Consider the following 57671-nt stretch of genomic DNA (forward strand, 5'->3'; position numbering starts at 1 on the left):
CCACACCCCTGAAATCTCCCGAGCGCCCCTAGCTCTTGGTCCGGAGCTGATCCCGGTCGCGCCATGCGCCGGTGGCCCACAGAGCCAGGGCGATGAGCACCGGCTGGAAGAAAAGCCGGGCTAGCCGCTTGCCGTCGGTGTCGAGCCCAAAGGCATCCCGGTGCTCAAGCAGCTGGGCAATATTGCCAGGGAACACGGCTACGAAGAACAAGGCAACAATCCAGCCGACGTGCACGCGCTTCTTGAGCAATGCCAGCAAGGAGACGCCAAGCCCCACCTCGGCCACACCCGAGACGATGACCACCAGATCCGGATCCAGCGGAAGGCTCGGCGGAACCTGAGCCTGGAACTCTTCGCGGGCAAAGCTCAGATGGCTGATGCCGGCGTAGGCCAGGAACGCGCCCAATGCCAGCCGGGCTGCGTGCCTCGGGTTGCTGAGCTGTCTAGTCATCGGAGACAGTGACGGTGACGTCGATGTTTCCGCGGGTGGCGTTGGAGTAGGGGCAGACGGCGTGGGCTGCGTCGGCAAGCTCCTGCGCTGCTTCGTGGTCCATGCCCGGGATGACCACTTCAAGCTCAACCGAGAGCTTGTAGCCTTCGCCTTCGCGGTGCAGGCTCACCCGTCCGCCGACACTGGAATCCTCAACCTTGATTTTGCGGGCGCGGGCCACGGTGTTCAGCGCCGAATGGAAGCAAGCCGAATAGCCTGCGGCAAAGAGCTGCTCCGGGTTGGTGCCGATGCCGCTGCCGCCCAATTCCTTCGGGGCAGTGAGGACCAGGTCAAGACGTCCGTCTGGGGTCTGGGCGCGGCCCTCGCGTCCCTGGCCGGTGGATAGTGCTTCTGCGGTGTACAAGGTTTCCATTGTTCTGCCTTTCTTAGGGGTGGACGTTCTTCGGGGACCGCCGGGATTCAGCGGTCCGCCAGGGGGAGGGTTTGCATCGTTTGGGTGATTCGATGCAGCGAATTCACGAGCGCTGTGGCGCTTTGGACGTCGGGAAGCCCCGTGCCGCAGGCGATTTGTTCTGGGATATGTGCCAACTCCTGGCGCAGCTCAGTCCCCGATTGGGTCAGCGCCACGTTGACGACCCGGCTGTCGGCTTCGCTGCGCTGCCGCTGGATGTAGTCTTTGCTTTCCAGGCGCCGCAGCAGCGGAGAGAGCGTCCCGGAATCAAGCTGGAGCATATCGCCGATTTCCCGCACCGGCTTTGGTCCTTCATTCCACAACACGACCAGCACCAGGTACTGGGTGTAGGTCAGCTGCCAGGGGGCCAAGAGCTCCGCGTACGCCCTGTTGGTTGCCCGGCTTGCCGAGTACAGGGAGAAGCACACCATCTCATCAACTATCGCCATGAGACAATGATTGCACACAATTAAATTGTGCACAACTTAAAATTGCAAGAAAGTGCACTGCCGCCGTTTTTGCCTCGAATTCCGGCGGGGGAATGAGGGAAATTGCCTGTCGAAAATAGCCCAGGGCGAAGAACAAGCGAGGCGGAAACCTCCAAAAAGGTTTCCGCCTCGCCTGTTCCGGTCAGGAATCTTCTGCAGAATCCTTGGCCGACTTATTGATCATCTCTTCGATCGCCCGCCGTTCCTTGCGCGTCGTGGGAATCTGGCCGGTGAAAGGGTGGACCACCGAAGCGCCGGGCCCCGCATTTGGCTTTGGGTTGCGGACCGTGGTTTCCGGTTCCTTGGAAGCCGCGCGTGCCGCCGGGGCAGCCGCGGCGGGCGTAGCGATCTTGGCGCTGGCAGTATCCATGGCCACAGCTAGATCTGCAGCGTCGGTGCCCTGTTGTGCCGAGTGCTTGTGGTTGGCACGGCGCGTAGCGCGCTTTTCCTTGCCCGACTCGACCAGGCGGTAGAGCACCGGAACCAGAACCAGGGTCAGCAGGGTAGAGGAAACCAAGCCGCCGATCACCACGACAGCCAGCGGCTGCGAGATGAATCCGGATTGGCCGGTCAGTCCCAGGCCCATCGGAATCAGAGCGAAAATGGTGGCCAGCGCAGTCATCAAAATCGGGCGCAAACGCTGGCGGGCACCGTGCATGATCGCGTCGTTCAAGCTCATCGCCGGACGCTCGGGTGTTGCCACGCGGTACTGGTTGATCAAGTCGATGAGCACGATGGCGTTGGTGACGACAATGCCCACCAGCATCAGCATGCCAATCAGCGACGGCAGGCCCAGCGGGATGCCCGAGATCAGCAGCAGCCCGATGGCGCCGGTGGCAGCAAACGGAATGGATACCAGCAGAACCAGCGGCTGGATCAGCGACTTGAACGTCGCCACCATGATCACGTAGACGATGGCAATCGCTGCAAGAAGTGCCAGATACAGCTGGTTGAAGGATTCCGCCTGCTCTGTGGCCGCGCCGCCAACCTCTGCGCTGGCACCCTGGGGTAGCTCAACGGTGTCCAGGGTCTTGGCAACCGCCGTCGAAACCCTGCCCAGCATGTTCTCTTCGGGAGTCAGCGTCACCGTGGCAATGCGTTCGCCATTGGAGGTCGTGACCTGCTGGACCACGTTGGCGCGATCCACCTTGGCAAGATCCTGCAGCTCTTGCACGCCGGTGGCCGTCGGGATCTTCAGCTCGCGCAGCTTCTGCAAGCTGTCCAGCTTCATTCCCTCGCCGATCTGCACCGTCAGATCCGTGTAATCCAGGCGCAGCGTGCCAGCCGGGACAGGGGAGACCTGGCCTGCCACCATGGAAGCCAACTGCGACTCGGTCAGCCCGGCGGCAGCGGCCTGATCGGCATTGATGTCGATAGATACCTGTTCGCGTTCTGCCGAGAGGTTATCGGTGATGCCCGTGACGTGGGCGGTATCTTTCAACGCTTCGCGCATCTGCTGCGTAGCCTCGCGCAGCAGAGCCTCGTCCGGAGCCTTGATTTGCACGGTGACATCGCTGGATGCCATGGCCGAGGAATTGGAGCCAAAGGTGACGGCCATGTCCTTTGAGAGATCGAGCCCGTCCACCTGCTGGCGCACCGTAGTGGCCAGCGCTTCCTGGTCAACGTCGGGGTCGGTGATGGCCGTGAAGCTGGCAGTATCCGAGCCCGAAGCGAACATGGCAGCCATGCCGCTGGCGGTGCCCACCGTCATCTGCACATCTTCAACGCCATCGATCTCGCGCAGCATCGATTCGATCTTTCCCGCTTCTGCCACCGTGGTGTCCAGGGCCGTGCCGGAAGGCATCTTCGCGGTCACAGTGATCGAGTTTTCACCGGTGGAACCCAGCAGGTTGGTATTGAGCAAGGGCGTCATGGCGACGGTACCGGCAAGAATGAGCACCGAGGCCAGCAGGGTGATCACCGGATGCTTCTGCGTGGACTTCAGCACCGGCAGGTACGCGCGCTGCATCCAGGACTTGTCCTCGGCGAGGTGAACCGTGCGCGCCTTGTCGGTTCCCGGGCGATGCGGAAGGAACCAGTAGGCAAGGACCGGGACGATCGTGAGCGACACCAGCAGTGAAGCGAGCAGCGCAATGGTCATGGTCAAGGCAAACGGGCTGAACAGCTCGCCGGCCATGCCGCCGACCAGGGCAATGGGGAGGAAGACCGCAACAGTGGTCAACGTGGCTGCGGTAATAGCCCCGGCAACTTCCCTGACGGCCAGCAAGATGGACTGCGCCTTGGATTCGCCGAAGGACAAATGCCGCTTGATGTTCTCGATGACCACAATCGAGTCGTCAACCACTCGGCCGATGGAGATGGTCAGCGCACCGAGGGTCAGCATGTTCAGCGTGTAGCCGAAGACGTTCATGCCGATGAAGGTGACCATCAGCGAGAGCGGAATCGAGATGGCGGTGACCAGCGTGGAACGTACCGAGAAGAGGAAGACCAGGATGATGATGACCGCAAAGCCCAAGCCGAGGGCGCCTTCGATCGCCAGGTGGCTGATCGAGTCCTCGATGAAGGGCGCCTGGTCGAAAATCGTGGTCATGGTGGCCTTGTGGCCCAATTCCGACTCAAGGTCGGCGACCATGGCCGCTACCGCGTGGGAGATCGCGACAGTATCGCCATCCGGGGTTTTGGTGACCGAGATGGACAGCGTTTCCTCGCCATTGGTGCGAGTGACGCTGGTGGCGTCATCGGCCTTCACCGAGACGTCGGCAACGTCCTTGAGCAGCACCGGTCCGTTGTCGGTGACCAGGGGAATGTCCTTGATGGCATCCAAGTTATCCGGGGTGGATCCGGCAATGACCGGAAGTTCCAATCCGTCCACGTCCATATTGCCCACCGGGATGGGCGAGCCGGCATTTTCAATGCCGTCCTTGAGATCTCCGACATTGAGCCCTGCGCGAGTCATCTCGCTGTCCTTGGGGATCACGGCGATGTGCTGGGAGGCGCCGCCGGACACGGAGGCTTCGCGCACCCCGTCGATTTTCTGGAGCTTGGGAAGCGCAATGCGCTCGACATCGTCATTGAGCGCGTCGAGGGACTCATCGGATGATACCGCGAGCATCAGAACCGGCAGATCGGCAATGGAGCCAGCCAAGGCGGTGGGCTCGACGCCGTCTGGCAATTGCTGCTTGGCGTTGGAGATGGCGCGCTCCACCTGTGAGCGGGCGCGGTCCATGTCGGTCCCGTATTCGAAGGTCAACGCGATGCGGGTGAAGCCGGCCTGCGAGGTAGCGCTGGATGATTCAAGCCCTTCAACCGCCTGCAGTGCTGTTTCCAGCGGGGCAGCGACCTGTTCATCGATGACCTCGGGGCTGGCACCCATCTGGGTGGCCATGACCGAGATCTGGGGGAACTCCAAGGACGGGATCAGTTCCTGTTTCAGTGATCCCATGGAGATCACCCCGAACACAGCGGCGAAGATCGTGACCAGCGCAATGAGCGCCCGGTTCTTCAATGACAAGATGGCCAAGCGTTGCATGCGGGTGTAGTCCTAGCTAGGTCGCAGTACGGAAGAGGGCTTGGCATTAAGTCTATGTGGTTGTTGAAGCGCAACTGTCAGTTCTGAGGCCAAATGGGCAAAGATCATCCGAGAGGAGTAGTACCACAGCAAAACCCCTTGAACGCACTCGCGCTCAAGGGGTCCAGCTGTGTCAGAAGTGCGCAACCAAGCAAATTATGCCCGGACGTTTCCTCCTGGTTCTGCGGCGAACTGGTCGATGGCGGCCAATTCTTCAGCCGAGAACTCGAGATTGTCGACTGCGGCCAGCGAGTCTTCCAGCTGCTTCACGCTGGAAGCGCCCACCAGTGCGGAGGTGACCGGTGTGCCGACCGGCTGGTCGCGCAGAAGCCATGAGATCGCCATTTGAGCCAAGGTCTGCCCGCGCTGTTCCGCGATGCCGTTGAGCCCGCGGATGCGGTTCAGGATGGGCTCGGTAATGGCGGATTCGGAAAGGAAGCGCCCCTTGGTGGCGCGGGAGTTTTCTGGAATGCCGTTCAAGTACCGGTTGGTGAGCAAGCCCTGGGACAGCGGGGAGAACGCGATTGATCCGGCGCCAGCCTGTTCCAGGGCTTGGAACAGATTTGGTTCCCCGGCTTCGGTCCACCGGTTGAACATGGAGTAGCTCGGCTGGTGGATCAGCAGCGGGGTTCCCAGCTCCTTGAGGATTCGCGCAGCTTCAAGGGTCTGCTCGGGGGAGTAGGACGAAATGCCGGCGTAGAGGGCCTTGCCGGAACGCACCGCCTGATCAAGCGCCCCCATGGTTTCTTCCATTGGGGTTTCCGGGTCGGGCCGGTGGCTGTAGAAGATATCCACATATTCCAGTCCCATGCGCTCCAACGACTGGTCAAGGCTGGAGAGCAAGTATTTGCGCGAGCCGCCATCCCCGTAGGGGCCCGGCCACATGCGGTGCCCGGCCTTGCTGGAGATGACCAGCTCATCGCGGTAGGGCTTGAAGTCCTGGGCAAGGTGACGCCCGAAATTGGTTTCGGCCGTGCCATCCGGGGGACCGTAGTTATTTGCCAGATCGAAGTGCGTGACGCCAAGGTCAAAGGCGCGGCGCAGGATTGCATTCTGCTCGTCGAAGCGCTTGTCATCACCGAAGTTGTGCCACAGGCCCAGTGAAATTGCGGGAAGTTTCAGGCCGCTTCGTCCAACGCGGCGGTACGGCATGGATTCATAGCGGTTTTCCGCTGCGGAGTAAGACATTGATACCTTTCAGCAATGCTGCGCCGAGCTGAGCTCAGGCGGTCGGATGCGAGAAATAGCGGGGAGGTGGAACCAATCGCCAATTAGAGCCTATCGGCTGCCCAGTGATTCGAGTCACGGCGACGCGCAGTCAAGGCTCCTGGGCAACGCAGGAGCCACTAAGGGACGCGATCGTGGCGGCCCTGTCCCCTGATGGCATCCGGTGGGGCTACTTGAGGAGCACGTTGACCTGTTCATTGGCCTTTGCACGTGAGCTGGCAGGATTTCCGCAGGTCTGCGGTTTGCGCACGATGCTTAGCGGGTCATCCACTTCTTCCAGTGCGCTAATCATTATCCGTAGTCTCATCCTTGAGACGTCGCCAAAGCTGCATCGATTACAGCCTTGAACTGATCTTGATTAGTGGATTCGAGGGGAGGAATTGCGTCGCGCCAGCGGTTGGCAGCAAGGAGCCATTGGCAAGCGCCCTGTTCTCCGTCAATGTCGGACACCATCATCCACACGCCGTGAGCCAGCAGAATGCGAGCTTGGAATGTATTCGTGGGGATGGATCCGTTCTCTTTCTGCCAGCGATAGCTTGCCTCAGGGTCTTTGGCGCCGGCTACAGCGGAGACCGTTGCAGCACCAAGGACCGCGTTTGGCCTCGGCACGATTTCGGGGGAGCTCCTGCGTAAAGTTTCCGCCTGGGCTGTTCCAGTAGTTGTCGGGATTCCCGCCTGCAGTTCCATTCACTGAGGCGCATCAGCACTTATCTGATTCAGCTTTCTCAAGAAGGCGGGATTCGATTCGATAAAACGGCCATGACACTGATTTACCACTGAAATAAGCGGGAATATCGAGCTGTGAAGCAACCAGTAGCCAGCACAAAGCTGAATCTGGTTGATGGATGTCAGCTTGCCAGCGCAAGGCTGGTTTCTTGTGATTCCGCGAGTCCCGGCGTTTTCCCCACGGCAACTTGGGTCTGTTGGCAGTTAACGATCATCTGTCCAGAGGTGGAACAGGCCATTGGAAGCCATCCCACCTGCGCGCGAGTTAAGGGGGAAAGCGCAGGCTTGCCGTCGCCCTAAAAAACACGAAATGCAGCGGGTTCAGGCGGGGATTCTGGGCGCATACTCGGTGTAGCGGGAACTGCCCGCGGATCATCGCAGGAGGCTGGGGAGCATGGATCGGGAGACATTGCGCAGCGTGCAGAGACCATTGAAGGAGCTCTACCGCGAAGAGCCGCAAGCTGGCTGCATTGTGCTGGAGGCCAGCGGCAAGCTCGGGGAGGAATCCCTGTCCTGTTCGGTGGGCACCGGCCAGGCCATGGTGCGGGCGGGGTTGCATCCGTCCACCGGTGGCGATGGGTCGCTGGCCTGTTCGGGGGATATGCTGCTGCAGGCGCTCGTGGCCTGCGCCGGGGTCACGCTGGCGGCGGTGGCGATCAATCGTTCACTGAATGTGAGCGGAAGCATCCACGCCAGTGGCGAGCTGGATGTGCGCGGCACCCTGGGCCTGGATCCGCTGGCCCCCGTGGGCTTCAAATCCATTGCCCTGTCCTTCGAGCTGGACACCGAGGCCAGTGATGAGGAAGTGGCGCAGCTGATCGAGACTACGGAAAAGTATTGCGTGGTGCTGCAGACCCTGCGTTCCGGGCTCTCCATAGAGGTCACCTCTTCAGCGGCATGACAAAGGCCCGGACCGTGATCCCTTCCCTGGAAGGGAAGGAAACGGCCCGGGCCTCGTTTTTTGAAACTTTTTAGAGTCCCAATACCTTATCGGTGGCTGCCTTGACCTCGGCGTAAAGTGCCGGGTTTTCGTTCAGCTTCTGGCCGTAGGAAGGAATGACGTCCTTCAGCTTCGACTCCCAGCCCGCGAACTGCTTCGGGAAGCAGCGCGAGAGCAGGCCGATCATGATCGGGGTAGCAGTGGAGGCACCAGGTGAAGCGCCGAGCAGGCCGGAGATGGTGCCGTCCGAAGAGGTGATGACCTCGGTGCCGAACTGCAGCACGCCGCCCTTCTTGGCATCCTTCTTGATGACCTGTACGCGCTGGCCCGCGGTGATCAGTTCCCACTGGGAACCATCGGCGGCCGGGAAGTACTCGGCCAGTGCCTCGTCCTTCTTGGCGCGGGACTTGAGAACTTCCTTGATCAGGTAAGTGGTCAGGTCCAAGTTGTCCTTGCCGACAGCCAGCATCGGGATGATGTTGTGCGCACGCAGCGACAGCGGCAGATCCAGCTGGCCGGTGGACTTCAGGAAGTTCATGGAGAAGCCGGCGTAAGGGCCGAACATCAAAGAGCGCTTGCCATCAACAAAGCGGGTGTCCAAGTGAGGCACCGACATTGGAGGGGCGCCCACCGATGCCTGGCCGTAGACCTTGGCGTTGTGCTGGCCGATGACCGACTCGTCGGTGCAACGCAGGAACTGGCCGGAGACTGGGAAGCCGCCGAAGCCCTTGATCTCGTCAATGCCGGACTTCTGCAGCAGCGGCAAGGCACCGCCACCGGCGCCAACGAAGACGAACTTGGCCTTGACGTTCTTGACTGCGCCTGAGGCCTTGTCCTTCACTGTCAGTTCCCAGCCGGCACCGGAGCGCTTGACGTTCTGAACCTTGTGCCCGTAGTTCACCGAGGCGCCAGCGGCGCTCAGCGAGTTGGTCAGGTCGCTGGTCAGCCGGCCGAAGTCAACGTCGGTTCCTGCCACAACGCGCGAGGCCGCTACGGTCTGCGAAGCATCGCGTCCCTGGGCAACCAATGGAGCCCACTGGTTGATGGTGTCCAGCTCGGTGGTGAATTCCATGTCCTCGAAGAGCGCGTTAGGCTTCAAGGCCTCATAGCGGGTCTTCAGGTACTTGGAGTGGTCTTCGCCGATAACGAAGGACATGTGGGGCAGTGCGTTGATGAAGCTGTTGTCAGCTGCGCGCTTGTTCTCCACGGCCCAGGAGAAGAACTGGCGGGAGATCTGGAACTGCTCGTTGATGCCAATGGCCTTGGCTGGATCAACTGAACCGTCCGCCGCGGCCGGTGCGTAGTTCAACTCGCACAGGGCCGAGTGGCCGGTTCCAGCGTTGTTCCAAGGGGAGGAGGATTCCTGCCCTGCCTGGTCCAGGTTCTCAAAGAGACCAATAGACCAAGTTGGTTCCAGCTGGTTGATCAGAGTGCCAAGGGTGGCACTCATGATGCCGGCACCGATTAGTACTACGTCAAAAGATTCGGTTGACGTTTCAGAAGGCACGAGGATCTCCATCGACAGTGATACTTTGCTCTATCCCAGAGTAGACCTAACCCCCCTAGGGTCAGAAATCCATAACTGGGTTAACGGTCATTAACTTGAGATGGCTGGAGAATTCGTCATCTGGACGTCGGCGAAGCATTCGTTGAGCATCGGAGATGGCGGATAGAAGGTGACATTTCCGTTAAATGCCAGCGCAGAGATTGGAAATACCAGCGGCAGCAGGGGAAGGTCCTCGTCCAGCGTTTTCAAGATGCTCGCGTAGGCTGCGGTGCGTTCTTCGCCCGACGGGATCGATCGAGCGAGCATGATTTGTGAGTCAAGTAACGTGGACTTGTATCCGAACTCATTGCCCTTGTTGGCCAAGATGCCCGAAAGGAAGTCGTCGGCTGACCGGTAGCCGCCAGAAAAACCGAGCAGGTGCAGCCCGTTGAACTCGCTTGACAGGACAGTTTTGGCATAGCCGTCGGTCCAGGCGATGGGACGGGGCTTGATCCGGATGCCCGCCTGGGCGAGATCTTCAGCGATTTGCGCGAAGGTGCGTTCAGGCAGCGGCAAGTAGTTGCGCGAGACCCGCAGCGGGTAGGCGAACTCGATTTCCTCGCCCTTGTAGCCAATCCCGGCCAGCAGCTCCTTGGCCAAGGCCACATCATGAGTTGCGGTGTCCTCCGGGTTCGGAATGCTCAGTGATGGAGGCAGGATGGTTGCCGCATATTTGGAGCCCTGGATGAACAACTTGTCGGCCAGTGAGCTTCGGTTCACTGCGTGGGCTATTGCATGGCGGAATTCTGGCTTGGCCAGCCAATGGTTGCGCTGGTCCATCCCGAGATACAGCACGGAAAAAGGGTCACGTTGCACGACGACCTTGGCGCTTCGCACCAGGGTGCGCATGGTGTCCACCGAAACCATGTCAAAACCGTCAATCTCATCGGCCAGCAGGGCGCCTTCTCGATTATAGGGAGAGGGAATGGAAGAGACGAGAACGACTTCAGGATGCTGCTTGTTGTCGGTCAAGCGTGCCTGATTCCAGTAATCGGCAAAAATCTCCAGCCGGACAACGTCATTTTCGAGGGAAACGAATTTATAAGGACCGGTGCCCATGGGCTTGGCAGTCAACGATTGCGCAGGGTTGTCCTTGGGGCCTCCGGTGAGCGCGCTCGGAGCGGCAATCGCCAAGCCCGGAAGCGTCAGGGCTTCAATCAGGCCCGGCAGCCGGCGCCGCAAGTTCAGGGTGACGACATACGTATCAGTGGCCTTGATGGATCTGAAGTGGCTTGCAGAACCACCCTCGGATTTGCCTTTGAAAAGATCCGTGGTGAATTGCTTCTGCAGGTCGGCAAGTTCCTGGAGGCGCTGCTGCTCTGCTGCGAGTTCTTCAGGTGTGGCGTTCTCTTTTTCCTTGGCCGGGATTTCAAGATCCTTGGCCTTGGGCAGTGTGGGAATGTTGTTGTCGTAGTGGAATACGCCGAAGAAACCCTGCGTTGACTGTCTGCTCAGCGATGCCGGGAGCGATTCCCACCGCTTGAAGTTCGCAACTACCGCCTGGGCATTGAGTTCGGTGCCGTCATGAAAATGCACGCCTTGCCGCAAGGTGAAGGTGTAGGTCAGGCCGTCATTGCTTTCAGTCCAGGATTCGGCCAATCCAGCGACAGCTCCGCCGGTATCCGGATCAATATCGATCAGCGTTTCATAGACCTGGCGCGTGATGCGGAAGGACTCGTTGTCGGCCACAATGGCCGGATCGAGCTTGATGGGGGGAGCGGCGGCTGCCAATCTCAGGGTGCGAGGAGCCGGCTTGGCGGACGCGCTAGCTGCAGCGGTGCTTGAAGCCGTGCCCGCGGTGTTTCCAGTGCAAGCAGTTAATGCCAGCGCAGTTGTCGCTAATGTACCGGTCAGCACCGCGCGTCGAGATACGAAACCTAGTGGCAAATCGGGCACTGGGATGGCTCATCTTCCTTTTAGCAAGCAGTTGGCAATTCCACGCACCACCAGAACCGGTGGTGATGTATTGGTATTTATCAAAGATAGCGCACCAAAGCTTAGGCCCCGGGGGCTGAAACTCCCGGGGCCTGGAACTGTCGCCGAATCGTTAGCTACCGTGCACTTGATTCTCGCCGGGCTGCCCGGCCGACCATGCGGCCAGCTGGCGGTGCAGCAGCTTGACCATGCGAGGGAAGAAAGCCGCCGTATTACCGCCATTGTGCGGAATAATCAGTGCGTTGGGGCATTTCCACAGCGGATGATCCTCGGGCAAGGGCTCCGGGTCGAAGACATCGGAGGCGACATGGAGGCGTCCGGACGCGACTTCGGCCACAAGCGCCTGGGTGTCGACCACCGGACCACGCGCGACGTTGACAATAGTGGCGCCATCGGGGAGTTGCGCAAGCAGCTGTGCATCCACCAAGTGATGGGTGGAATTGTTCAACGGAACGATCAGGATCAGCACCTCGATCTTTGGCGCATGGGCAGCAAGGTCGCTGGCGGCGAGGATCTCGCCATGGTCATCTGTGCGAGCCATGGAGCCAAAGCGCAGCAGATTGACCTCAAAAGGTTCCAGCCGCTTGCGGATCTCCTCGCCGATACCCCCGACGCCAACAAGGCCCACGGTCCGATCGGCCAGTCCTGGCCACTGCTGCGGATTCCAGCGCGCGTCGCGCTGATCGCGGACGGCCTGCGGGAATCCGCGCAGCGAGGCGATCGCCAATCCGATGGCCATCTCTGCTGTTGATGCCGCGTGGACACCTGCCGCGGTGTTGATATCTGCTCGATCGCCGATGAGTTCCACCATGCCGTCGTATCCGGTGGTCTGCGTCTGCACGATTTTCAGGTTCGGCGCTTTGCGGACATTGCGCAAGGCCGCGGGGGCTGCCATATATGGCATCACCGCGATCTCGATGTCTTCGAGGGGTACCTGCGGGTCGGTTTGGAGGTCCCAAAGCACGGGTTTGAGGTTTTCGGGCAACGAACCGACGGCATCGATGAGTTCTTGGCTTGGGAAAGAAATGGTTCTTTGGGCGCTCATGGATTCACTCTACAAATGACGCCAAGACTTGAGAAGTAACCCCTAGTCATATCCTGTAATGAAGGTCACCGCTCATCAGGGCCCATTGAATTTGCGCTGGGGAATAAAGCTGGTAAAGTTTTATCTCGTTGCGAAAGCGCGGAGCTCAAAAAGCTTCTAGAACATCGCAGCGGGCGCCTCTAGCTCAATTGGCAGAGCAAATGACTCTTAATCATTAGGTTCCGGGTTCAAGTCCCGGGGGGCGCACCAACATATTTCTTGGTTAAGCCGATAAGTGTGTTCAAAAAAATAAATAAGCGCCTCTAGCTCAATTGGCAGAGCAAATGACTCTTAATCATTAGGTTCCGGGTTCAAGTCCCGGGGGGCGCACCAAAATCAAGGTTCGAATAGTTGCCACGCATGGCAGCGCTTCGGACCTTGTTTGCTTTTTGAAGTGAACTTCTCCCGCGCCCGCCGCCCTTGGCCTGGTGCTATGGCGCACAAGGGAATCCGCGGCATCCAATTCACTGCAGTGGCTGCGTCGAGGTGGCGGGCCCCATCTGCTAATCGTTCACCGGGATGCCGCTTGCGAATAATCCTGGTTGGCGCTCCCGATTCCGGGCATGCCCCGCAAGTTGTTGGCCCGCGGAAAAATTATTTGTGTCTTGGATTACTAATATCCGCACTGGTAGTCCAAAAAAGGCTTTGACCTGTAGTTATGCGATAACTGACCGGCTGTGCGCCGATTTTTGATTTTGAGCAGTTTCTGTCTATGATTATCTACGTTGCAAAGACGGGTTGTGAAAACGAACTAGTCAGAGCGATATGCGCCTCTAGCTCAATTGGCAGAGCAAATGACTCTTAATCATTAGGTTCCGGGTTCAAGTCCCGGGGGGCGCACAGTTGATCCGATCTGATTCTTCAGATCGGATTTTTTGCATACCGCGATGAGAAGAGGTTCAGCTATGAGTACTTCCGAAGCAACCGCACGCCTGGCTGTTGGCGACCAGGCTCCTGACTTCACCTTGAGTGATGCTGCCGGCAACGCGGTGGCGCTGGCCGATTACCGTGGCCAGAAGACCATCATCTACTTCTACCCGGCCGCATCAACGCCTGGCTGCACCAAGCAGGCCTGCGATTTCCGCGACTCGCTGGAGTCGCTGAAGGCGTTGGGGTATCAGGTTCTGGGAATCTCTCCAGACAAGGTCTCCAAGCTCGAAAAGTTCGTCGCAAAGGAAGAGCTGAATTTCCCGCTGCTTTCCGACGAGGACCACGCAGTGGCTGAAGCCTATGGCGCTTGGGGTGAAAAGAAGAACTACGGCCGCGTTTACGAAGGGCTGATTCGTTCGACGATCGTCCTGGATGAACAGGGTGCGGTAACCCTGGCCCAGTACAACGTTCGTGCCACCGGACACGTTGCAAAGCTGCGCCGTGACTTGGGGATTGATCCAAAGTAGGTAGTGGTGGTGCCCGATTTCATATCGGGCAGAACTTCCGTTACACTAAATGAGGTCGCCTTCAAGGATCGTGGTTCTTGGCGTCGCGCCAGCGAGTATGGCGGAATTGGTAGACGCGCTGGATTTAGGTTCCAGTGTCTTCGGACGTGAGAGTTCAAGTCTCTCTACTCGCACCTGATAACCCTGCGGTCCAAGCAATTGGACAGCAGGGTTTTTGCATGCCTCATGGCGTGCCAGTCAGGCGTAGTATCAAAGGACACGGACAGCGAATGATGGTGTCTCTGGACCGGGCAATGGCATGGGGAGGACGATATGGCAGTAGAGCGGTTGCCTACAACCTATGGGCTTGCTGAATCGGATCCAGAACAGGTACTGATTGACCGGCGGGGCGTTGCCCCTGAGGATCTGGCGCAGATCGAGCGGATCATGGCCGAGATGGGCCGCATGCGGCAGGTTGAGCGCAAGATCATGCGCAGCTCGCAGCGCTACATGCAGTTGAACGAGACCGATATGCGCGCGCTTCGCCAATTGATTGCCGCAAAGAATGCCGGCAGGGTGACCACCCCCAGCGATTTGCGCGCTTATCTCGGGATCTCCAGCGCCTCCGTGACAAAAATGATCGACCGGCTTGAAGCCAATGGGCATGTTCGGCGCAGCCAGCATCCGACGGACCGGCGTTCCCAGTGCATCGAGGTCACAGAGCAGACGCATCTGGCCGCGCGCGAGCAAATGGGGCGGCACCATGCCAAGCGCTTCGATGTGGCCAATTCCCTGACCCCTGAAGAGCGCGAGGTGGTGATCCGCTTCCTGGCGCAGACTACCGACGCCCTGGAGTGGAGCCTGGAGAAGTCAAGCCCCCAGGAGTCCTAGCCCCCGCTAGGGCCGGGAATCGCTCCGTGCTTGTTCTGCGTCTTTCGCGATGTTGGCGATGGTCGCCGGGAAGATGACCCCGTGGAACGGGTAGACGGCCCACCAGTAGCAGCGTCCCCACAGGCCGCGCGGGAAGAATACCGCCCGCTGGATGAGCTCCGTCTTCCCGTTGGCTTGCCGGCCAATGGAGTATTCAAGCCAAGCTTGCCCTGGCACGCGCATTTCCGCCCGCAAGCGCAGCAACTGGTCCTTCTCCAGCGCCTCGACTCGCCACCAGTCCACCACATCGCCCAAGGCCAGGGTGCTGTTCGAGCGGCGGCCGCGGCGCGAGCCCACGCCGCCGGCCAGCTTGTCCATCAGTCCGCGCAGCCTCCAAAGCGTCGGGAAGGCGAAGTATGGCGAATCGCCGCCGAGCCGTTGCACTACCTTGAATAGCGCCTGCTCGGTGGCCGTGGTGGTGATCCTGCGCGTATCGGTGTAGCTTTTGCGCCCGGCCCATTGCGGATCCGAAGGCAAGGGCTCGGCCGGGGCCGAGATCGGATGGGCTGTTGCCCAGGTGGTTTCCACCGCGTCCGCATTGATCTTCTCCAGGGCCAAGTGCACCGCTCTGGGATAGTCGCAGAGGCCTTGCTCAGGCGGCGGGATCAGACCATCAATTTTTCGCGATTGCATCACGCAGTCGTGCTGCAAGGACGCGACCAGCGCCGAGGCCAGGGTGCGGGGCAGCGGCGTGACCAGATTAACCCAATGCGAGGCCAGCCGCGGGGTCAGCAGCGGGAGCGCCCAGACCGCAGGTTCGCGCAGCCCTGCCACTCGGGCATAGATCTGCATCAGCTGGGCATAGCTGTAGGCTTGCGGGCCGCCGATGTCATAGGCGCCATGGACTGGCTGCTGAAGCTGCGCCGCGGCCACGAGGTAGTGCAGGGCATCGCGAATGGCTATGGGCTGGACCTGGTTGCGCACCCAGCGCGGTGCCGGCATCACCGGCAGTACATCGCTCAGGTGCCGGATCATCTCGAAGCTGGCAGATCCCGACCCGATCACCAGTCCCGCCTGCAGGATCAGCGTGTTCACCGAAGCGGACAGGATCTCGCCCACCGCAACTCGCGATTCCAGATGCTCGCTGAGCTTGCCCGAGGGGTGCAGCCCGGAGAGATAGACCACCTGGCCCACACCCTGCTGCAGTGCGGCTCGTGCCATGACGGAGGCGCAGTTCTTCTCCTGCTCGGCGAAATTGCGGCTTCCGGACATGGAATGCACCAGGTAGTAGACGACCTCGGCTCCGTAGCAGAGCCGGGATACCGCCTCGAGGTCCGCCAGGTCTCCCTCGATGATTTCCACCTCGGCATGCCAGGGAACGTCGCGCAAGCGCTGGGCATCGCGGGTGAAGACCTTGACCTGGTGCCCCTGGCTCAGCAGCCGCGGGACCAGCCGGCCCCCGATGTAGCCGGTGGCACCGGTGACGGCGATCCTGCTCATCGCGTGCCCCCGTTGCCACCCGATTTGCCGTGCCAGGCGATCGCGCCGGCTCCCGCCAAAACGGCTGCCGCGCAGCCAAGCGCCGCGAAGCCAACCAAGGCCGACTCGTTGGCGCCGCTCAGGCGGCCAACCCCGATCCACGCTAGGCCCCAGCAGATGGCCACAGGGGCAAAGAGATTGCGTGCGTAGAAGCTGATGGCCAGGGCGATGAGGACGGCAACTGCCAGGAGCGCGACGGCCAGCCCGGGGGCCCATGCGGCATCGCTGCCGAAGCCCAGCGACAAGAGCCACGCCGCGGTATTGGCGATGCTGGCCACGGCCACCCATCCCAGATAGAGGCCGAAGGTCAGCCACATGATCCAGTACTCAAGACGCGAGGACGGCGTTCCGGCAAGCATGATTGCCATCATCCACGCCAGCACGGCGACGAGGGTGAAAATAATGGCAACGCTGAATCCCAGCCAGCCAAGCTGCACCACGCTGATCCAGGCCGCATTGAGCAATGCCGAGAGCATCGCCGGCCCGCGCAGGGACGCTGCCCAGGCCGAGCGCCGGCCCGAGGGCGTGAGCTGGAAAATGCCATAGACCGCCAGGCCGGCGTAGATCACGCTCCAAATCGAAAAGGCGGGCCCTGCCGGCGCCAGCAATGTCGCGTCAGCGCTGAGATAGCCCCCGGCCACCTCCTGCACCGGGGTGCCGCCCAGCGCGCCGCTGCCGATAAAGGATACGGCGATGGCCGTGATCAGCGAGATGGCCGTGACCACCGGCCAGGTCCAGCTCGGATTGGCAGCAGGGCCCGCGCCCTGCCGCAGTGCGGGTTCATGTGATCGGCTCATGGGGCTGCTCCTGGGGTCGTGGAAACTTTTTTGGGGATCCGGCTCGACAAAACTATATAGTTAAACCATGATGTATCTAGATAAGCTAAATATCAACCCAGCGAGATAAATGATCATGGCAAGTGCACCTCCCTTCCGGAGCTCGGATCTTTTCCGCGCTCTCTTGCGGCTTCAGCGGGCCCATGCGCTCTATGAAGTCCGATGGCGCGCCCGCCTCAATCTGAACGACACGGATCTGAGGACCCTGAACCTCATCCGGTGCTTGAGCGCACCCAGCCCTGGCGAGCTGGCCAAGGAGCTGGGCGTTTCCTCGGCCGGCATCACTGCGGTGCTGGATCGGCTCGAAGCGCGCCACGTGATCCAGCGCCAGCAGCATGCGACGGATCGGCGGCGCACCGTGGTCCATCCCGGCAGCGGCTTCCCCGAGACCACCGGCGAGGGGATCGCGGTGCTGCGCAGCCTGCACAGGTTCTGCGACCAGCTCGATGAACCCTCCCGCCTTGCGCTGCGCGCACTGCTGGGCGAAATCCTGCTCACGCTGCAGGCCGCCGGCACTGGGCCAGCCGATCATTCCACCCCACCAGATTCCCGGAGCAGTGAACTATGACAACGCACGCCAGCACCGATCAATCCCCGCCGGCCGGCCCGCGCATGATGGGCGGCGAAAACGGATTCATCGACGAGGCCACCCAGGCCGCCATCAGCCAGCGGCTTTCGCAGATCGGCTCGCAAGCGCAGCAGCGCACTGCTGCCTATTCCAGCCAGGGCGCTGTGCTGTGGTCGCAGATCACCGGCGGCCTGGCTACCGGCAAGCTGATGCGCCCGGCCTTGGCCATGCTCGGCTACCGCGCCTTCTCGGGCCGCAATGAGCCCCGCGCCATCGACCTGGCCTGCGCCTTCGAGCTGCTGCACAGCGCGCTGCTGATCCACGATGACGTGGTGGACAAGGACTTCGTGCGCCGCGGAGAAGCCACCATCTCGGCGCTCTACCGCGATCAGGCCCTGGCCAGCGGGCGCAGCCTCCCCGATGCCGAGCATGCCGGGAATTCGGTGGGGATTATCGCCGGAGACCTGCTGATCAGCGAGGCGATCAAGCTCGCCGCCCGCGCCGCAGCCGGCACCGACAGCGAGTCCGTCGTGGAGCAGGCGTTCTTCCAGGCAATCGAGCAGGCCGGGGCAGGAGAACTGGAAGACCTGCTCTACTCCCTGGGGTCGGCGCCGGCGACCACCAGCCAGGTGCTGCGCATGGAGCAGCTGAAAACCGCCTCCTACTCCTTCCAGCTGCCGCTGCAAGCCGGGGCGCTGTTGGCAGGGGCTTCCATGGGCCAGGCCGAAAACATCGGCACCGTGGGCTGCCAGCTCGGGGTGGCGTACCAGGTCATCGACGATGTGCTCGGGACCTTCGGGGACCCGTCGCGCACCGGCAAATCCGTCGAGTCCGACCTGCGCGAATTCAAGAGCACAATCCTGCTGGCCCTGGCCGCTGAACAGCCCGAATTCGCTCAGATGCTCAAAGAATTCCGCTCCGGCAAGGTGCCAGCCGGGCAAATCCGCGACGAGCTGGCCAGCCAGGGCACGGAGCAATTCGCCCGGCAGCTGGCCGAAGCGCTGTGCAGCCGCGCCACCGGATCGGCGGCCTTCCGCGACTTGCCCGAGGGCGCCCAGCAGCTGCTGCGCACCTGCAGCCACCTCATCCTGGAGCGAAGCCGATGAACGCCATGGACCCGCGCGAGCTCGACCCCCGCACCCCGGCACTGCACCTGTATTCGCGCACCGCGCAACGCAGCTCGAAGGTGCTGCTCCGCCAGTACTCCACCTCCTTCTCGCTGGCCTGCCGGTTGCTCGACGCTGCCAGCGCGACCCGCATCGCCAATATCTACGCCCTGGTGCGCCTCGCCGATGAAATCGTGGACGGGGTGGCCCTCCAGGCCGGACTCGAGCCGCGTGCCATCGCCGCGTGCCTGGATGACCTGGAAGCGGAAACCGAACGCGCCATGGAACGCGGCTACAGCACCAATCTGGTGGTGCACGCCTTTGCGCTCACCGCGCGTTCCACCGGCATCGGGCCGGAGCTGACCGCCCCGTTCTTCGCCTCGATGCGGGCGGATCTGACCACCGGGGAACACGATGCGCGCAGCCTCGAAGACTATATCTATGGCTCCGCCGAGGTCATCGGGCTGATGTGCCTCCAGGTGTTCATGGCCATGCCCGGCGCCATGCCACTGGGCGCGGAGCAAGAAGCCCAGGCGAAACTGGCAGCCCGCAGCCTGGGCGCGGCCTTCCAGAAGGTCAATTTCCTGCGCGATCTGATGCAGGACAGCCAGGAACTGGGACGGGCCTATTTCCCCGGCATCGACCCCGAAGCCTTTGGCGAGCAGGACAAGCAGCGCCTGGTGGAGCAGATCGAGCAGGACCTGGAGAAGGCGCGTGGCGGGCTTGCGCTGCTGGCGCCAGCCGCAGCGCGCGCGGTGCGCCTGGCCCACGACCTGTTCCAGGAATTGAACCGGCAGCTGGCCAAGGCCCCGGCCGAGGCGCTGCTGCGCACCAGGATCTCGGTTTCCCCCGGGCGCAAGGCCATGATCGCGGTGCGGGTGCTGCTGGCCAGGCAGGGAAAGACGCAAACCAGCCACATCATGGAAGGACGGCACTAGATGGCCAGCGAAGCACGGGACGTTGTAGTCATCGGAGGGGGATTCTCGGGCTTGGCCAGCGCCGGCCTGCTGGCCGCGCGCGGGTGCAATGTCACCTTGCTGGAACAGCACCCAAGCGTGGGCGGCCGGTCCGGGCGCATTGAGCGCGCCGGCTTCCGCTTCGATACCGGTCCTTCCTGGTATCTGATGCCGGAGGTCTTCGAACACTGGTTCGAGCTCATGGGAACCAGCGTCGGCGCGCAGCTGGAGCTGCGCGAACTGGACACCGGATACCGCACGTTCTTCCAGGGCCGGCAGGCTCCGGTGGACGTGGGCACCGGGCCGGGCGTCCGCGAGCTCTTCGAATCCCTGGAACCGGGTAGCGCCCCGGCGCTTGAGGAGTACTTGCGCACCGCTGGCAATGGCTATGAACTGGCCTTGAAGCACTTCCTCTATGATGACTTCAGCTCGCCCCGGTCGCTGATGGATCCCCAGCTGCTGCGCCTGCTCCCGCAGCTGGCCGCCTTGCTCGGATCCAGCCTGGAGAGCTATCTCGCCCGGCGTTTCCAGAGCAACGAAATCCGCCAGCTGCTGGGCTATCCTGCCGTATTCCTGGGCTCCAGCCCGGAACGCACCCCTGCGCTTTATCAGCTGATGAGCCACCTGGACCTGGCAGATGGCGTCAAGTACCCGATGGGCGGCTTCGCGGCGGTTGCCGATGCCATGGCTAAAGTGGCAACCGAGCAGGGAGCCAGCATCAGGGTCGGAGCGACCGCCACTGCGATCGAGACCACCACTGGAACGAAGCCGCGGGTGGCGGCGGTTCACTGGACCGATGCCTCGGGGCAGCGGCAACGCACCGCGGCGCAGGCGGTGATCGGTGCAGCCGATGCGCGCCATATCGACGGCAGCCTGCTGCCAGGGCACCTGCAGACGAATACGGCCAAGAGCTTTGCGCGCAGGGATCCGGGCCCGAGCGCCATCCTGGTCTGCCTGGGCATCACGGGGAAATTGCCGGAACTGGAACATCACAATCTGCTTTTCAGCAAGGACTGGAAGGATAATTTCGCGCGAATCCGCCAGGGCCGCGAACTGCAGCCGGAAACCAGCATCTACGTCTGCAAGCCCAGCGCCACCGACCCCTTTGTCGCTCCCGCCGATTGCGAGAATCTGTTCATTCTCGTGCCCGCGCCGGCCGTGCCCGAATGGGGGCAAGGCGGCCCGGACGGGCTCGGGGATGCCATGGTCGAGCAGGTCGCGGACGCAGCCATCGACCAGCTGGCGAGCTGGGCCGGAATCCCGGATCTGCGCCAAAGGATCGTGGTGCGCCAGAGCATCGGTCCGGCGGATTTCGAACAGCAATATGGCGCCTACCGGGGCGGGGCGCTGGGCCTGGCACATACCCTGGGCCAAAGCGCCATGCTCCGGCCCGGCAATCACAGCAAGAAGGTGCAGGGACTGCATTATGCCGGAAGCACGGTGCGCCCCGGGATTGGCGTTCCGATGTGCTTGATCAGCGGCGAGCTGGCGGCCAAGGCAGTACTGGGCATCACTGGCCCCGGGCCCTTGACCCACGAGCGCCGAAGCGCCAGCAGCAGGGAAGCGGGAGCATGATCTATCTGGGTATTCTTCTCGGACTGCTCGGCTGCATGGCGCTCTTGGATGCCAAGTGGAAGCTTTTTGTCTTCCGCCACCCGCTGCGCGGGCTGATGGTCCTGGTGTTGGGGACGGGATTTTTTGTGCTCTGGGATGTCCTGGCCATTGGGCAGGGGATCTTCCTGCATAAGCCATCGGAGTTGATGACCGGGATCATGGTCGGCGAGCAATTCCCCTTGGAGGAAGTCTTTTTCCTGGTTTTCCTGTGCCATTGCGCGATGATCGCGGTGACCGGGGCGCAGGCGCTGATCCAGTTCCGGGCGCGGCGAACCCGTGGAAGCTCAAAGACAGGGGAGGGCGATGGCCATGTTTCTTGAGATGAGCTTCTGGTTTCTCGCCGCAGCGGGCAGCGTGTTCCTCCTCGGCGCCCTGGCCGGCAGGAAAAAGCCTGCCGCCATCGCGCTGCCGGTCCTGGCAGCGATGGTGCTGATGCTGCTGCTCACGGCGATCTTCGACAACCTGATGATCTTTGCGGGGCTCTTCGACTATGGGACGCACACCCTTTCCGGCCTGCGCATCGGGCTGGCTCCTATTGAGGACTTCGCCTACGCTGCCTGTGCCGTGCTCCTGGGGCCCGGCCTCTGGTGGCTCTTCGAGGCCCTGGCCCCACGGCGCAAGGGCAGCGGCCATTCCACTCCTCCCAACGACAAGGCCTGACTATGCTCCATGGAATCATCACAACCTCGCGGCCGGTGTCGTGGGTGAATACCGCCTACCCCTTTGCCGCCGCCTACCTCCTGGCTGGAGGATCGGTGGATTGGAAATTCGTCGTTGGCACCATCTTTTTCCTGTTTCCCTACAACCTGGTGATGTACGGGGTCAACGACGTCTTCGACTATGAATCGGATCTGCGCAACCCGAGAAAGGGCGGCATTGAAGGCGCGCTGCTGGCCCGCCGCAGCCATCGGATGATCTTGCTGGCGAGCGCGGTCACGGCCGTGCCGTTCCTGGTTGTCTTGGCTTTTGCCGGAAGCGGCATCTCCACTGCGGTGCTGGCAGGGTCGGTTGCGGCGTTGCTTGCCTACAGCGTTCCGGTCCTGCGTTTCAAGGAACGCGCTGGACTGGACTCCGTCACCAGCGCCGTCCATTTTGTGTCGCCCGCGATCTTCGGCTGGGTGCTGGCGGGCGCGCCGGTGCACCGCACCCAATGGCTGGTGTTCATCGCCTTCCTTCTCTGGGGCATGGCCAGCCATGCACTGGGCGCCATCCAGGACATCCTTCCCGACCGCGAAGCGTCGCTTGGCTCGATCGCGGTAGCGTTCGGCGCGCGGAGAACGATCTACTTGGTGGCAGGCGCGTATCTGCTCGCTGGGCTGCTGGTCCTGTTCGGAGTTCGCGGAATCGGCTCGTTGGCCGGCTTGCTCGCCATTGCCTACATTCTTAATGTGTTTCCGCATCTTGGGGTGCAGGATTCGACGTCCGGTACGGTTAACCGGGCGTGGAAGAGATTTCTGTGGATCAACTACCTGTGCGGATTCCTGCTGACGATGTTGTTGATCTACGCAGCTGTATTCACCCGCTAACCACCAAAGAGAAGTCGAGGACTTGATGGATGTCATCCTGCTTTCCGAGGACGGCCAGCCAGTTGGCGCCATGCCCAAGGAAACAGTGCATAACAGGGATACGCCTTTGCACCAGGCGTTCTCCTGCCACGTCAGGAATTCCTTGGGGCAGTTGTTGATGACGCGCAGGGCGCTGTCAAAGGCGACGTGGCCCGGGGTATGGACGAATTCCTTCTGCGGCCACCCCCAGCCGGGGGAGCAGATGGAAACCGCGATCCGGCGCCATGCTGCCGGGGAACTGGGCATGGAAATCCGGGATATCCAGGTAGCGCTGCCGGACTTCCGCTATCGCGCGGTCGATGCCTCCGGCGTCGTTGAAAATGAGATCTGTCCGGTCTTCACCGCCGTGATCGATGGGGACATCGCGGCTAATCCGGCCGAAGTCATGGATTACCGCTGGGTTGATCCCGCGGAATTTGCTGTAGCAGTCCAGTCAGCTCCTTGGGCCTTCAGCCCATGGCTGGTCATGCAAGCCGGCGAAATGACCCAGTATCGGACCCGGTAGCGGGCCCCTGCCGGACCGGCTGCGCGCATAGCGCGGAGGAATAGGAAAACGGTGGATGCCATGCGGCATCCACCGTTTTGCATGAAGGGCCGGTGGGATCACCGGCTTTGCGGCTATACGAAGTTCTCGGTGCCTTCGATGGTGTTCATGAAGTGGTCCATGAAGTCGGCAAAATCGTGGGCATCGGATTCCTGGTCAACTTGTGCGCCAACGGTGACGGCATCATCGATGTGGTAATCGATGCTCAGCTTTTCTGGAATGCTGAAACGGAAAACCCTGCCCGTTGAGGTGGCAACTTCGTAGCCGCCATCGCTGAGCTCGGCGAGCTGGTTCACGTTGGTGTTGTTGATGTTGATGGCGTTTTCCGACGCGCGCAAATCGTTCGCGTTGACCGGGGCAATGATGAGTTCTGCTGGTTGGCGCCGATATCCAATGACCTTGAGCCCTCCAGAACCGGCAGTTCCGGTTCCAGCCACGAGGTTGTAGCTGGCGAAATTAGGGATCTGCGAGTCGAAGGCCTCGTGGAGACGGGCCTTGACCTGCTCGGCTGGATTTTCGTCTGGGCGGTTGTCCATGACTCCTACTCTACCGATAAGTTTGGACAATTTGATCAGTCACATCATTTATCGAAATGTGTCACGGTTGCGTCATAGGTTATCCGATTGGTCATATTGACAACTAGAATGAAATTTATGAGCCAGGATGCTACGCCAGATATCAAACCACGTTCCCGTGTGGTCACCGATGGTATCCACGCCGCTCCAGCGCGAGGCATGTTGCGCGCTGTCGGCATGGGCGATGATGACTTCGCAAAACCGCAAATTGGCATTGCCAGCTCGTGGAACGAAATCACCCCTTGTAATCTTTCGTTGAACCGCCTTGCGCAGGGAGCCAAAGAAGGCGTCCACGCTGGCGGAGGTTTCCCGATGCAATTCGGAACCATTTCGGTATCCGATGGCATTTCCATGGGGCATGAGGGCATGCACTTCTCGCTTGTTTCCAGGGAAGTCATCGCCGATTCGGTTGAAACGGTCATGATGGCTGAACGCCTGGACGGCTCGGTGCTCTTGGCGGGCTGCGACAAGTCGCTGCCGGGCATGCTCATGGCCGCCGCGCGGCTCAACCTTTCGTCGGTCTTCCTCTATGCCGGTTCCATCATGCCAGGATGGGTGAAGCTGGAGGACGGCACAGAAAAAGACGTCACGCTGATTGACGCCTTCGAAGCGGTCGGCGCCTGCGCCGCAGGACGCATGAGCGAAAAAGACCTCGATGCCATTGAGCGAGCCATCTGCCCGGGCGAAGGCGCCTGCGGCGGCATGTACACCGCAAACACCATGGCATCCATCGGCGAGGCGCTGGGCATGAGCCTTCCAGGTTCCGCCGCGCCACCATCAGCTGACCGGCGCCGCGACATGTTCGCGCACCGCTCGGGCGAAGCCGTGGTGGAGATGCTGCGCAAGGGAATTCGCGCCCGAGACATCATGACCAAAGAGGCCTTTGAAAACGCCATCGCCGTGACCATGGCTTTTGGCGGCTCAACCAACGCCGTGCTGCACCTCTTGGCCATTGCCCGGGAAGCCGAGGTCGACCTATCGCTGAGCGACTTCAATCGGATCGGCGACAAGGTGCCGCACCTGGCAGACCTTAAGCCATTCGGCCGCTACGTCATGAACGACCTGGATCGCGTCGGCGGCGTGCCGGTAGTGATGAAGGCGTTGCTCGATGCAGGGCTGCTTCACGGCGACTGCTTGACGGTCACCGGAAAAACAGTCGCTGAAAATCTGGCCAGCATTGCGCCACCGGATCCTGATGGCAAGATTCTTCGAGCCATGGATAACCCCATCCACAAAACCGGTGGTGTCACGGTGCTGCATGGTTCCTTGGCTCCGGAAGGGGCCGTGGTGAAATCCGCGGGCTTCGATGCGGATGTCTTCGAAGGAACCGCGCGGGTCTTCGAGCGGGAGCAAGGTGCCCTCGAAGCGCTGGATGCAGGGCAGATCCAGGCCGGCGATGTGGTGGTCATTCGCTATGAGGGTCCCGAGGGCGGACCTGGCATGCGTGAAATGCTGGCCATTACCGGCGCCATCAAGGGTGCCGGCCTTGGCAAGGACGTCCTGCTGCTCACCGATGGCCGCTTCTCTGGCGGTACTACCGGGCTGTGCATTGGGCACGTGGCCCCTGAAGCCGTTGACGGCGGGCCCATTGCCTTTGTGCACGACGGGGACCGGATTCGCGTGGACATTTCCGCCCGCAGCTTCGACCTGCTGGTTGATCCTGCAGAACTGGAAGCCCGAAAGGCTGGCTGGAAGCCGCTTCCCGCCAAGTTCTCCTCGGGCGTCTTGGCCAAGTATGCAAAATTGGTAAATTCGGCTTCGACAGGCGCATATTGCGGCTAATGAGGCCGTGGTCCAGATGGGTGGGCGCCAAATGCGTCCACTCATTGGACATCCATCTCATATAATGAGATGAACGGGGTGTCTAGTTGAACTTTATCCTTGGGTAGAGAAAACTAGAGACATGCAAACAAACTTCGATGTTCTACTAGTTATCAGGCGCGGAGCCTGAGACGCTGTCGCACTAAGCGGACAGAACATCGGTAACGCGCAAGCCCCCTTTCGTCAGTAGTGACGGCCGCGGGGCGTTTTTTATGCGCAAACGAAGAGATAGAAATGGAAAGGATCCCGATGAGCAACTCAACACCAGCCAATCCGGCGTCGGTTGCGAAGTCAATCAATCGATCTAAGGATGCCGCCGCCGCTGTCTCTTCCGTCGTGGAAGCTTCGAACCCGGTACAGGGTCCGAATAATATCGTTGCTCCCACACAGATGACGGGCTCACAAGCCATCGTCCGCTCGCTGGAAGAACTGGGCGTCAAAGACGTCTTCGGATTACCAGGTGGGGCCATCCTTCCCACCTATGATCCACTGATGGATTCGACCAAGATCAACCACGTCTTGGTCCGCCACGAACAGGGTGCAGGCCACGCCGCACAGGGTTTCGCCATGGTGAGCGGGGAAGTTGGCGTATGCATCGCCACTTCCGGACCAGGCGCAACCAACCTCGTCACCGCACTGGCCGATGCCAATATGGACTCGGTGCCAATGGTGGCAATCACCGGTCAGGTCAACAGCGCCTTTATCGGCTCTGACGCATTCCAGGAAGCAGACATTGTCGGCATCACGATGCCGATCACCAAGCACGCCTTCCTGGTCACCAACGCGGAAGATATTCCCAAGACCCTGGCCAGCGCCTTCTACCTGGCACAGACCGGACGTCCCGGTCCGGTGCTGGTGGATATCACCAAGGATGCGCAGCAGTCGGAGATGACCTTCTCCTGGCCGCCCAAGGTGGATCTGCCCGGCTACCGCGTGGTGACCCGCGGCCACAACAAGCAGCTTCGAGAAGCAGCCAAGCTGATCGCAGCGGCAACCCGCCCGGTGCTATATGTCGGCGGTGGCGTGATCAAGGCCAACGCCCACGAGCAGCTCAAGGAATTCGCGGAATACATCAACGCGCCAGTGGTCACCACCCTGACCGCCCGCGGTGCCTTCCCGGATTCGCACGAACAGCATGTGGGCATGCCGGGCATGCACGGTGCGGTGTCCGCAGTGACCGCCTTGCAGCAGTCGGACCTGCTGATCACCCTCGGGGCCCGCTTCGATGACCGGGTCACCGGAGTGCTTTCCTCCTTCGCCCCGAACGCGAAGGTGATCCACGCCGATATCGACCCTGCGGAAATCTCCAAGAACCGCGTGGCGGACGTGCCGATTGTGGGCTCGCTGGATGAAATCATCCCGCAGCTGCAAGAAGCCTGCGCAACGCGCTTCGAGAATGAGCCGCAGCAGGATCTTTCCAGCTGGTGGGGCTTGCTCAATCGCCTGCGCGAGACCTACCCGATCGGCTACACCGAGACCCAGGACGGGCTTTCGGCGCCACAGCACGTCATCCAGCGCATTGGCGAGCTCACCGGGCCAGAAGGCGTGTACGTTGCCGGCGTGGGACAGCACCAGATGTGGGCCGCCCAGTTCGTCAAGTACGAGCGCCCGCGCTCGTGGCTGAACTCGGCCGGGCTGGGCACCATGGGCTACTCGGTTCCTGCGGCCATGGGTGCCAAGGTTGCACAGCCGGATCGCGTGGTCTGGGCCATTGACGGAGACGGCTGCTTCCAGATGACCAACCAGGAACTGGCCACCTGCGTGATCAACAATATTCCCATCAAGGTCGCGGTGATCAACAACTCGTCGCTGGGCATGGTTCGCCAGTGGCAGACGCTGTTCTACGATTCCCGGTACTCGAACACGGATTTGAATACCGGGCACGGGACCGCGCGCGTTCCCGACTTCGTGAAGCTGGCCGATGCCTACGGTTGTGTGGGCCTGCGCTGCGAACGCGACGAGGACATCGACGCCACCATTGCCAAGGCATTGGAAATCAATGACCGTCCCGTGGTGATCGACTTTGTCGTCTCGGCCGACTCGATGGTGTGGCCGATGGTTCCATCGGGCGTGAGCAATGACCAGATCCAGATCGCCAGGGGCATGACCCCGGAATGGGAAGAGGAGGACTAGAACATGGCAAAGCACACTCTGTCGGTACTGGTTGAAGACGTTCCCGGTGTACTCACCCGAGTAGCCAGCCTCTTCGCCCGCCGTGCCTTCAACATCCACTCGCTGGCTGTGGGCCCCACGGAAATTGACGGCATCAGCCGCATGACCGTGGTGGTCGACGCCGAGGGGGATTCCCTGGAGCAGGTGACCAAGCAGCTGAACAAGCTGATCAACGTCATCAAGATTGTCGAGCTGCTTCCGGAAACCTCGGTGCAGCGCGACCACATCATGATCAAGGTGCGCGCCGACGCGGCGACCCGCCTGCAGGTGACCCAGGCTGCGGAACTCTTCCGTGCCTCCGTCATCGATGTGTCTACGGACTCGCTGGTGGTCGAGGCTACCGGCAATGCAGCGAAGATCGAGGCGCTCTTGGCGGTGCTGGAGCCCTTCGGCATTCGCGAAATCGTCCAGTCGGGCACCCTTGCCGTAGGCCGCGGCGCCAAGTCCATGAGCGACCGCGCATTGAAGACCCTGAGCGCCTAGGGCGCACAGAAGACTTCTACGGACACGAACTACAAATTTTAGATACTTGGCACCTAGCTTAGAAATTGAGCTAAAAAGCCAGAGCACAAATAAGGAGAACTACAGTGGCTGATCTGTATTACGAAGACGACGCAGACCTCTCGATCATCCAGGGCAAGAAGGTAGCCGTCATTGGCTACGGTTCCCAGGGCCACGCGCACGCGCTGAGCCTGCGCGACTCGGGTGTCGAGGTTGTTGTCGGCCTGGCCGAGGGCTCCAAGTCCCGCGCCAAGGCTGAAGCCGAGGGCCTGAAGGTCGCCACCGTTGCCGAGGCTGCTGCCTGGGCCGACGTCATCATGATCCTGACCCCGGACCAGGTCCAGGCCCAGGTATACACCGAGTCGATCGCCGAGCACCTGGAAGAGGGCAACGCCCTGTTCTTCGGCCACGGCTTCAACATCCGCTTCGGCTTCATCCAGCCACCAGCCAACGTTGACGTTGCCCTGGTTGCCCCTAAGGCTCCAGGCCACACCGTGCGCCGCGAATTCGAAGCCGGCCGTGGCATCCCTGACCTGATCGCCGTGGAGCAGAACTTCACCGGCGGCGCCAAGGAACTGGCCCTGTCCTACGCAGCAGGCATCGGCGGCACCCGTGCCGGCGTGATCGAGACCACCTTCACCGAAGAGACCGAAACCGACCTGTTCGGCGAGCAGGCTGTGCTCTGCGGCGGTACCTCGCAGCTGGTCCAGTACGGCTTCGAAGTTTTGACCGAAGCTGGCTACAAGCCAGAAATCGCCTACTTCGAGGTGCTGCACGAGCTGAAGCTGATCGTTGACCTGATGTGGGAAGGCGGCATCGCCAAGCAGCGCTGGTCCATCTCGGACACCGCTGAGTACGGCGACTACGTTTCCGGCCCACGCGTGATCACCCCTGAGGTGAAGGAAAACATGAAGGCTGTCCTGGCTGACATCCAGTCCGGCGCCTTCGCCAACCGCTTCATGGAAGACCAGAAGGCTGGCGCCCCGGAGTTCAAGGCACTGCGTGCCAAGGGTGAATCCCACCCAATCGAGACCACCGGCCGCGAACTGCGTTCGCTGTTCTCCTGGATCTCGGATTCATCCGCAGATGACTACGTGGACGGCTCCGTCGCCCGCTAATCTATAGCTTTTGATATAGAACAAAGCCGGTGATCGTTTCCCCGAAATGGGAAAGGATCACCGGCTTTGAGTCATTTGGCGGGAAGTATCAGACTCCTGGATGCTTGAAATTCACGACGGAGGCTTTGCTCAAGCTGCATTCGATCGGTGTCTGGCCCAAGAATTTGTGGCCTGGGATACCGGGACTTCGAGAATGACTCGGTTGGCTGAGGAACCTTCCGGCGAACAAACCGAATACTCTGGACAGGACCGTAGGTAGCTGGTTCCACTGTTCGAATCGTTGGAAGACGAACTAGCAAATTAGAATCGCCTTGATCTATATAGGGATTATTGCTCGTTCCAGCCTTTACCCGCTCAACTTGACCAGATTATTGCTGGCGACGTATTCGCTGACTAGGCGATACGGTCCCAAGATGCGGAACTGAAGAATGTAAAGTTTTCAGGCACCTTGCACATTAGGCGTGCAAGCACGCGCATATGCCATGGCGACGCTGAATTATTCACGACGACGGCTTCACATCGAATGTCGTCGCGATCGAGGCGCTCGAAATCCTCAGTGAACAAATCCGGAAGAAAACCAATCGGAAGCCCGGCATCGGTGACGATTAGCTGCGCGTTCGCGTTTACCCCGTTATCGGCATCTGGAACTAGATAAAGCTGGTCACCGGCGGCTAGCCCTTCGAGTGCGGTTTCCAGCTGGGAACGATCAGAGCTAACAGTCCCGTTTTCCAGGACGAATGAACGATCGATGACGTGGCGTACTCCGTGTACTAGAAAATCAATTTCCCAAGTTCGGTTACCCAGCGGTACTGGAACAGGGACGAGCTGAATCGTATCTCCAGTGCGTCGACCGCCAGATAGTGCTAGGACTTCCCAAGGCGTTGCATTTCGTTCCAAGCCAAGAGTTTTAAGGTAGCCGAGATAATCAGGACGCCGGGGACTCATTACCCGCTGTGCAAAAAGTGGAAAAAGATGATCGGACTCGTACGCTTGATCCAATGAAGGAAAGCCGACTAGTGGACGAAAGCCCTGGACGTCCTGTGCGTTCTGAATGTAACTGAATCTAAAAGTTCCGTTGACATCATGAGTCAACAAGCCGACGGGGCTTATGACGCGACTACGAGGATGTTGCCAAGTAACTGCCAACATGGTCACGACGCCAGAAAAATCACGTGATGCAACCGTTGGCTCTGGTGGTTGTAAAACAGGCATTTTGGATCCTTTCCAAGTTGAGTTCCAGTAGCTCTTGTATAAATGTACGTCTCACTTCCGACATTTCGGGGATACTGTGAGCGATTCGAAGCAGATCGTCACCACTAATGCTGTCGAATTTTTCTTGCCAGTAGGTGCGCGTAGCTTCAGAAGTCAAAGAGAGCGCTTGCGCTGCCGCTTCAACCAGTCCTAGCTGTCGATTTCCAGGTTGTGATCGTTCAAGTTTGGTCGCTTTGCCTTTGTTGGCCCATGCCGCGACCCCGCCACGTTGACCTTGAAGCCTTGCTTCCATCTGATCCTCAGGGACGTTAAAAGCCAAACTGCTGCCGTTGTCGTAAATGGGAGAAAGCCGGTTTGGCAGTGGTGCATCCGATGCGACGGCTCTCAATACCGCCCAGTTCTCTTCGTGTCTGTCTTGATTTGAAATCCAGGCGTCAAATAAGCACATGCCTGCAAATGCATCAAAGCCACTGAAGTTTCGCGGCATTGGCGACTCAGGCGGGGCCGTTACCGACACTAAGCTCAATTTGATGTTGGCAATCGAATGGCCGCGTCTATGTCTCGTATCGTCTGGAACAAAATCAGAAATTCCGCTTGAAGGAAGCCACAGCTTTCCATGGATAAGCTCATAGTCCGTTGGGCAAACATTCTTGGAGATAATACCGTCGACTGTTTTAGGAGCGCCATCCATGTCTTGGATGGTGTGAGATGCCAGGTATACGACAGCGGAAGGAAGGCCGAGCAGAGGGGCAAGGTGGCTCGCAATTTTTTCCGCATAGTCTTCCGCATAGCGGAGGCGTCCATCCACGCTGTTCTCTTTAAAGAACCACGAAATGTCTGGATCGCTTGGTTCTGCTAGAACGAACTTGACCTCTGCGCCAGCCGGCTCATGACCGATGACTTCCCACGCATCCGTGTTAATTCGTGCATGGTGGTGGGGGAAATCAGTACTGGCAGTCTCGCGCATTTTCCGCCCCGTCCGCTTTCTCATGGCTAATTCTTTAGGAATTACACTAGCTTGTCCCGAATTTTACTTTACTTGTTGAGAGAATCTTCCGGAGCTTTGCATCCTTCTGGAAAACAAGCAGCGCTGCTCCATTTTGGATTCTGCTTAGTGCGGCGAGTACGTTTCAGGCCCACGCGTGATCCCTCCTGAGGTGAAGGAAAACATGAAGGCTGTCCTGGCTGGCATCCAGTCCGGCGCCTTCGCCAACCGCATCATGGAAGACCTTAAGTTTGATGCTCCAGAGGTCAAGGCAATATGTGCCAAGGGCGAATCCCACCCGATCGAGACCACCGACGGTGAACTGAGCTCGCTGTTCTCTTGGATCTAGGACTCATCCGCAGATGACTATGTGGACGGCTCCGTCGCCCTCTTAGCCAGGATGTTCTTGATGAGGTAAAACATTTGAAAGCAGTCATTGAGGCGATGACGTGAGGCCTCAAACTAACGGCGAGTGTTATGTATATCGATCTTGAAACGATGCCGACTGTAACATTCAGAATTCAAGTACTTGTTGCTTAAATATCTTTTTTATGAGGTCGAGGGAAACAGTTAATATGAGAATTCGCTAAATGTCGGAGTCCAATGACATCATTAGATTGCGATTTCAAAGTGTCTGGTGACCTTTGGCGCCGTTAGACATATTGGGTTTAAAAAGAATGCGAAGCTGATGCTGGAAAAATTTAAGCGGTTTCTTGTCAGGGTCACACTTTCGCTCGTGGCCCTTGTCGTCATCGTGGGAGTGACCTTGGCCGGTGCTCATTACTTTGGAAACCCATTCGATGCATTGGGCGCAAGCAAGAATACGCGCGTTTTGTACTCTATTAGAAACGTTGAAGAGGTAGCGCTCCTTAGCTTGGGTGTTCAAGAAATTGTGAACGCTTCGGAAGATAAGAGCCTGTTCAACGTCGCAATTCCTGGGACAACGAAGACGTCCAATGTTCAATTCTCATTTCAAGCCAAGCTTGGAATTGACGGTCAAAACGTGAAAGTTGAAGACGCCGGTAGCAACGGTTATATGATTACTATTCCCAAGTTTGAGTTTATCGGCATGGAAAATCTTGATATTCAGGTGCTGAATGAAGAGAATGGCGTTCTAAGCTGGGTCACGCCTGATGTTGACAAAGATGCCATGCTCGCAGAAGTCGTCAATGCCGACCTTCAGGACAAATACATTGAGAATAACGAACAGTTGCTTCGTCAACAGGCAGAAAACTTTTATCGTGGTCTTACAGACTCCGTAGCGCCTGATGCAACTGTCGAGTTTGTTTTTTCGGATAACTAGGTTTCTAGAAGTTGAATCGGGTGTGAGGCACAAATGAGTAGCAATGAAATCGAACTCGTCGCAGATGGCAATGGCGTTGCGGTGCTTGGTGAGAAGAATGCCGTCAACGCGATGTTGGCCTCTCTGCAACTTCAGTCAAAGGAAATGGTTATTGATCGGTTAGGGCCTAACGCCTCTTTCGGGGCGGCAGTTGCCCAGGCTACTGCCGAGGTTTCATCAAACTATGGGCGCTGGGTGAAACTATCTGAGGAGTCTGCCAAGGCGTTTCGGGTGGGTGACTTGATGAAGGGGTCTACGTCGGAACTCAGTCGCGCGATTGTGATGGACAAGGGCAAGACGGCCGGAATTCTTGAAATTGTCACTAAACCCGGCTCCTTGCTCGCCAATCCTGCAGTGCTAGCCGGTGTCGGCGGCATCATGGCCCAACTGGCAATGCAACAGAGCATGGATGAGATCGCCGATTACCTGAAGGTGATTGACGAAAAAGTTGATGACATCCTGCGTGCACAGAACGACGGAGTTCTTGCGGATTTGGACGGGGTTGGAATGCTCATTGATGATGCAATGGTCGTGCGCGAGCAGGTGGGCCACATCGGGGAAACCACTTGGTCAAAGGTGCATTCGAACGCCAAGACTATTGCCAGTACCCAGTCGTATGCACTTCGGGCCTTGGACGCTCTGGCTGAAAAGCTGGAAAACAAATCCAAGATGGGTGAACTGGCCAAGATCACCCGTGAGGTCGAGTCCAAGATCAATCAATGGCTGGCTGTTCTGGCGCGCTGCTTCCAACTCCAGGATGGCATGTCGGTCTTGGAACTGGACCGGGTGTTGAATGGTTCGCCCGAGGAATTGGAGAAGCATCGGGTCGGACTGCAGATCGCGCGTGAACGCAGAATTGAACACATCACACAGGTGACCGAGAAGCTTCTTGAACGGATCGCAATTGTCGCGGGACTGGCAAATTCCAAAGTGCTGCTGCATCCAAAGTCTTCAGGCGACGTCGTAAAGTCGACCAATGTTGTCTCCAAAGACCTCGTGGAGTTCCAGAACCGGTTGGGAATTGAGAGCGCTTACGGAGCACTCGAATCCAAGAAGTGGATTAAAGCCGTTGCTGAGGTGAGGGACAAAGCGACCGATGCAGGCTCTGACGGTCTGAATGCAATCAGGCAGTTTGGTGATGACACTAAGAACAGGGCATTGGACAAGGCTGAAGACGTGGCAGCGTCGCTTGCGGAAAACATCAGAAAGAGCCGCAATGAGGAGTCTGATAAGGATTCCCGAGACGCCATCGAGAAGTAGCAGACGGGGGGACCAAATTCCGCCAGCAAACTCCGTCCTGTTATTCCACTTGCTAAGCGACCTCGGCTGATTCCCTTTTTGGGGATCAACCGAGGTCGCTTTGAAATTCCGGTGTACCGGATGCCTAATATGCAGGTTTAGCGCTTCGAAGCCCGGTAGCCGGCCTTGCGAGCATCGGCAGTAGTCTTGAAGCACTCTTCAGGCTTAGTCCGTTCGTAGTACGCTCCGCCGCGTACGTGGTACTTCCACTCATTCTTGCTACCTGTCCGGTTTCCCTTGACCGGGAATCCGGAGGGGCAGCTGTAGGACTTTCCGCTCATCTTGACCGAGCGCTTGGCAGCTGCCTTTTTCACAGTCAAGGTCTGCGTTTTGGATACCGTTGAGGTCTTGCCCTTGAGCTGGTACTTTACGGTGGTCTTGACCTTGTAAGTCCCCGCAGCTACCTTGGCTGACTTCTTATTCTTGGCAACGGTCTTCTTGCCCTTGGTGACTGTCAGGACAGCTGATTTGATCTTGACGTTCTTGGCCTTGGCGTAGCTTGGCTTGATAGTTGCCTTGGCATTGCCCTTGACGGTCTTGTTGCCGATTTTCTTGATGGTGACCGGTTCAGACTTTTTTGCTGCCACGATACCGATGCTCGGCGCTGACGCCGGTAGCGGTGTTGCCGATGCTACTGCGACACCTGAGAAAGCGAGCGCGCAGGCTGCGATGACAGCAAGCAAGCGCCTAACAATGTTTGTCATTTTTCCTCATGATTCAGAGTACGAGTGAAGAACTTGAATGTTCCAGTATTGATTCTAATACGGAAGGATCAATTCTTCACTCGTGAATATCCACGCCACCGGATAAATGGAAAAGTGGGCCTTGCCAAGATTGATTCTCATCATGAATGCTCATGGACGCTTCACACTGGGATTGCGTCCGGCGAAATAGACCCAGGCTGCGGCTGCCAGCACGGCGGCCCCGGCAAACACGGACCACCAGGGGAAACCTGGGATGTCGGGCGCCTTGCCCAGGGCGTTGAGATCTTCAATTGGCGTGGGCAGAATGCGCTCGGCCGTGACGAGCATTCGATGTGAATTGATGCCTAGCGGAGTGCAAGTTACCAGCGTGGTGAGGTCTTTCCCGTATTGGGGAACCAAGGATTTGGTTTCATCCGGGAGCACAGTTTGGGTTTCGATTACTTGATAGGAAAGGACTTCTCCGAGCACTTCAATGGTGAAGGTATCCCCGATTTTCAGCTTTGGAAGGTCATTGAACAGCGTTGCATCTGGAAGGCCCCGGTGTGCTGTGAGCACCGAATGCTGGGAGATGCCGCCCACGGGCAGAGCTGTTCCTTCGAGATGCCCGACTCCGCGCTCCAAGGTTGCGGCATCGGTGCCGTGGTAGATGGGCAGGTCCACGTTGATCGCTGGAATTCTCAAGCGTCCCATCAGGCCATCGTCAGATACCTTGAGCAGCTCATCGTAGGACTGGCTATCGCCTTGACGCCCGTCGCTGGTCGGCACATTGCTAGCGGGGGAGAGCAGCGCGCCTCCGACAAGCTGCTGGTTGTACTCATGTGCCTTGTCCAGCTCTGCCTGCAGCCAATCCGGTTCATCTTCTGATATTTCGGAGGAGATCATGCCAATGGTCTTGGACTGGTTGTACTGGGCAAACCAACTGGCAGTGGAAGGATAAAGCAGTGTCAGCGCGCCAAGAAGAAATACGCTCGCAATAGCCAAGGTCGCGATGGGCACCTTCCAGCCCCGGGGAGCCTTCGTGGTGTTCGTGTCCTTCTGGTCCACTGCGGACATGGAATGCTCCTCTTCTCAGGTGCGGACTATGATCATGGCGAACTTGGCAAGCTATTGCCGGGAGTTAAACCGCAGAAGCGGGAGAACGATTAATCCTCGTCCTCCCACTTCTGCGGCCTGCCAGCATGAATTTGCTGGTCGTGGTTTACTCAGCGCGGCGCTGGCGTGCTCGCCGCTGTACCAATACAGCACCACCGGCTACAGCCATGAGGCCGATACCTGCCAGGGTGAATAGCAAGGTGCCTTGTGCACCGGTCAGTGGAAGATCCGGTCCGTCGGCTTTGTGGTTGGTTACTGTGAGCTCGGCGGTGGCACCTGCATCCACTGCGGGGACCTCGGACCACGGATTGGCAGGAAGAACAAATCCTGCCGGAGCAACGGTCTCCCGCACCCAATAGGTTTCGGTGAGATCATCATCGATACCCACGTGGACCTGCCAGACGATTTCGCCGCTGTCATTGGTCGTGGCAGTGGCGATCGGATCACCAGTCGCTTCACCATCTACTGGTGCTTCGGCGTAGAGCTCGAACTTTGCGCCGGCCAGAATCTGGTCGCCTTCATCCGTCTTGATGAGCTTGATGGTGCCCAAGTTGGTGTTGGCTGGATCCTTGACGGTAGTCCCGTTGATGGTCAGGCTTGCCTCGTTGACGACCTTCCCGTCCTCGGGGATGGCGTTGACCGTGGTAACCAAGTCGATACTGAAGGTGGCTTCCCCGGCGCTATCAAGCTTTGCCAGTCCGGAAGCGGTCAACGAAATCTCGGTATTGTCGGCTGAGATTACGTAATCGGCCGCATCCAGAGGTGCGCCATTGAGCGAAAGCGCGCCCCAGGAGACGAAGGTCAATTGCGCAGGAAGCACGTCAGCGAGGGTGAATGACTCGTAGGGAAGATCAGAAGCGGGAACAGTCGTTTCCAGCGTCCACGTGACGTTGTCGCCCAGCAGCTGAGCGGTGTCGTCCACCGTCTTGCTCAGGTTGATTTCATTGAGCAGGTTCTTCGGATACACGTGAACGTTGTAGTTCCATGACCCATCCTCATTGGGATATGGAACAGTTACCCAGAACGGATCATGTTTCTGGCTGATCAGGTTATCGCCGGACTTGGTTTCGGTGACCAGGTACAGTCCCAAATTCAAGCCGGAGAATGTGGCCACCCCCGAGGCATCCGTTGTCGTCGCTGTGCTTGCGCCCAGCGTGTATTCAGCGGAGGGAAGCGATGGCGCGCTTCCGGCAGATGTCACTGCCTCCGAGAGTTCCCAGCCTTCGGCGGTGCTCAAATCAATGGGTGATCCATCATGCAGCACCTGCTGCAAGGTGAACTCAACCCCGGCCAGTTCCTTGTCCAAGCCTGGATCAGGAGTGATTTCATTACCATCGCCCGCCTCGCCCGGCGTAGCCGAGGACTTGTGGATGCTAATGGAACCGGTCATGCCCGAATCAATGCCCGGTGCATCGTCGGCAGCAGCGGCGGTGGCCCCCAATAACCCCGCCCCAGCCAGCGCTAGCGCGCTTGCTCCGGCAATCAACTTGCCGAGTCGTTGTTCGCTGAACACAATTACTCCTCATAACGAATTGCGAATGATTGCGGTACCGGCCCCCAAGTAATACCGGTACCGCGGCTTATGCGGCGGTTCTTTCAACTAGCGGATCATGCGATCGCGCCGAGTCTTCCAGAACCTGCCTCCTAGTACGCTCAACCCCAAGATCAGGATCGCCGCGCCTAGAAGATAAACGTGGTCACGTCCGAAACCGCCGGTGAGCGGTAGAACCGGACCAACCTGCTGCTCATTGACTACGGCAGCAAGTTCAACCTGCAATGCCGTGCCTTGAACAGTGAATTCATGGATGGTGTCATCTCGCTGGTAACCAGGAGGTGCCAGCAACTCGACCAGGGTGTAATCGCCCCAGGCCAACTTCTCGATGGAGAACTTGCCTGCAACTGCGTCCCGGTCCGCTCCCGTGCAGGGATCCTCGGTGCAGTCAACGACTTCCACTGACTGAGAGTCGTCGCCAGCCGGGCCGGTAAGCGTCCACGTGGCGCCGGCCAGAAGGCGATCCTGCGCGTCGGTCTTGGTCCACGTCACTGAGCCTGGCTTGGCGGTGTTGACGATGTTGCAGGTGGCTTGCTGGCCCAGTTCCAATGAGATGGTTTCTCCGGTTTGCTCACCGGTTCCGGTGCAATTCCATTCGCCTGCCTCGTACCCGGCGGGCCCGGACTCGCCCAGTGCATAGCTTCCCGCAGGCACCTGTGCCCCGGTGATGGCCGGTTGGCCTGTCACGCCTGAAGCCGAGATGGCAGGATCTGCGGTATTGGTTGCAGACAGCGTCCAATCAGAGACCTTCGAGGTGCCGGAGAAGTCGTCGTTATCCAGCTCCTTGACCAGGGTCAGCTGCTGCTCGCAGTCCACCGTATTGACAACCTCAACGACGTTTGGATCTGGCGAAACCGTCATCGTGTGCGTTGCCTGGTCGGCCTCGACACCGTCGATGGAGGTCAGGACGGAACACAAGTCCGGAAGATCTGAGACGGTTTCCTCGACAACCACGTCGTCGCCGACGAGGTAGCCGCTGATCTCCGTGCCGAATTCCTTCTCGGCCCCATCAACGCTGAGCTGCGCTGTGCCAACGGGCTGGTCCCCGTTTGCGTATTCCTCGCCGTTGACTATCCAGGTTTTCGTCACGGTCAATGCGACTTCGGCGGTATTGGTGAAGGTGCACGTGACCTTGTCTCCCGCAGCGATGCTCACACCGTGGGCCTCCGAAACAGGATGCGAACTTCCGCAGTTGATATTGGTGAGCTGGTAGCCGGGTGTTCCACCTGACTCCGACAAGGTGTAGTCGCCGGGTGAAACCGGTGCTTCTGTTACCGAGTCGCTCCCGGAACTGCCTGCCAGGGCAGTGGGGCCTGTGGCCTTCAGCGTCCAGCTCTCAGCCGCGGCGTCGCCAATGACTTTCTTGACCAATGTCAGTTGCGTGCAGGTCACGGTATTTGTCACCAAGTAGCTGTTCTTGCCAACGGCAAGAGCATGCTGCCCGAGATCCCCGGATGCTTGGTAATCGCATCCTTGGGGGAGCTGAACATCAGACTCGGCCACCGTAACGGACTCTCCCGCCTGATAGCGCGTGTTGTTGCTCTTCTTGGAATACTCAGTGCCAAATTGTGCCGAGTTCTGCCCGGTAAGCCCTAGTGTTGCGTTGAATCCCGCCGGTTGCTCGCCATTGTCGTAGCTTTGTCCGTCAATGACCCAGGTCTTGTCAACAACGACGCTTGAGCAGGTGCTCGGGATGGCCAGGGAGATCGGCTTGACCCAATCCTTCAGGGCAGAGGTGTCGCCAGAAGCGCTGGAGCGAATGTTCAGCGTCCCGTAGTTTCCGCTGCAATCCGCCTGGCCGAACAGCGTGGTCAAATTCAGCGCAAATTCCGCAAAGAGCCCTTTTTCAAGATTGGCTGTTCCGGCGAAATTCTTGATGATGCCGTTGTTTGCCTTGCCGGTGAATCCGGCCAGGTTTGGCAAGGCGTTCCACGTACCGCTGGTTGCCCCGGTGGATGCCCAGACATCGGCACGGGTCAGAACCAGATCGTTCTGCCCATTCTGGTTAACCAGAAGCCGCAGGTCGCCGGTGCTTCGTTGCGGGGACGGAGACGTGCTCGGCGAATTGCCCAGGGCATTGAGTTCCACAACGAGCTGCGCGGTTCCATTGCCTGTGGCTCGTTCGAAGCCGAGGTATGCATAGACTTGATTGCCAACGGTGCGCTGCAAGGCGTAGACATTGTGCACGTCGGACTTGTCACCTGCGGTGTTGACGCCACTGGTTTGGCTCGTGCTCCAGGGCCAGTTTCCTTCGCTGACACCGTTGGTGAATTGCGTAGAGTCAGATACCCCGTCGTTGGCCGTCGGACCCGAAAGGGTTGTGGTCCAGTCATCTACAAGGTTCGAGCAGAGATTCCCATCGATTTCAAAATTTCCGATGACTGAATTGCCGAATTGGGCGTCGTTGCACGTGGCTGCAGCCGCACCGACGCTTAATTGCTTCTCTTTGGCCGGCGCGGACGGGCCGGGTTCAGCCGTAGCCGAGGCGCTCGGCGAAGCTGCAGCGGTCGCGGTGGGGGATTGAGTCGAGGATTCCTTCGTGATCTCGACCCGGGTCACCGATTTTTGGCTTTTGGCGGTTGCCGATGGCGTCAGCGATGGCGTCGCCGACGGCTCGACCGGTGCGGTCGTGGCCAACGTCGGGTCAGGATTTTCAGAAGGGACGGTAGCAGAATCAGGCGTGCCCGATGCACTGGCCGTTGGTTCAGCCAGCCGCAAGGTTTCCTCCGCGGTTGGCATCGGCATTTCTGGCTCGTCGGAGCTGGATGTGCTTTGAACCGTGGCCGGATCGGACGGCTTGGCTTCCGTCGAGGAAGTCGTTTCGCTCGAAACCTGTGCCGCAGTTGATTGCTCTGCAGGTACTGGTGAAGCGGCCGCGCCTGAAGCAGCGATCAGAGTGAATGCGAGAATCGCGACGGATGATGTCCTGTACGTTCTTGAACGCAGAACGGTCCTCATTAATTGGTCACGGCGACGTCTACGTCGGCGCGCAATTCTGTCCCCAACAGGATTGCCAAACACTAGATTTCCCCAAATTTTAGTGTGAAGCTGGGAAGACTAGTTCTTGAGAGCGCGTTTAAGCGTGACCTGCCGCCGAACTGTTCATCAGTAATGAAACGTCCGGTAATACTTGTCGTTCAATCCCCAAGAGAGAACGACGTGCCCCAAGTTTTTGCTGTTCTACCCAGCTTCTATGCGAGTGTTGTAACCGTCAGCGTATACACACGAATAGGTTTCGTCAACAAAGTTTTAAATCCTATATATTGCGACCTGAATTGCTCAACATCGAGCCGTTTGGCAGTTATGAACTACACCGTATTCAATGGGCCGGCTGATTACCCGTTCTTACTTTTGAGTAACTAGAGAATTCTTTTTGGTGGAAGTACCGGTTTTTTGAATCCAGCCCTTGATCGACTCGTGCCACTTGCTGAGCGGAAGGCGTCCGGGTGCTCCATGTCAGATTTGACACCGGTTTCACCGGCATGTTCAGGACATGGTGCCAAGCCTCTGGCCGAGGTTTGCACGTTCTTCCAAGTTGGCGGACCAGTGGATGGAATGCGTTGTCGCGACGGCGGTACTCGTTCTGAGGCAATCATCATCGTTTTCAATTCACTACAATATTTTCCGGTGGATATCTTCGTAATGAATCGTGGTATCAGGTGATTATCCGATTCGCGAAGTGGATAATTTTTCGCGATATTATTGGGTGGAATTTTATGCGCAAAGGTTACCGTAGGTGGAATTGTGAAACGGGTAATTAAATTTTCTTAGGCTGTGAGCCTAGGGCCTTGCGGGCGCGCTGGCGGCGGGTCATTTCCTGGGCGCAATTCCTTCGTTGGGTAAAAATAATCGACCTGAATTGCTGAACGGGAGTTCTGCTTTGGCGGCGCTCACCGGTGGGGTGCTGAGATGAACCTTTCTGAATCAGCTTCAAATCTCTCTAACCAGCAGCGTGAGCACTGGGCAGGAGACGGTTAGGAAAAGTCCAAAGTAGCGAGTCGTCGGCTACAGCCTCGATGGGTCATTCAGCGCAGCATCTGGGGCTGGACACGTCGTCGAGAAGCGGTATTCAATGGTGTCCTTTGCGCCTCGATTGTTGTTACACTCGGCGAAAAGTAATCCAAACAAGGGATATAAAGATGGCAGCCAGCAATTATGATTCGTTCGCCAAGGAATACGCCATGGAAAATGAATCCAGTTTGCTTAATGCCTACTATGAACGGCCAGCCATGCTGGAATTAGCCGCTGATGTCGCAGGCCGCGAGATCTTGGACATTGGGTGTGGTGCTGGCCCATTGGCCGGGGAATTGATATCCCGCGGGGCATTGGTGACAGGATTTGATGCCAGTGTTGAAATGCTGGAATTGGCACGGGAACGGCTCGGCGGATCAGTCGATCTGCGGGTGGCCCGGCTGGGGGAGCCGCTTCCCTATGAAGAAGATTCTTTTGACGATGCCGTCTCTTCCTTGGTGTTTCACTATCTGCCTGACTGGTCATTCGCCCTTGAAGAGGTTCGACGCGTTCTGAAACCCAAGGGCCGATTGATCTTGTCGGTCAATCATCCAATTCTCTATCCGTGGAACCATAAGGGCTCCGACTACTTCAGGGTCACCGAATACTGTGACGAAGTGACTTTGAATGGGCATGCGGCTGAACTGACGTATTGGCATCATCCCTTGCACGTCATGGTTTCATCGATGATCGATGCGGGGTACTCCATCGAGCGCATTTGGGAACCGCCCTATTCCAAGGACGCGCCGCAGGAGATTGTCCCGGATTCGCTGCGCGAAAGGGAGGCGTTCCTGAGCTTCATATTTTTCGTCCTCAGGGCCAATTGAGAGCCCACTGGGTTTGAGGAATTTACGGGCTTGGGGGCATTCAGAAGCACGACAGGAGTGCGGGGAAACTGGTGAGCTGAAGCTAGGCTCGTCACATTCTATGTAATAAGTGAAAGTTTTCACAAAGTAGGGTTTTCACTGCGTAACATGCGTGATTTCGCACCAAAACGAAGGATGCATAGGGTTACGCTTGATTCGACGGCAGGCTATTGAAGCTGCTGTCTTGCAAGCATCAGCCCAATGAAATCGCAAAGGTGCCACACCCGTGTCTGACATTAAGCCCATCGTACTTTTGGCCGAGCAACTTTCCCCTGCAACCGTTGCTGCACTCGGTCCCGACTTTGAAATTCGTCAGACTGACGGTGCGGACCGCTCTCAGCTCCTCGAAGCCATTGCCGATGTAGATGCAATCCTGGTTCGCTCTGCAACCCAGGTGGATGCAGAAGCCATTGATGCAGCGAAGAACTTGAAGGTCATCGCCCGCGCAGGTGTTGGCTTGGACAACGTCGACATCAAGGCTGCCACCCAGGCAGGTGTCATGGTGGTGAACGCTCCTACCTCGAATATCATCTCGGCAGCCGAGCTGACAGTCGGGCATATTGTTTCACTGGCTCGCCGAATTCCAGCAGCCAACGCTTCGCTGAAGAACGGCGAATGGAAGCGCAGCTCCTTCACCGGTGTTGAACTCTTCGAGAAGAAGGCCGGCATCATCGGTTTGGGCCGCATTGGTGCTCTCGTCGCAGCTCGCCTGCAGGGCTTCGGCATGGAAATCGTCGCTTATGACCCATACGTCACCCCAGCACGCGCTGCACAGCTTGGTGTCACCCTGCTGCCGCTTGACGAGCTCTTGGCTGAAGCAGATTTCATCACCATCCACATGCCAAGGACCCCGGAAACCGTGGGCATGCTGGGCAAGGATGCTTTCGCAAAGATGAAGGACACCGCTTACGTGGTCAACGTTGCCCGCGGTGGACTGGTTGATGAAGCGGCACTTTACGAAGCATTGAAGAACAAGGAAATTGCTGGCGCCGGCATTGACGTATTCGTCAAGGAACCGAGCACCGATCTTCCATTCTTCGAGTTCGACAACGTCACCGTTACTCCTCACTTGGGTGCATCGACCGATGAAGCCCAGGAAAAGGCCGGAGTATCCGTCGCCAAGTCAGTTCGCCTGGCGCTGTCCGGCGAATTGGTGCCAGACGCAGTCAACGTTGCCGGTGGCATCATCGACGAAAATGTACGCCCGGGCATCCCGCTGATTGAAAAGCTGGGCCGTATCTTCAACGCATTGGCCGTTGGATCCCTGACCAGCATTGACGTCGAGGTAGCTGGCGAGATCGCCGAACTTGATGTCAAGGCTCTGGAGCTTTCGGCACTCAAGGGTGTCTTCATGGATGTCGTGTCGGAGCAGGTCTCCTACGTGAACGCTCCGGTGCTCGCTGAACAGCGTGGAGTGGCTACCCGCCTGATCACCACCCCGGATTCGCCTGAGTACCGCAACCAGCTGACCATCAAGGGCTCCACCAATGAAGGAACCCAGCTTGCCGTGGCCGGCACCCTGACCGGCCCTAAGCAGATTGAGAAGCTTGTCGGAATCAACGGTCACGAGATCGAAATCCCAATCTCGGACCACATGATCGTTGTTCGGTATGCGGATCGTCCAGGTGTTGTCGGCTCGCTGGGCAACGTACTGGGCGAGCAGGGCGTGAACATTGCCGGTATGCAGGTTTCCCGCGACGAGAAGAAGTCCGAGGCATTGGCTGTCATCAGCATCGACTCGGCTCTGCCAGCCGGCGTTCTCGATGTTGTCGGCGCTGCCATTGGCGCGAGCGTAGCTCGCGAGATCAACCTCGAAGACTAGAGTTGCGCTATAGGCCAAGTTGTTCATGGGCCGCCTCAACCGATTGGTGATGCGGTGTCCCAACATGAGTGATTGACTATCTGGCCCCTCTCAACCCGTCTGCTGACTGCCAGGTCAAGCAGGCGGGTTGTCTCGTTTAACATCTGCACCAGAGCTTCCGGGTATTGCGCCGAAAAGGTGTACAGATGACGAACCGAAGAGGACTCCCAGTCTTCCTCCCTCACCATGTGCACTCCGTTGCACAATCAACCATGGGTTTTGCAGGTGATCGGCCTATAGATAAGCATGCTAGCGCTAGAGCGTTATGGGGCGCCGCGGCGTCAAACGCCGTGCGAGTTGCCGGTGCTTCCTCCGGTACCCTGCCATATCTCGTCGTGGCTCCTTTCATTATTCTCCTTGCTAGGGGTGCAGCTGTTGGCCTTGAAAGGCGAAAGAGCCCATGCCGGGGTGCTTGATCATCGCGTGGCGCAAATGGAGGAAGCAAGACTCGATCCTCGCCTGATGCCAGACCCCGGTGATCGCGGATTCCGGGCACCGTTACGGCCGATGACCGAGATCGGCGGGGGAATCATGCGCTGGACTCGTCGGATCCATGAGGCGTACTTTCCGCGGTCGCAGACTTGCTGCTCGATTTTGGTCTCAGACTTGCTCGAGGCGTGGTTGTACTTGCCAGCACCAGAAGAGGGAGCGCCGGCGAGTAGCTCGTTCAAAGATGCTGTGTCTTCCGGTGGATCAACGAGCGAAACGGGCGACTCGGTTTTCGCGGTGATACCGGGGCGGGAATCCACGCTGGAATCTCCGAAGCTCTTGCCACGCCATTGGTTGCGTCCAGCGCAGTTTCCTGTGTATCACTGCTGGGCTGGTGTGCCATTATTGCCACGGTACAACCTGTCATGGACAGCACCTGTGGTGTAGCAGCCAGCGGCTAGGTGTGATGAGCAGGCGTTGTCCACCCCTATGGCGCTAGTTCGAACCCTGCTGTCATGCAGCGCTGTAGTTGGCCGCCAACCCGAAGGGTGCTGGTGAGGGTCTGGATGGAGTGGCGGCACTGCAAAGCTAAAAGCGGTGCCTCAGTGGTCCGCTGCGCAGTGCGCGCCTGTCCGCTGGTAGGGGCGATGATCGCAAGCGAGCTTTCATTCACGCTTGAGACGTGTTCGAAACTGTTCCGCTTTTGCACGTGCAATCCGCTGGAATTATTGGTGGTGTACATTCGGCTAATCTCAAGCTTGCGATGGTAAGGTTCGCTACTGTTTGAAAATTCACAGGCAAATTTCATGAAACGTTCAAGTGAACGCAAGGTTAATATTTGGTTGATTCTACGTTATTACTAATCGCAGGTAGTTCATGAAGTCGCTGGGATCTACTAATTGGGATAATCTTGGTTTGCTATGAAGGATGATTCGAGAGACCAGGCGATGACCGAAAAGACGAGTTTCGCCCCGTCTGACACTGCTATCGTGATCGTTACGTACAACCGATCGCATCTACTCGACCGCCTTCTGACAAGCATTCAGACAATGGATCCCGCTCCCGGCCATCTCGTCATTATCGACAATGCATCTGCCGACGATACGCACGAGATCGTGCAGAAGCATGCAGATAATCTTGATGCCGAAGTCGTCTACGAAAAGCTTCCGACGAATACCGGCGGCGCTGGCGGATTCCACACCGGTGTGAAGAAAGCCTATGAACTGGGCGCCTCATGGATCTGGATGATGGATGACGATGTTGAAGTCATTTCTGATGGACTTGGAAAAATGGGGAAGTGGGCAGAACGTTTCCAGGTTATCCAGGGTCGACGCTACGACTATGACGGCAGCGAGTTCTATTGGCAGTACAGAATCTCTGATCGGCTGGCCATCCCGATTCCTTTTGCGCCAAGCGACTTTGATGCCACAGGGTATCGAGAGATGAATTCCGGATGTTTCGAAGGGATGTTCATCCACCGTGACGTGGTCCGTCGTATTGGACTGCCTGACCCACGGTTCTTCATCTACTGGGATGACCAGCTCTACGGCTGGTTGGCATCGCGGGTCACTACCGCCGTTATCGTCAATGAATTCGTGCTGCGGCGTACGCGCGACATCAGGCAACTTGATCTGGGCATTCGCCATTTCAACGCTTCAAGCGATCCGTATCGCTATTACATCATGCGAAATCGAGCAATACTCAAGAAATACTATCGTTTCCACGGGATGTGGTATCCGGGTGCCTTTGCGCTCGGTACGGCGCTCACCTTCGCCAAAGAAATACTGCGCCTGATCTTGGTTGAAAAAACTATCCGAGGGACGTCGAACCTCTTTAAAGGCCTTCGCGACGGTCAACGAATTGCTAATGATAATTCGTGGAAACCGATGGCTCCACTCAAGACGAAGCCGCGTAGGCACTAGCTTAAGGACAAATACCCGCCTTGTAGCAGTATCAATCGCCTGACCTGTTATGCAGTGATTCGATGCATTCTTAAGCGTTGGAATACCGATGCTGATTTGCGTGCGCAGTCTTCCGTTTCCTTGTGGACGAACAATGCGTTTACGGCTTCGGCCACCCTGCAATTTTCGTCAACTTCAGAAGCATTTCCAATGTTTCGGCCTCCGGCTTGAAATCCTTAATCTGGGCATACCACTTGTCGCGGGAACGCAGGACTCAACCCGTTGCATCCCGAGGTCAAGGCGTCGGGGGCGTCTTTTAAGTTCAGAGCGTGAGTGCCGGAGAACGTCTTTAAACAGCAAATGTGGGTGTGGCCGCAGCTGGCATGCAATACATTGCTAGCTGCGGGCACACCCACATTTAGTTGTACTTTACTGCGACACCTTCAAGGTCTCTGCAATCTTCGAAATCTGGTTGTCCCACATCGAAAGGGCAGAGCCGATAGCCATATGCATGTCCAAGTACTGATAGGTGCCCAGCCGGCCCCCGAAGAAGACGTTCTCTTCCTTCTTTGCCAGTTCGCGGTATGCGAGAAGCCCAGTCCTATCTTCTGGCGTGTTCACCGGGTAGTAAGGCTCGTCGTCGTGGCTTGCAAAACGAGAGAACTCCCGCATGATGACGGTCTTGTCATCCGGGTAGCTGTCCTTGCGTTCCGGGTGGAAGTGCTTGAACTCGTGAATACGGGTGAATTCGACATCGGCGTCCGGGTAATTCATCACCGGAGTTCCCTGATAGTCACCGACATCTAATACTTCTTCTTCAAAGTCCAACGTCCTCCAGGACAATGAGCCTTCGCTGTAATCGAAATAGCGATCAATTGGACCGGTGTAAACAATCGGAACCTGCCCCACCATGTCGTTCTTGTTGAATGGCTGGCTCGAATCAAAGAAATCAGTATTCAGCTGAACAGTAATGTTCGGGTGATCCGCCATTCTTTCAATCCAGGCCGTGTAGCCGTCGACTGGCAGGCCTTCGTACTTGTCATTGAAGTAGCGGTTGTCATAGTTATAGCGAACTGGAAGTCGGCTGACAATATCCCCTGAAAGCTTCTCAGGGGATGTTTGCCATTGCTTGGCCGTGTAGTGTGCAAAGAAGGCCTCGAACAATGGTCGGCCTACGAGGGCGATTCCCTTTTCGTAAAAGTTTTTAGCATTTTCTACATTAAATTCTCCAGCTTGCTCCTTTACTAAAGCACGTGCTTGGTCAGGAGTGTATGCGGCGTTGAAGAACTGATTGATCGTGTGCAGATTAACAGGAAGCGCGAAGGTTTGTTTGTTATGCGTCGAGTAAACGCGGTGAACGTAGTGGGTGAAGCTAGTGAAGCGATTCACGTACTCCCATACTCGTTCATTGGACGTGTGGAAGAGGTGTGCTCCGTATCGGTGCACCTCAATGCCGGTTTTTGGCTCTGGTTCGCTGTAGGCGTTTCCGCCAATATGTGAGCGCCGGTCGATGACAGTGACCTTGAGGCCTGCGTCTGCTGCACGCTCTGCGATGGTTAGTCCGAAGAAACCGGACCCGACAACTAATAGATCTGTATCCATGTAAAGCAGTCTAACCACACCCCTGCAACGGGCCATAAAAGCCAGGTTAACGAGAGGTGTACTTAACGTAAACAAATTGTCATTCAGATATTGTCCAAGGGATTGAGAATAGTTTTGTTGATAACGTGGTTCCCCGAGACCAAAATTTCACCTGCAATCGGCTCGTCAAAATGGGCCGATCGGCAGGTGAGCCCGCGGAGCCGCAAGGCGGTTACGCACTAGTTCATGCATGATGCGTAAGACAAGGAATGAGGAAATTCCCCTTGGTGGATCCGAAGAAAAAGTATGATGTGGCTGTCCTCGGATGGTGGTACGGCAAAAATTACGGATCGATTCTGACTTATTACGGTTTGAACCGTGCCATCGAAAACTTAGGCCGCTCGGTACTCATGGTTCATGAGCCTGTGGGCTACAACGGGTACCGAGTTCAATGGCCTGACGCTATCCTCTCCATGGATTTTGCGCGCCGAACCGGATACGAGTACACCAAGCAGTTGCATTACTCGGAGCTCAACACGCTCAACGAACTGGCTGACACGTTTGTTGTCGGAAGCGATCAGTTGTGGAATCCGCTCATCGGACGAGTGAACGATGATCTTTTCCTCGACTTCGTTGCGCCTGATCGCAATCGCGTTGCGTACGGCACCTCTTTTGGAAACCGCGGAACCGAGAAATTCAAGCCGAGCTTCATCGCCAAGCACTCGCAGAACCTCCAGAAGTTCAAAGCCATCTCCGTCCGCGAAAACTACGCGGTAGACACGGCTCGCGACATCTTTGGCACCAAGGCGGACCTTGTAGTTGATCCAGTATTCCTGCTGGACCAGGACCACTACAAGGAACTGGCAGCCAAGGCATCAATCTCTCCTGAGGGCGAATACTTGGCAGTCTTCTTCCTCGACCCGACACCGGAGAAGAAGTCCACGGCGATGGCCATCGCCGACAAGGTAGGGCTGGATAAGATCCTGGTGATCTGCAACCCGGATGAAGGCCGCAAGGCGGCACAGGAAATCTGGGCTGACGAACCTCGGGCAGAACTCATTGCCAGCGACGCGCCGGAGAACTTCCTGCGCGGCTACCAGGACGCTAGCTACGTTGTTACCGATAGCTTCCACGGCACCGCATTCTCCGTAATTTTCGAGAAGCCATTCTCCTCCATCTACAACAACAAGCGCGGGGCTGACCGCTTCAAGAACTTGCTCTCCTCCTTGGGATTCGGCGACACCCGCCGGGTCTACGAGAGCGACACGGTTGAGACCATTACCAAGAATAAAAACGTCACCCGTTCAATCAGCTTCGCCAAAGCGCGCAAGTACATCACGGAGGGCCGTCAGTACTCATTGCAATGGCTCGAATCGGCACTTGACCCCTCAGTGAAGTCTTCAGCCGCCATTGATAACGGCAAGGCTGTCGCCGCCGCGGCGAACATCCCGTCGCAAAGCCACACGCTGGATCTGGATTTCTCGGCCAACAGCGACATCTGGTCAATTGCCAAGGGAACCAAGGGCGTATCGCTGAGTGTCGGCGCGGACAAGGACTTGCGCGGGAAGCACGTGTGGACGGACCTTCCAGAACCGCTGACTCCAGGCACGAGAAAACGACTCAAGATCCAGTGGGCACCCACCACCAAGACCAAGAGCATCAACGTCCACCTGAGGAATCCTGAGTCCGGGGCATTCAAGGTCATCGGCAAGGCAAGCGTCGCTGAGAGCTCGGGAAACCTGCGCACCGATGAATTCGAATTCTCAGTGGCCGAAGCCGGCCTCAGCCAAGTCATGCTCGGTGCACTGCACTTCACCGGCCCGAAGGCCGGCGCTCAGGTCCACGAGATCTCCATTACGGAAGTGAAATCGAAGGCACCTGCAGCCCCTGCTCCGGTTGTGAAGTCTGATGACGAAATCGTTGAGGGGTTCTCGAAGCAGGCTCGCCGATTGGCGCTGCACGACTTTGAATCCCAGGTCCGCTCCTTTAGCCGCGGACGCTCTGCAGATTCGGTGACCGGAATCCGCGCACGGATGTTCTTCCATGCGCACGCCATTGAAAAGGGCCTGACCCACAGCAACTTCCGTCCAGGGTTCGGCCGCATCGCAATTCCAGGCCTTGCCAAGGAAATGAATGCTTGGCTGACTCGCGGTCTCGGGACCGACGACACCATCGTGCAGAGCTCTGCCTCGGTCATGAAGGCGTACTTCGCCCGCAACGAAGAGACCAATACGGATGTCTCGCACTTCCGCAAGCTGTTCTCGGACGAGGCGCTGGAAGTCATTGCCAATGGCCGGGCAGGGGAGGGCGGCGCATTCCCTGCGGCGAACCACCGCGAAGACCCAGTGGAAACCCCTAACGATGACCGCGCATTCATGGACGTCATGTACGGGCGCCGAAGCGTTCGCGAATTCATTGACACTCCAGTGGACGATGCAGCCATTTCGGGGGCAGTGCAGATTGCCATGCAATCCCCATCGGTGTGCAGCCGCCAGGGTGCCCGCGTGCACCAGTTCGATGATCCGGAGACCATCAAGCAGCTCCTGGACGTCCAGGGTGGATTCTACGGATTCAATGCCCCACCGCGCTTGCTGTTGGTGACGGCAGATCTAGACGCATTCCTTTTTGCTCCAGAACGGAATCAGCCATTCGTTGACGGCGGGCTGTTCATGATGTCCCTGCTCCTGGGCCTGACCCAGATGGAGCTCGGCTCGTGCCTGCTGAACACCGCTATGGGTGTCGAGAAGGAACAGAAGATCCGCAACATCGTGGATATTCCAGAGAATGAAGTCTTCATCGCGTTCGTCGCCGTCGGCAATTTCGACAAGAACGTTTTGGTTCCTCGCTCAAAGCGAGTCGAATCGGACAGCATTCTCAAGCGACACGCATAGAACGTAGTTAAACCGGTAAGGAACGCAACAAGAGTATGACGACGCCAACAGCAATTGCGCAGGAACAGATCGAAGGACCAGACATGACCGAGTCAAGCACCGCTTATCCCGTGCAGCCAGGCATCTGGCTGCAAGCAGGGATTTCCACGGAACAAGAAGCGCACTTCCATGTTTACGGTCCCGTCGGCATTTCATTGAGCAGGGGAGTGGCGGAGTTCGCACCGGGCGGGCTGCTCTCCACGAGCACCTACTACAACGTATTCAACTACGGTAAGTGGAAAAGGATCTGCGGCGATCTCCCATTGGAGCTCCAGCTCAAGGGCCGAGGACGCTACCAGCTGAATGTCTTCCAGGCTGACCGTCACAAGTCATGGCACAAGATTGTCAGCGAGGTTGTCACCATCGATGGCCTGTACAGTCATCCAGTTGCCGTCGACGAATCGACTTCCGATGAATCCCTGCTGTTCTTCGACCTGATGGCCCTGCAGGACGGTGAACTGGAGGACTTTGCGTGGGCTACCACCGCCAAGCCTGTGCGGACACCTGAGCTGATGCTCTCGGTCACCACCTTCCGCCGCGAAGCCGAAGTTGAAAGCACTGTCTCGCGTTTCCGCGAATTCCGTGCGGGTTCGGAACTCAAGGACCACATCAGCATGACCGTGGTTGATAACGGTAATTCGCTGAAGGTCGAAGACGGCGACGGCGTTGAAATCATTGCCAACGAAAACCTCGGCGGAGCCGGCGGCTTCACCCGCGGTTTGCTGCGGGCCCGGGAAATCGGAGCAACCCACTGCCTCTTCATGGATGATGACGCATCGATCCAGATGGAAGCACTCTCACGCACCTGGTGGCTGCTGGCCTTCGCGAAAGATCCACGCACCGCAGTTGCAGGATCGATGATCAATGCTTCGCACCGATGGCAGATCTGGGAAAACGGCGCGGAATTCGAGCTCGGCTGCAAGCCTCGCTACCACGGCCTGGATCTTCGTTCCCGTGACGCAGTGTTCAACATGGAATACGAGACCACTGCACCCGCACCAGACGATCTCTATGCCGGCTGGTGGTTCTTCGCATTCCCGGTTGACCAGGTTGAGCACCTGCCATTCCCGTTCTTCGTGCGTGGCGATGACGTGAGTTTCTCCCTAGTCAATGACTTCGACATCGTTTCGCTGCCAGGCGTCGCTTCGGTTCAGGAAAACTTCACTGACAAGGCTTCGCCAACGACTTGGTACCTGGACTTCCGCAGCCATCTGGTCCACCACCTGTCGCTTCCTGAGAAGCGCCGTTCTTGGGCAGAGCTGCAGCAAATGGTGGCCAGCTTCTACATGCGTAATGTCATGCGCTTCCATTACGACACGCTTGCTGCCATCAACCTGGCATTCGAAGATGTGCTTCGAGGCCCGAAATTCTTCGACAAGCATGCAGACATGTCGAGAAGGCGTGCCGACCTGAAGGCACTGACCAAGGACGAAGCCTGGAAGCCCGTCCAGGAACGGCCAGATGAACTGCATGGGGAGAAGCCACGCTATTCACGTGCGCTGATGCTGGCAACCTTGAACGGCCACTTGCTCCCGCTGGGCAAGGAAGCTGATGCAAATCTGACGTTGTCTTCGCCATTCCGTGATGACTACCGCAAGGTTTATGGGGCTAAGGAAATCACCTATCTCAACGGTGACCAGTCCTCGGCCTACGTTGTCCGTCGCAGCCAGAAGAAGTTCTGGCGCGAATCGCTGCGCTTGGTACGAAACACCATGCGCCTGCGCTCGGCCTACGAGGAGAACATCCGACTATGGCGCGACGGCTACGATCAGCTGACTTCGGACTCGTACTGGACTGACAAGCTGAATCTTGCAGAAATCAAGACACTGAACAAGTAGCAGATTTGCAAACTAGCCGGTAAGGAATTCAAGTATCTCGTGCTGAGCATTTTGTACTGAGACTGTCCAGCACGAAGATTGGCAATTTCTGTGTCGGCTAGTTTGCAACCGCAGCCAGCTGATCGTGAAACTCGGAAGTAAAATTTCGATGGTTCAGAATTGAATCGTAGATTCTCGAATTGATTCGGAACTTAGGCGCTTCGAAGAAACGAGCATGAACCATGGTCGGGGTTGCTCGAATTTAAAACCATGAGACAGAGAAGTATTCGAGGCGTCGGGCGATGACGATTCTGTCCAACATCTCGAATTCCTGTCCAAGGTCTGGAACTCTCTGGCCGACCAATTATGAGTGACAGTGTCACCGAGCAACATCATTTAGATTCTGATTTAGGACCTAAACTCGCCCAGCGCGACAGGTAGGAGCGCCCTCTTATGTAGGTCGTGGGTCACTAACTAATAAATAATGTGTTGATCGAATCCGGTTGGAATGATTTTTGGGAAAACATCTTTGTGTCGGGATCTGCCAATAATTGTTGATGTCGTAATAGTCGTACATAAATTCTTCGGAACCATTGTTCAAAGTCTCGTAGAATATGGTTGCCAGTACTGTGCGACGAATATCTGAGGCGTAAGTGTTCTAAAGATTTTGGGGCAAGCCCTTGCCGCATCGCATGATCATTAGATCTATGAACGAAACGCTAAGCATCAATGAGCCACATGCACATGTTGGTTTATATCGGCCGTGGTGCCTTTGCGCGTATTGACGGAAAGGAACTCATGGCGCGAAGTCAACGTACCAGAGATTTAGGACCAGGAAATCTGAGTTAGCGGTCTACACCAACTTCGAAATGCTCGAATCAAAATTGAGACTAGGCGCCAGTTTTGCAATTCCCGACACTGTCGGACCATGAACGACTTTGTTGTAGCAAGGTATCGCACAAAGTGGTTGGTTTACAGTTTGAAGTTGGTAAATGATCCCAAATATTCGGTTCGAGAGTCACGACCAACAAGGTATTTCATTCGATAGTTGTTCAATCTAATCTAACCGCGCATAAAAGCAACGGATTCGTTTGAGGTTACAGCATTACACTCCGCGCCGTCGTATCGCGACGACTTGCGACATGACAAATCTCCGTCAAATATGTTGCGGGTCTACCAACGCCCGTGCGCGTTGAAAGTCAGTGGCAAACGAAGATGTTGCTTCCTGGCGTGACGGTGCCTAGTAAGAACTATAACCCTATTTTTAGGTAGATTGAGGGGGTAGCTGGTGCAAATCGCAATCGGACTGCAGTCTTGCTCTTCCTAAGTACACGCTTGAAACCTACGGAATGCTCCGCGAGCAGCATCACCGCGGTGACTTCAAAATGGGACCAATTAGACGTGACCGCCGAAACGCGGATGGGCGGGCAAATGCGGTATCATACATTAGGCCATTATAAGTTTCACGATTAGAATTGACGCCCGATGGAATTAAATATTGCAAAATTAAATGAACTGTTAAATGAAAGCTCTTACCTAACGCAATGCTGTGATAAAATTTTTGTATACAGAAATATTAAATGCGTAATTGAGTTTCCAGTGTTGATGGGTCAAGTTGCTCTTGATATTGAAGTGAATGAAAATTCATTTGCGGTAAGTCTGGTTGGGCGGACTATTGCAACGCGGCGGCTCATCAGAAATGCCTTCTTGACAAAGTACCACCTTCGTCAAGAAGACGGCGAACGATTGCTTATTCCGCGGATCCTTGAAAATGGAAGCGATGAAGCAGTTGTCGGAAGCGTTATCGATCTTATAGAAGAGATTCAAAAGGAAACTACGGAGTACCTTTCGTTCAAAAGGGAAAATATTGCGGGAGACGAACCAGGACTTCCCATCTACTGGTGGGATGGCCTTGCCAACTTTGGAGATTCGGTAGGCCCCTTGCTCGTCTCGGAGATTCTCGGAGTGAAGCCCATGAACGCACGCCAAAGGGTCCGCGCCGGCAACACATTGTATTCGGTTGGATCTATTACGACTTCAATTGACCGGGACAATGTGACTGTTTGGGGGAGCGGTCTCCTTGCACCTTTGTCTGATCGGCAGATCATGAATCTCAGACGACGAGAAAATGTGAACGTTCTAGCCGTACGTGGTCGATACACACAACTTGAGCTGGAAGCAAAGTTGGGTTGGAGCGTCCCTTCTGTATTCGGCGACCCGGCATTACTCCTGCCAAAATATTTCCCAGTTGCCCGTAGAGATTCTGCGGAACCGAAGTCGGTTTCAGTCGTTCTCCATTGGGAGCACGCAAAATACTTGGACACGGAAGATGAAAACATCAATTTCATTAATGTAGGGGATGACGCTCGCCTGGTGGTGGAGCAAATCGCTTCTTCATCAGTGTGTATTTCATCTTCATTACACGGAATAATTGTGGCTCAGGCATATGGAATTCCTTGGATCTGGCTTCAGGTTTCGGACCATAAGTTGCACTCCAGCAATTTTAAATTCGATGATTTCTTCTCAACTCTGAACCGTCGTCAAGTTTGCAAGAAATCCGTACTGCAGAAGGACCTGAACGAAGTTTCGTGGCACGAACTGGCAGAATCTGCGACGCTGCCGGACCTGATAATTGATCTAGGCCCTTTGGAAGAATCGCTTTTGACTGCTGGTCTGAGCGACAGCAAGTAAGATTTTATGGGCGCTACCACACGAGGCAAAGTAATACGTCGGCGTGTGGTAGAGCGTCACAGTTATCGGGATTCAGCATATATTTGAGGCTCGCCAGTATAAATAAACGCCTTCGGCGGAAGCGTTGGGCTACTTAGGGTTCGCTCGCGCCAGCCTACTGTTGCTGCACTACCGGATACCTCAAGTGCTAGCCGACTGCGATCCTTGTACTCCAGCCAGCTAGTTAGCGGTTTCAGGATCGGATAGTTGGTACTCCGGGTAGTGTCTTCTAATACCGAAGGCTCCGTAATTCTGACAGTTGGTCGAAACAGTATGCGAATTACTTGAGTTGAACTATCGCGGATTATTAGCTATGCGGCAATTCCCGTGTCGCTAAGGTTGAGTTAAGCGACTGGATTTCATGGGGAGACTTCGCCGTTTCTGACGTTGATCAGACGGCTGCGGGACCTTGCTGAGGACTTTGATCGACGAATCAGTTCAAACGGGACTGAGGCAAGTATCGGTCATAATGAAATTGTCCTCGGGGGAATTAATCTCCATCGGGTAAATCTGACTGGCAGATCTCAATAAGAGGACAAAAAGCATTTGGGCCTGATTCTCACCTTCTACAAGGTGAGAATCAGGCCCGAATTCGGTGCAGGACGTGACTGACTATTGAATTACGTGATAACCAGATAATCTGAAAGACCTAGATGGTTAACGATGCGACATTTTATTATTTTGACTCGGACTTGATCAACGGCACATTTTCCGGAAATTCGCCACCGGTAAATGCAGCAGCATAACTTGATGCGAGATGACCAACATCGATGGTGTGCTTGTTCCCGCCATCCGGTGAGCTCAAGAAGGCAGAAAGGGTCGTGCCAGTCGGCCCGAGAGCAGTCAGATAGATGTCGGCCTTCGGAGTGCCTAATACACGTTCCTTGAGTTCAGTGAATTCGGAGAAAGCGTTACGAGGCAGTGACTCGACGAGTTTGATGTCAGCGACGTTATCGAACAATTCAGGAAGCAACGCAAAACGTGAGTTTCTACCTGCGATGACACATACGTTCTTACCGTCCCAAAGCGAGCGCCAGGCATCTACGGCCTCCTGCCCATGCTTCTGGAAAAACAGTGGTCTCGAGATATGAGTGTTGGCCCAAGTGGACTTTGACTCCGCCAATATTGGCTGGAGCGCGTGCCAAACCTCAGCCCAGATACCCATCCAAAGACGGCTCACGAAAATAGTTGGGAAGGCGAGGAGAGTGTGATCGTAGATGGAGTCGTAGGATTCAAGAATACGCTTGAGTTCAGCCGCTAGACCAGGATTTGGCTTTTGGAAAGAAAGTTCAAATTCGGGTTGTAGCATTAGACGGATCTCGCCGTCTCCCCAACGAGCGACCGACTTGCCCTTATGTAGTTCCTCCATGGTTTCCATCATGGAAAACTGTCGGTTCTGGATAGTCTCGTCGACATCAGCCAAGACTTCTCTAAGGCTTGCCTTGCCTAGAACTTCAAGCATTCGCCCCTGCTCAGCGAGCTGCTTTCCTTGATTCTCCAAAATCTTGTTCTGATTTTTCACCAGAGCCAGCAAACTATTAACTAGTTGGTCGATTTCCAAAATACTCTCCAGTCCACGTTAATAACACTAGCCGCCATCATACCGACGATATTCTACCCGGGCTTTGGAGTACTCACGAAACTCAACTCTTACTGCACCGAGCCCGAGGTAATGCGTCTGCGCAAGTCCGAATCGAGATTTGGATAATCTCCCGGCGTTCAGGTCGTGGAGTACTCTGTGGTTTTCCGTTGAGATATTGACGAGTTGGAATGCAATTGAGCCGTTGTCCCAATTAAGGTGTTTCTTGTCTGCTTCATTCA

45 protein-coding genes, 4 tRNA genes and 1 pseudogene are annotated in these 57671 nt (G+C 57.5%); 29 read left to right on the plus strand and 21 right to left on the minus strand.

The genetic code is table 11. From position 1 onward, the window contains the following. Nucleotides 1-28: 28 nt before the first annotated feature. The 7 genes from H6F58_RS05850 to H6F58_RS05875 all read right to left on the minus strand — a co-directional run bounded on the left by H6F58_RS05850 (nucleotide 29) and on the right by H6F58_RS05875 (nucleotide 6755). Nucleotides 29-451 carry a DoxX family membrane protein gene (locus H6F58_RS05850; protein WP_195181315.1) on the minus strand — a complete coding sequence of 141 codons (423 nt, stop codon included), beginning with the start codon at nucleotides 449-451 and terminating at the stop codon, nucleotides 29-31. Further along, on the minus strand, nucleotides 444-863 hold the full coding sequence (locus tag H6F58_RS05855) for an organic hydroperoxide resistance protein (RefSeq protein WP_060701379.1): 420 nt from the start codon (nucleotides 861-863) through the stop codon (nucleotides 444-446). Before H6F58_RS05855 ends, H6F58_RS05850 begins: the two co-directional genes overlap by 8 nt. Before the next feature lie 47 nt (nucleotides 864-910). After that, nucleotides 911-1351 carry a MarR family transcriptional regulator gene (locus H6F58_RS05860; RefSeq protein WP_195181316.1) on the minus strand — a complete coding sequence of 147 codons (441 nt, stop codon included), beginning with the start codon at nucleotides 1349-1351 and terminating at the stop codon, nucleotides 911-913. A gap of 181 nt (nucleotides 1352-1532) precedes the next feature. Then, nucleotides 1533-4880 (minus strand): efflux RND transporter permease subunit, encoded by a 3348-nt coding sequence (locus tag H6F58_RS05865; RefSeq protein WP_195181317.1) that lies wholly within the window; start codon nucleotides 4878-4880, stop codon nucleotides 1533-1535. A gap of 195 nt (nucleotides 4881-5075) precedes the next feature. Next, on the minus strand, nucleotides 5076-6107 hold the full coding sequence (mgrA, locus tag H6F58_RS05870) for an L-glyceraldehyde 3-phosphate reductase (protein WP_195181318.1): 1032 nt from the start codon (nucleotides 6105-6107) through the stop codon (nucleotides 5076-5078). A gap of 208 nt (nucleotides 6108-6315) precedes the next feature. Beyond that, a complete protein-coding gene (locus tag H6F58_RS18310; protein ID WP_280521026.1) occupies nucleotides 6316-6438 on the minus strand; it encodes a hypothetical protein in 123 nt (40 codons plus the stop codon). An 11-nt stretch (nucleotides 6439-6449) separates the two neighbouring features. Continuing rightward, nucleotides 6450-6755 carry a hypothetical protein gene (locus tag H6F58_RS05875; protein WP_195181319.1) on the minus strand — a complete coding sequence of 102 codons (306 nt, stop codon included), beginning with the start codon at nucleotides 6753-6755 and terminating at the stop codon, nucleotides 6450-6452. A gap of 511 nt (nucleotides 6756-7266) precedes the next feature. On the opposite strand from H6F58_RS05875, the gene H6F58_RS05880 reads away from it, so the two are divergent. Next, nucleotides 7267-7773: an OsmC family protein gene (locus H6F58_RS05880; RefSeq protein ID WP_195181320.1), complete on the plus strand. Its 507-nt coding sequence runs from the start codon at nucleotides 7267-7269 to the stop codon at nucleotides 7771-7773. A 70-nt stretch (nucleotides 7774-7843) separates the two neighbouring features. Here the strand turns inward: H6F58_RS05880 and H6F58_RS05885 are convergent, their stop codons facing one another. From H6F58_RS05885 to H6F58_RS05895, 3 genes are all read right to left on the minus strand, one after another. After that, nucleotides 7844-9331: a malate:quinone oxidoreductase gene (locus H6F58_RS05885; RefSeq protein ID WP_195181321.1), complete on the minus strand. Its 1488-nt coding sequence runs from the start codon at nucleotides 9329-9331 to the stop codon at nucleotides 7844-7846. Between the two features lie 78 nt (nucleotides 9332-9409). Next, nucleotides 9410-11254, minus strand: a complete 1845-nt coding sequence (locus H6F58_RS05890) for an ABC transporter substrate-binding protein (protein ID WP_194943829.1) — start codon at nucleotides 11252-11254, stop codon at nucleotides 9410-9412. Nucleotides 11255-11405: 151 nt separating this feature from the next. Next, nucleotides 11406-12338: a 2-hydroxyacid dehydrogenase gene (locus H6F58_RS05895; protein WP_195181322.1), complete on the minus strand. Its 933-nt coding sequence runs from the start codon at nucleotides 12336-12338 to the stop codon at nucleotides 11406-11408. 173 nt (nucleotides 12339-12511) lie between these two features. On the opposite strand from H6F58_RS05895, the gene H6F58_RS05900 reads away from it, so the two are divergent. The 6 genes from H6F58_RS05900 to H6F58_RS05925 all read left to right on the plus strand — a co-directional run bounded on the left by H6F58_RS05900 (nucleotide 12512) and on the right by H6F58_RS05925 (nucleotide 14644). Then, nucleotides 12512-12587: transfer RNA gene (locus H6F58_RS05900), tRNA-Lys, on the plus strand. Between the two features lie 47 nt (nucleotides 12588-12634). Continuing rightward, nucleotides 12635-12710, plus strand: a tRNA-Lys gene (locus tag H6F58_RS05905). A 434-nt stretch (nucleotides 12711-13144) separates the two neighbouring features. Beyond that, nucleotides 13145-13217, plus strand: a tRNA-Lys gene (locus tag H6F58_RS05910). Between the two features lie 65 nt (nucleotides 13218-13282). Beyond that, the gene (gene bcp / locus H6F58_RS05915; protein WP_060701385.1) at nucleotides 13283-13774 is read left to right on the plus strand and encodes a thioredoxin-dependent thiol peroxidase; all 492 of its coding nucleotides are present in this window, start codon (nucleotides 13283-13285) and stop codon (nucleotides 13772-13774) included. Between the two features lie 91 nt (nucleotides 13775-13865). Beyond that, nucleotides 13866-13947, plus strand: a tRNA-Leu gene (locus H6F58_RS05920). 139 nt (nucleotides 13948-14086) lie between these two features. Next, entirely contained in the window at nucleotides 14087-14644 is a 558-nt protein-coding gene (locus tag H6F58_RS05925; protein ID WP_060701386.1) for a MarR family transcriptional regulator, read from the plus strand. A gap of 6 nt (nucleotides 14645-14650) precedes the next feature. On the opposite strand, the gene H6F58_RS05930 is transcribed toward H6F58_RS05925, so the two are convergent. Then, a complete protein-coding gene (locus H6F58_RS05930; RefSeq protein WP_146274954.1) occupies nucleotides 14651-16123 on the minus strand; it encodes an SDR family oxidoreductase in 1473 nt (490 codons plus the stop codon). After that, nucleotides 16120-16959 (minus strand): tryptophan-rich sensory protein, encoded by an 840-nt coding sequence (locus H6F58_RS05935; protein ID WP_146274955.1) that lies wholly within the window; start codon nucleotides 16957-16959, stop codon nucleotides 16120-16122. Before H6F58_RS05935 ends, H6F58_RS05930 begins: the two co-directional genes overlap by 4 nt. A gap of 115 nt (nucleotides 16960-17074) precedes the next feature. On the opposite strand from H6F58_RS05935, the gene H6F58_RS05940 reads away from it, so the two are divergent. Genes H6F58_RS05940 through idi form a run of 8 tightly spaced genes read left to right on the plus strand, consistent with a single transcriptional unit; the run spans nucleotide 17075 to nucleotide 23312 of the window. Further along, nucleotides 17075-17566, plus strand: coding sequence for a MarR family transcriptional regulator (locus H6F58_RS05940; RefSeq protein ID WP_171919880.1), 492 nt, complete (start codon nucleotides 17075-17077; stop codon nucleotides 17564-17566). Beyond that, nucleotides 17563-18672 carry a polyprenyl synthetase family protein gene (locus tag H6F58_RS05945; RefSeq protein ID WP_195181323.1) on the plus strand — a complete coding sequence of 370 codons (1110 nt, stop codon included), beginning with the start codon at nucleotides 17563-17565 and terminating at the stop codon, nucleotides 18670-18672. Before H6F58_RS05940 ends, H6F58_RS05945 begins: the two co-directional genes overlap by 4 nt. Beyond that, nucleotides 18669-19610, plus strand: a complete 942-nt coding sequence (locus tag H6F58_RS05950) for a squalene/phytoene synthase family protein (RefSeq protein ID WP_244652376.1) — start codon at nucleotides 18669-18671, stop codon at nucleotides 19608-19610. The genes H6F58_RS05945 and H6F58_RS05950 overlap by 4 nt, the downstream gene beginning before the upstream one ends. Then, a complete protein-coding gene (gene crtI, locus H6F58_RS05955; RefSeq protein WP_195181324.1) occupies nucleotides 19611-21203 on the plus strand; it encodes a phytoene desaturase family protein in 1593 nt (530 codons plus the stop codon). Then, complete coding sequence (locus tag H6F58_RS05960) at nucleotides 21200-21562, plus strand: lycopene cyclase domain-containing protein (protein ID WP_195181325.1); 363 nt, start codon at nucleotides 21200-21202, stop codon at nucleotides 21560-21562. Before crtI ends, H6F58_RS05960 begins: the two co-directional genes overlap by 4 nt. Next, entirely contained in the window at nucleotides 21546-21902 is a 357-nt protein-coding gene (locus tag H6F58_RS05965) for a lycopene cyclase domain-containing protein (RefSeq protein ID WP_244652378.1), read from the plus strand. Before H6F58_RS05960 ends, H6F58_RS05965 begins: the two co-directional genes overlap by 17 nt. Nucleotides 21903-21904: 2 nt before the next feature. Then, nucleotides 21905-22768, plus strand: coding sequence for a prenyltransferase (locus tag H6F58_RS05970; RefSeq protein WP_195181326.1), 864 nt, complete (start codon nucleotides 21905-21907; stop codon nucleotides 22766-22768). A 25-nt stretch (nucleotides 22769-22793) separates the two neighbouring features. Continuing rightward, nucleotides 22794-23312, plus strand: a complete 519-nt coding sequence (gene idi / locus H6F58_RS05975; protein ID WP_195181553.1) for an isopentenyl-diphosphate Delta-isomerase — start codon at nucleotides 22794-22796, stop codon at nucleotides 23310-23312. A gap of 113 nt (nucleotides 23313-23425) precedes the next feature. Here idi and H6F58_RS05980 read toward each other — a convergent pair whose 3' ends face one another. Then, a complete protein-coding gene (locus H6F58_RS05980; protein ID WP_146274961.1) occupies nucleotides 23426-23887 on the minus strand; it encodes a hypothetical protein in 462 nt (153 codons plus the stop codon). A gap of 117 nt (nucleotides 23888-24004) precedes the next feature. On the opposite strand from H6F58_RS05980, the gene ilvD reads away from it, so the two are divergent. From ilvD to ilvC, 4 genes are all read left to right on the plus strand, one after another. Beyond that, nucleotides 24005-25708: a dihydroxy-acid dehydratase gene (gene ilvD, locus H6F58_RS05985; RefSeq protein WP_195181327.1), complete on the plus strand. Its 1704-nt coding sequence runs from the start codon at nucleotides 24005-24007 to the stop codon at nucleotides 25706-25708. Between the two features lie 288 nt (nucleotides 25709-25996). Then, complete coding sequence (locus H6F58_RS05990) at nucleotides 25997-27880, plus strand: acetolactate synthase large subunit (protein ID WP_060701398.1); 1884 nt, start codon at nucleotides 25997-25999, stop codon at nucleotides 27878-27880. A 3-nt stretch (nucleotides 27881-27883) separates the two neighbouring features. After that, nucleotides 27884-28402, plus strand: a complete 519-nt coding sequence (gene ilvN, locus H6F58_RS05995) for an acetolactate synthase small subunit (RefSeq protein WP_060701399.1) — start codon at nucleotides 27884-27886, stop codon at nucleotides 28400-28402. Between the two features lie 104 nt (nucleotides 28403-28506). After that, entirely contained in the window at nucleotides 28507-29538 is a 1032-nt protein-coding gene (gene ilvC / locus H6F58_RS06000; RefSeq protein WP_060701400.1) for a ketol-acid reductoisomerase, read from the plus strand. Nucleotides 29539-29931: 393 nt separating this feature from the next. On the opposite strand, the gene H6F58_RS06005 is transcribed toward ilvC, so the two are convergent. Next, the gene (locus H6F58_RS06005; protein ID WP_195181328.1) at nucleotides 29932-30750 is read right to left on the minus strand and encodes a hypothetical protein; all 819 of its coding nucleotides are present in this window, start codon (nucleotides 30748-30750) and stop codon (nucleotides 29932-29934) included. After that, nucleotides 30707-31717, minus strand: a complete 1011-nt coding sequence (locus tag H6F58_RS06010) for a hypothetical protein (RefSeq protein WP_206693514.1) — start codon at nucleotides 31715-31717, stop codon at nucleotides 30707-30709. The genes H6F58_RS06005 and H6F58_RS06010 overlap by 44 nt, the downstream gene beginning before the upstream one ends. Nucleotides 31718-31832: 115 nt before the next feature. On the opposite strand from H6F58_RS06010, the pseudogene H6F58_RS06015 reads away from it, so the two are divergent. The 3 genes and pseudogenes from H6F58_RS06015 to H6F58_RS06025 all read left to right on the plus strand — a co-directional run. After that, nucleotides 31833-32084 (plus strand): annotated as a pseudogene (locus H6F58_RS06015) (ketol-acid reductoisomerase); the annotation flags it as partial. A 288-nt stretch (nucleotides 32085-32372) separates the two neighbouring features. Further along, nucleotides 32373-33038: a DUF4230 domain-containing protein gene (locus H6F58_RS06020; RefSeq protein WP_195181330.1), complete on the plus strand. Its 666-nt coding sequence runs from the start codon at nucleotides 32373-32375 to the stop codon at nucleotides 33036-33038. Between the two features lie 33 nt (nucleotides 33039-33071). Beyond that, the gene (locus H6F58_RS06025) at nucleotides 33072-34337 is read left to right on the plus strand and encodes a hypothetical protein (protein ID WP_195181331.1); all 1266 of its coding nucleotides are present in this window, start codon (nucleotides 33072-33074) and stop codon (nucleotides 34335-34337) included. Between the two features lie 137 nt (nucleotides 34338-34474). Here H6F58_RS06025 and H6F58_RS06030 read toward each other — a convergent pair whose 3' ends face one another. From H6F58_RS06030 to H6F58_RS06045, 4 genes are all read right to left on the minus strand, one after another. Beyond that, nucleotides 34475-34963 (minus strand): hypothetical protein, encoded by a 489-nt coding sequence (locus H6F58_RS06030; RefSeq protein ID WP_348536375.1) that lies wholly within the window; start codon nucleotides 34961-34963, stop codon nucleotides 34475-34477. A gap of 267 nt (nucleotides 34964-35230) precedes the next feature. Beyond that, nucleotides 35231-36133 (minus strand): class C sortase, encoded by a 903-nt coding sequence (locus H6F58_RS06035; RefSeq protein WP_195181333.1) that lies wholly within the window; start codon nucleotides 36131-36133, stop codon nucleotides 35231-35233. Nucleotides 36134-36278: 145 nt separating this feature from the next. Then, complete coding sequence (locus tag H6F58_RS06040; RefSeq protein ID WP_146274966.1) at nucleotides 36279-37685, minus strand: SpaH/EbpB family LPXTG-anchored major pilin; 1407 nt, start codon at nucleotides 37683-37685, stop codon at nucleotides 36279-36281. 87 nt (nucleotides 37686-37772) lie between these two features. Beyond that, complete coding sequence (locus H6F58_RS06045) at nucleotides 37773-40283, minus strand: SpaA isopeptide-forming pilin-related protein (protein WP_195181334.1); 2511 nt, start codon at nucleotides 40281-40283, stop codon at nucleotides 37773-37775. Between H6F58_RS06045 and H6F58_RS18400 the strand changes: the two genes are divergently transcribed. From H6F58_RS18400 to H6F58_RS06065, 4 genes are all read left to right on the plus strand, one after another. Then, nucleotides 40264-40500 carry a hypothetical protein gene (locus tag H6F58_RS18400; RefSeq protein ID WP_146274968.1) on the plus strand — a complete coding sequence of 79 codons (237 nt, stop codon included), beginning with the start codon at nucleotides 40264-40266 and terminating at the stop codon, nucleotides 40498-40500. The two genes, H6F58_RS06045 and H6F58_RS18400, sit on opposite strands and share 20 nt — an antisense overlap. Before the next feature lie 1240 nt (nucleotides 40501-41740). After that, entirely contained in the window at nucleotides 41741-42562 is an 822-nt protein-coding gene (locus H6F58_RS06055) for a class I SAM-dependent methyltransferase (protein WP_348536376.1), read from the plus strand. 265 nt (nucleotides 42563-42827) lie between these two features. After that, entirely contained in the window at nucleotides 42828-44423 is a 1596-nt protein-coding gene (gene serA / locus H6F58_RS06060) for a phosphoglycerate dehydrogenase (RefSeq protein WP_146274970.1), read from the plus strand. A 1388-nt stretch (nucleotides 44424-45811) separates the two neighbouring features. Then, nucleotides 45812-46813, plus strand: a complete 1002-nt coding sequence (locus tag H6F58_RS06065; RefSeq protein ID WP_244652380.1) for a glycosyltransferase family 2 protein — start codon at nucleotides 45812-45814, stop codon at nucleotides 46811-46813. Between the two features lie 408 nt (nucleotides 46814-47221). On the opposite strand, the gene glf is transcribed toward H6F58_RS06065, so the two are convergent. Beyond that, on the minus strand, nucleotides 47222-48394 hold the full coding sequence (glf, locus tag H6F58_RS06070; protein ID WP_195181335.1) for a UDP-galactopyranose mutase: 1173 nt from the start codon (nucleotides 48392-48394) through the stop codon (nucleotides 47222-47224). A gap of 266 nt (nucleotides 48395-48660) precedes the next feature. Here glf and H6F58_RS06075 point away from each other — a divergent pair, with 266 nt between their 5' ends. The 3 genes from H6F58_RS06075 (at nucleotide 48661) to H6F58_RS06085 (ending at nucleotide 55811) form a co-directional block, all read left to right on the plus strand. Continuing rightward, the gene (locus H6F58_RS06075; protein ID WP_206693515.1) at nucleotides 48661-51264 is read left to right on the plus strand and encodes a polysaccharide pyruvyl transferase family protein; all 2604 of its coding nucleotides are present in this window, start codon (nucleotides 48661-48663) and stop codon (nucleotides 51262-51264) included. Nucleotides 51265-51299: 35 nt separating this feature from the next. Continuing rightward, complete coding sequence (locus tag H6F58_RS06080; protein WP_195181336.1) at nucleotides 51300-53141, plus strand: hypothetical protein; 1842 nt, start codon at nucleotides 51300-51302, stop codon at nucleotides 53139-53141. 1464 nt (nucleotides 53142-54605) lie between these two features. Next, nucleotides 54606-55811, plus strand: a complete 1206-nt coding sequence (locus tag H6F58_RS06085; RefSeq protein ID WP_195181337.1) for a polysaccharide pyruvyl transferase family protein — start codon at nucleotides 54606-54608, stop codon at nucleotides 55809-55811. Between the two features lie 715 nt (nucleotides 55812-56526). Here H6F58_RS06085 and H6F58_RS06090 read toward each other — a convergent pair. After that, a complete protein-coding gene (locus H6F58_RS06090; RefSeq protein WP_195181338.1) occupies nucleotides 56527-57411 on the minus strand; it encodes a GT-D fold domain-containing glycosyltransferase in 885 nt (294 codons plus the stop codon). Between the last annotated feature and the right edge of the window lie 260 nt (nucleotides 57412-57671).

Source organism: Glutamicibacter sp. FBE19 (genome assembly GCF_015524875.1).
GTDB lineage: Bacteria > Actinomycetota > Actinomycetes > Actinomycetales > Micrococcaceae > Glutamicibacter > Glutamicibacter halophytocola.

What these genes read in the sequence shown, in the direction of transcription:
- H6F58_RS05850 (WP_195181315.1), bottom strand. Translation starts at nt 451, where the DNA reads ATGACTAGACAGCTCAGCAACCCGAGGCACGCAGCCCGGCTGGCATTG.
- H6F58_RS05855 (WP_060701379.1), bottom strand. Translation starts at nt 863, where the DNA reads ATGGAAACCTTGTACACCGCAGAAGCACTATCCACCGGCCAGGGACGC.
- H6F58_RS05860 (WP_195181316.1), bottom strand. Translation starts at nt 1,351, where the DNA reads ATGGCGATAGTTGATGAGATGGTGTGCTTCTCCCTGTACTCGGCAAGC.
- H6F58_RS05865 (WP_195181317.1), bottom strand. Translation starts at nt 4,880, where the DNA reads ATGCAACGCTTGGCCATCTTGTCATTGAAGAACCGGGCGCTCATTGCG.
- mgrA (WP_195181318.1), bottom strand. Translation starts at nt 6,107, where the DNA reads ATGTCTTACTCCGCAGCGGAAAACCGCTATGAATCCATGCCGTACCGC.
- H6F58_RS18310 (WP_280521026.1), bottom strand. Translation starts at nt 6,438, where the DNA reads ATGATTAGCGCACTGGAAGAAGTGGATGACCCGCTAAGCATCGTGCGC.
- H6F58_RS05880 (WP_195181320.1), top strand. Translation starts at nt 7,267, where the DNA reads ATGGATCGGGAGACATTGCGCAGCGTGCAGAGACCATTGAAGGAGCTC.
- H6F58_RS05885 (WP_195181321.1), bottom strand. Translation starts at nt 9,331, where the DNA reads ATGGAGATCCTCGTGCCTTCTGAAACGTCAACCGAATCTTTTGACGTA.
- H6F58_RS05895 (WP_195181322.1), bottom strand. Translation starts at nt 12,338, where the DNA reads ATGAGCGCCCAAAGAACCATTTCTTTCCCAAGCCAAGAACTCATCGAT.
- bcp (WP_060701385.1), top strand. Translation starts at nt 13,283, where the DNA reads ATGAGTACTTCCGAAGCAACCGCACGCCTGGCTGTTGGCGACCAGGCT.
- H6F58_RS05925 (WP_060701386.1), top strand. Translation starts at nt 14,087, where the DNA reads ATGGCAGTAGAGCGGTTGCCTACAACCTATGGGCTTGCTGAATCGGAT.
- H6F58_RS05930 (WP_146274954.1), bottom strand. Translation starts at nt 16,123, where the DNA reads ATGAGCAGGATCGCCGTCACCGGTGCCACCGGCTACATCGGGGGCCGG.
- H6F58_RS05935 (WP_146274955.1), bottom strand. Translation starts at nt 16,959, where the DNA reads ATGAGCCGATCACATGAACCCGCACTGCGGCAGGGCGCGGGCCCTGCT.
- H6F58_RS05940 (WP_171919880.1), top strand. Translation starts at nt 17,075, where the DNA reads ATGGCAAGTGCACCTCCCTTCCGGAGCTCGGATCTTTTCCGCGCTCTC.
- H6F58_RS05945 (WP_195181323.1), top strand. Translation starts at nt 17,563, where the DNA reads ATGACAACGCACGCCAGCACCGATCAATCCCCGCCGGCCGGCCCGCGC.
- H6F58_RS05950 (WP_244652376.1), top strand. Translation starts at nt 18,669, where the DNA reads ATGAACGCCATGGACCCGCGCGAGCTCGACCCCCGCACCCCGGCACTG.
- crtI (WP_195181324.1), top strand. Translation starts at nt 19,611, where the DNA reads ATGGCCAGCGAAGCACGGGACGTTGTAGTCATCGGAGGGGGATTCTCG.
- H6F58_RS05960 (WP_195181325.1), top strand. Translation starts at nt 21,200, where the DNA reads ATGATCTATCTGGGTATTCTTCTCGGACTGCTCGGCTGCATGGCGCTC.
- H6F58_RS05965 (WP_244652378.1), top strand. Translation starts at nt 21,546, where the DNA reads ATGGCCATGTTTCTTGAGATGAGCTTCTGGTTTCTCGCCGCAGCGGGC.
- H6F58_RS05970 (WP_195181326.1), top strand. Translation starts at nt 21,905, where the DNA reads ATGCTCCATGGAATCATCACAACCTCGCGGCCGGTGTCGTGGGTGAAT.
- idi (WP_195181553.1), top strand. Translation starts at nt 22,794, where the DNA reads ATGGATGTCATCCTGCTTTCCGAGGACGGCCAGCCAGTTGGCGCCATG.
- H6F58_RS05980 (WP_146274961.1), bottom strand. Translation starts at nt 23,887, where the DNA reads ATGGACAACCGCCCAGACGAAAATCCAGCCGAGCAGGTCAAGGCCCGT.
- ilvD (WP_195181327.1), top strand. Translation starts at nt 24,005, where the DNA reads ATGAGCCAGGATGCTACGCCAGATATCAAACCACGTTCCCGTGTGGTC.
- H6F58_RS05990 (WP_060701398.1), top strand. Translation starts at nt 25,997, where the DNA reads ATGAGCAACTCAACACCAGCCAATCCGGCGTCGGTTGCGAAGTCAATC.
- ilvN (WP_060701399.1), top strand. Translation starts at nt 27,884, where the DNA reads ATGGCAAAGCACACTCTGTCGGTACTGGTTGAAGACGTTCCCGGTGTA.
- H6F58_RS06005 (WP_195181328.1), bottom strand. Translation starts at nt 30,750, where the DNA reads ATGCCTGTTTTACAACCACCAGAGCCAACGGTTGCATCACGTGATTTT.
- H6F58_RS06010 (WP_206693514.1), bottom strand. Translation starts at nt 31,717, where the DNA reads ATGCGCGAGACTGCCAGTACTGATTTCCCCCACCACCATGCACGAATT.
- H6F58_RS06025 (WP_195181331.1), top strand. Translation starts at nt 33,072, where the DNA reads ATGAGTAGCAATGAAATCGAACTCGTCGCAGATGGCAATGGCGTTGCG.
- H6F58_RS06035 (WP_195181333.1), bottom strand. Translation starts at nt 36,133, where the DNA reads ATGTCCGCAGTGGACCAGAAGGACACGAACACCACGAAGGCTCCCCGG.
- H6F58_RS06055 (WP_348536376.1), top strand. Translation starts at nt 41,741, where the DNA reads ATGGGTCATTCAGCGCAGCATCTGGGGCTGGACACGTCGTCGAGAAGC.
- H6F58_RS06065 (WP_244652380.1), top strand. Translation starts at nt 45,812, where the DNA reads ATGAAGGATGATTCGAGAGACCAGGCGATGACCGAAAAGACGAGTTTC.
- glf (WP_195181335.1), bottom strand. Translation starts at nt 48,394, where the DNA reads ATGGATACAGATCTATTAGTTGTCGGGTCCGGTTTCTTCGGACTAACC.
- H6F58_RS06080 (WP_195181336.1), top strand. Translation starts at nt 51,300, where the DNA reads ATGACGACGCCAACAGCAATTGCGCAGGAACAGATCGAAGGACCAGAC.
- H6F58_RS06085 (WP_195181337.1), top strand. Translation starts at nt 54,606, where the DNA reads ATGGAATTAAATATTGCAAAATTAAATGAACTGTTAAATGAAAGCTCT.